The organism is Erwinia sp. AnSW2-5 (genome assembly GCF_045107195.1).
Classification (GTDB): Bacteria; Pseudomonadota; Gammaproteobacteria; order Enterobacterales; family Enterobacteriaceae; genus Erwinia.
In genome coordinates, this window is sequence record NZ_JBJGXA010000033.1 from 56,615 (window position 1) to 104,464 (window position 47,850).

A 47,850-nucleotide genomic window follows, 5' to 3' on the forward strand; every position below is an offset into this window, starting at 1 on the left:
CATCGCGGCGATCATCGCCAGCGCAATGCCCGTATTACCACTGGTCGCTTCAATCAACACATCACCGGGGTGAATTTCACCGCGCAGCTCAGCCTGCTGAATCATCGAGAATGCGGCGCGATCTTTCACCGAACCGGCGGGATTATTCCCCTCCAGCTTGAGCCAGATTTCACTGCCGTTCACTGGCGTCAGGCGCTGGAGTCGAATCAGCGGCGTATTGCCGATGGTATTTTCGAGTGTGGTCAAGGTCTGTGGGTTCCCGCATGAAATGGCAGAGGGCCGGAAAAACCGACCCTCTGTACTTTTAAATGACATCAGAGAAAAATATCAGGCGCTTTGCGCAAAGGCAACAGGCCGTAACGGCGTATCACCGTTGTACAGGCGTGCATGTTGCAGGCCAACGAACAGGCGTTCGCCGCGAACAGGGGCCACCTGGTCACCGTCCATCACCACGGTAATCGGTTCACCGCTCCAGTCGGCAGGCACCACCACCAGCTGCCAGTAATGACCGCGCGGGCTGACTTCCAGCACCTGGGCGGGCAACGGTGTTTCAAGGCTGCTCTGACGGCTGACATCAATTTCCCACGGACGCAGGAACAGTTCTACCGGCCCCTGGTACGCAGGTGCGTAGCCCAGCGGCCAGTGATGTGCGCCAACGTGGAACTGAGAACCCTGTACCGCGCCATCGAAGCGGTTCACTTCACCGAGGAACTCCAGTACAAAGCGGGTCGCCGGGTCACGCCAGACATCATCCGGTGTGCCAACCTGCTCAATGTTGCCCTGGCTCATCACCACCACGCGATCGGCCACTTCCATCGCCTCTTCCTGGTCGTGGGTCACGAACACGCTGGTAAACTTCAGCTCTTCATGCAGCTGACGCAGCCAGCGGCGCAGCTCTTTACGCACCTGGGCATCCAGCGCGCCGAACGGTTCATCCAGTAACAGGATCTGAGGTTCAACCGCCAGCGCGCGCGCCAGCGCAACACGCTGTTTCTGGCCGCCGGAAAGCTGTGCCGGGAAACGGCCAGCCAAATGCCCAAGCTGAACCATCTCCAGTAAGCGCGTCACTTTCTGCTTAATCTCAGCGGCAGACGGGCGCTCACGACGCGGCAGCACCGTCAGGCCAAAGGCGATATTCTCGAATACGGTCATATGGCGGAACAGCGCATAGTGCTGGAACACAAAGCCCACCTGACGATCACGGGCATGCACCCGGCTGACGTCTTTACCGTGGAAGCTCAATCGTCCGCTGTTCTGGTTTTCCAGCCCGGCGATAATACGCAGCAGCGTGGTTTTCCCGGAGCCAGACGGCCCCAGCAGTGCCACCATTTGACCGGAAGGGATATCCAGTGAAATATCGTTCAGGACTTTCGTCTTGCCGAAGTATTTATTGATGCTACCGATTTCAATGCTCATGCTTCCCCTCCAGTTGCAAACGCTTCTGCTGGCTCTCTAATCGCCACTGCACTGCGCTTTTCAAAAACAACGTCACTATCGCCATCAGGGTCAGCAGCGCGGCGGCCGTAAAGGCGCCGACGGTGTTGTAATCCTGATGCAGTAATTCAACCTGTAATGGCAGCGTGTAGGTCTCGCCACGAATCGAACCGGACACCACCGACACGGCACCAAACTCACCGATGGCGCGGGCGTTGGTCAGGACCACGCCATACAGCAGCGCCCAGCGAATATTCGGTAAGGTCACATGCCAGAACATTTTCCAGCCTGACGCGCCCAGTAATACCGCCGCTTCATCTTCGTGCGAGCCCTGGCTCAACATCACCGGCACCAGCTCTCGCACCACAAACGGACAGGTAACGAAAATAGTCACCATCGCCATACCCGGCCACGAGAACATCATCTGAATATTATGTGCATCCAGCCAGCCGCCAGCCGACCCGTTAACGCCCCAGAACAGCAGGTACATCAGCCCGGCCACCACCGGTGATACAGCAAACGGAATATCAAACAGCGTCAGCAACAGCTGGCGACCCGGGAAGGTAAAGCGCGTCACCAGCCAGGCCAGCAGCGTGCCAAACACCAGGTTCACCGGGACGGTAATCAGCGCAATCAGCACCGTCAGCCAGATGGAGTGCAGCATGTCTGAATTCCGCAGGTTGTCGAGAGAGGCCATCAGACCTTCAGACAAGGCGGCCGTAAAAATCGCCACCAGCGGGATCACCAACAGCATCAGCGAGATCAGCATGCCGAGGCCAATCAGCACCCATTTCCCCCACTGAATACGTGCGCGTCCCACGCCTTTAAAATCGGTAACGTCAGCCATTAGTGACCTCCAATGCGACGGCCAAAGCGGCTTTGTAAGGTGTTAATCGCAAACAGGAGCAGCAGTGACGCAGCCAGAATCACCGAAGCAATGGCGCTGGCGGCCGGATAATCAAACTCCTGTAAGCGCACAAAGATCATCAGCGAGGTCACTTCCGTTTTCCACGCAATGTTGCCCGCGATGAAAATCACCGCGCCAAACTCACCGAGGCTGCGGGTGAATGACAGCGCCGTACCGGCCAGCAGCGCCGGGCCGACTTCTGGCAGCACCACGCGGCGAAAACTCTGCCACGGAGATGCGCCAAGTGTTTCCGCCGCTTCTTCATATTCCGGCCCTAACTCTTCCAGCACTGGCTGAACGGTCCGCACCACAAACGGGATGCTGGTAAAGGCCATCGCCACGGCAATGCCGAGCCAGGTATAAGACACTTTGATGCCAAACTGCGCCAGCCACTCGCCGTACCAGCCATTCACGGAGAACAGCCCGGCCAGTGTCAGCCCCGCCACCGCCGTCGGCAGCGCAAACGGCAGGTCCATCAGACCATCCAGCAGCGCGCGCCCGGGGAAACGATAGCGGGTCAGGATCCACGCCATCAGCATGCCAAAGACCGCGTTAAAAATAGAAGCCACCCCGGCGGCCAGCAGCGTCACTTCATAGGCTGCCATAACCTGCGGGTTGGTGATCACGTCCCAATACTGCGCCAGCGTCATCTGCGACAACTGCATCAGCAGCGCGCTGATCGGCAGCAACAGAATCAGACAGGTGAAAAAAAGGCTGCTGCCCAGGCTGATACCAAACCCAGGCAGAACACGTTTACTGCTTGCTGAAAACATGACTACCGTCCCGCCGCTAACAACTTATCCAGTTCGCCACCGCTGACGAAATGGGTTTTCATCACCTGCTCCCAGCTACCAAAATCATCGGCCACGCGGAACAGGTCCGTCTGTGGGAAACGATCTTTTTGCTGCGCCATCAGCTGTGGATTATTCACGCGATAATAAAACTGCGTGATAATTTGCTGGGCAGCCGGAGTATACAGATAGTTAAGATAGGCTTTTGCCGCCTCTTCAGTGTGGTTTTGTTCAACATTTTTATCGACCCACGCTACCGGGAACTCAGCCAGAATATTGGTTTTCGGCACAATGACTTCATAGCCATCTTTGGCGTACTGATTGCGAATGGTGTTCACCTCCGATTCGAAACTGATCAGCACATCGCCCAGGCCGCGCTCGACAAAGGTAGTGGTGGCACCGCGCCCGCCGGTATCAAACACTTCGACGTTTTTCAGGAACTGCGTCATTAGCGCTTCCGTCTTCGCTTTATCTTTACCGTCGGTGCGATCAAAAGCGCCCCAGGCCGCCAGATAGGTATAGCGTGCATTGCCGGAGGTTTTTGGATTCGGGAAAATCAGTTTTACATCGTTACGCACCAGGTCGTTCCAGTCACGGATATGCTTTGGGTTACCCTTGCGGACCAGAAACGCCATGGTGGAATAGAACGGTGAGCTGGCATTCGGTAAACGCTGCTGCCAGTCGGCGGGGATCAGTTTGCCTTTTTCGTGCAGGATCTGCACATCCGTCACCTGATTATAGGTCACCACATCGGCTTTCAGACCCTGCAAAATCGCCAGCGCCTGCTTGGAAGAACCCGCATGAGATTGTTTGATGGTCAGGGTGTCGCCGGGATGCTGCTGCGCCCACTGTTTTTCAAACGGTGCATTCAGGGCGCTGAACAGCTCACGCGAGACATCATAAGAGCTGTTGAGCAGCTCGGTTGCCTGTGCGCCTGTGCTCAGCAATAACGCCAGCGCGGAAGCTGTTACGTATTTTTTTACCGTTGGTAACGTCATTATGCACCCTGTGAGATTCACCGGTCGACAGACCTGGAGTGCGTTCAGTTTATTTATAACGAGGGTAAAAGCTGTAACGGTTTTATATACCGTTTGGTGCTTTGCAAGCAGAAAACGCTATAAGCATGTGGAATTGGTTATGCGGCGGGTGGAAATGACAACGACGTTGGGTGATAAACGTAGGGGCGGGTCATGACCCGCCCGGTCCAGGCATGCCTGGCCCCTACAAGGCGGCGAGCTGAGTCAGCGACGGCGCGTAGAAGTAGCTGCCGCTGACCGGTTTGGTAAAACGCAGCATCGCATCGAACTTGCCATCGGTTTCACCAAACATGCTTAACAGCTGCTGTTCAATGTTATACAGCGTCGCGCAGTAGGCCAGGAAGAACAGACCATTGGTGCCGCTGACCGTGCCGTACGGCAGGCTTTGACGCAAGATTTTCAGCCCTTTACCGTTTTCTTTCAGATCCACACGCGCCACATGAGACGTTGCCGGGCGCGCATCGCCTTCCAGCTCTTCGTTGCTCTCTTTGGTACGGCCAATAATCTGCTCCTGCTTATTCACCGCGAGGCGATTAAACATCGGTAAATTATGCTGCCAGCGCTGGCTGAAAACGTAGCTCCCGCCCGCATTGTCACCCTGGCTTATAATCGCCACCGCCTCGCGCTGTTCACCCTGCGGGTTTTCGGTACCGTCAACAAAACCGCTGAGATCGCGTTCTTCCGTCCAGCGGAACCCGTGCGTCTCTTCGGCAATGCGGATCGCACTGCCGAATGCCGCCAGCACGGCCTGCGCCAGGCTGAAATTCACATCGTGACGCAGGGACTGAATATGGATCAGCATATCGCGCTGGGTAGCAGGTGCCATACCTTTACCCAGCGGCTGGAAATCTTTGAGTTCCGCGCTGCTGTTACCCGCGCAGAGGTCGCTCCACAGACCGTTGCCAAAGGCAATGACTGCCCCCAGCCCGGCATCGGGATAACGCTGTTGCAGCAGGGATAGCTGCTCAAGGAACTGCTGGCTGCCATGACGAATGGCGTCGACGTCGCCTTCCACCATCGCTTCAAGATAAATAGCAAAACGGCGATGCTCTAATAAGATGCCGCTCTGAAAATGGGACATGTTGCTCTCCTGGCTCTCAGGGTAATTCTGGTCAGTTTTCAGAATATGATAACCCAGGTGGATGCCAGGAGAGTGTTCAAGCGCAATATTAATGCGGTCTTTAAGCAAAGCGCATTAACGACGCCAGATAATTTTGCTTAAGGTCCAGTTTTTCAGCGTGTCATCAGAAGGCATCAGACCTTCCGGGCCATGCCAGTCGCCGCTGAAAACATAGCTGATATGCTGGCTGTCAGGGGCTTTACACTCAACGCTGGCGCTGTCCGCGCCGCTGCCTTTCTGGCAGGCACCGTAGGCTTTGCTGTAGAGGTCGCTGAATGCCGTGCCAAACTTCACGCCGCTTTCGGTCGTGATGTCGTGGTCCAGGATATCAATGCGGTTGACCGTGGTATCACCGACCAGCTCCACTTTCACCTGCTTATCGCTGTCAACGCCCTGCCAGAAGTGAACGATGTTCCCGTCAGTGGTACGCATCCCCTGGCGCAGGTGATAGCTACCGTTCAGGGCATCATTCAGCACGTCACGCTGCATCAGCGTGCTGCTTTTCACCTCCCCCAACCCCTGCTCGCTCACGGTTAACGATGAACCGAACCAGTGCGTGGGTGACAGGCTGGACCACGACCAGGAGACGGGGTTCCACCAGGTGGAAGAGGGGGCGCTGTCAGAGTGAGAGGACGAACCTGCGCAGCCAGCCAGCATCAGGGCAGCCAGCAGTATCGCCGGGCGAAACGTTTTCATTGCAACTCCAGTATTCATTGTCAGGGGCTTCCGTACTGCTTGGAGTGTGAATTAACCCAAAAGTTTAACTCAGTGATTTTCAGCCGGATCAAAGCAGTCACTCAACCGCCGATACCCCAGCAGCGCCAGAATGGCGAGGCCATCCAGCAGCGTGACCATCAGCACCAGAGAGGATGCTGCGTCATCGTCCTGCCACAGGGCCACCAGCTGAACACCGAGCGTTAAGACCAGCGTCAACACCAGCACCCAGCGCCATGCCTGCCACAGGCGCGGCAGACGCTGACGATAGCCGGTCAGCAGCAGCCCGAGGGCGGCAGGAACGCCTGACGCCAGGCCCAGCCAGAAGACGTGATTATCCGGGTAAAACAGCTCAAGCAGGCTTTCGCCCTGCTGGCGTGACGCCCCGGCCGCCACAAACAGCACCCATGTGCGTGCCTGTAACAGCAAAATCGCCCAGAAAGAGAGGGGCAGTCGTAGCTGACCTTTGGTGTCGTAGTCGTCGGGGGAATATTTCAAAATAGTGAATCAATACTCGCGATCTTCAATCAGACGCTTGCCCAGCAGCAGGCTGTCCACCGTTTCGTAATCCAGCTTTTCATAAAAACCGCTTACGCCATCATTCTCTTCACGCACCATCACGTGAATTTTCGGACAGCCACGGGCAATCAGCTTTTTCTCGAGGCGATTAATCAGCGCATTGGCAAAGCCGCGCCCCTGATAATCAGGATGAACGCCAAGATAATAGGCAGAGCCGCGATGCCCGTCGTAGCCGCCCATCAGCGTGCCGACAATTTCACCGCCCACCACCGCGACCATAAACAGATCCGGGTCATGGTTCAGCTTGCGCTCAATATCCATCTCAGGATCGTTCCAGGGACGTAACAGATCGCAACGCTCCCAGAGGGTAATTACTTCTTCAAAATCATCTTGCCGGAATGCGCGGATTTCCATGAGATTTGGCCTGTGGTTAAGCATAATTTGCTGATTATCACGTATTCTTCTGTCGGTGCAAGTCCGTTGGTCCGACACAAGAAAAAAAAAGTCCACCTGCTGAAGTCGTCACCTGAAATAAATAGTAAAAACCTGAAATAGTTCCCTTCTCGCCGCCACCTCATTGTTACGATATAACAATAAGCACTTTTTGCCCCAGGATGTGCCATGAAAAAGATAAACCTGCTGACGCCGCTCACCACTCGCCGCCAGTTACTGCTTTCCGGCCTGGCATTGGCTCTGCTGGCCCACCGCCCTGCCCGTGCCGCACAAGAAGATGCCAGCCCGCGTCCGCATAACGTAGTCAGTTCACCGCCCCCTGTACGCCCGGCAAACAGCAAACGTATTGTGATGATTGATCCGGGCCACGGCGGCATTGATTCCGGTGCGGTGGGGCATGAAGGCTCTGAAGAGAAGCACGTGGTGCTGGAGATTGCCCAGCATATCCGCCATCTGCTGAGTGAACACTCACATATCGAGGTGCGCCTGACGCGCGAAAGCGACCACTTTATTCCCCTCGGTGAACGGGTTGAGATCGCCCACCAGCACGGCGCCGACCTGTTTATGTCCGTTCATGCCGACGGTTTCACCAGTCCGTCCGCAAACGGCGCCTCGGTCTTTGCCCTGTCGAATCGCGGTGCCAGCAGCACCATGGCACGCTATCTTTCTCAGCGAGAAAATGCGGCCGATGACGTCGGCGGCGTGAAAGCGGCGGACAAAGATCACTACCTCCAGCAGGTGCTGTTTGATCTGGTACAGACGGATACCATTAAGAACAGCCTGATCCTTGGCAAACATGTGCTGGGGCAAATCCGCCCGGTTCATCATCTGCACAGCCAGCACACCGAGCAGGCGGCGTTTGCCGTGCTCAAGTCGCCTTCCATTCCCTCTGTGCTGGTTGAAACCTCCTTTATCACCAACCCTGACGAAGAGAAATTACTGGGTACTACCGCGTTTCGTCAGAAGATTGCCGGTGCCATCGCTAACGGTATCGTCAGCTTTTTTGACGAGTATGAGGCGACCAGGCGCACAGGCTGACGTATAATCCACGCGTCTTTTTTTCACAGGATTTGTTATGAACACTCCGGATATCGCCCAGGTAAAACAGTTTCTGCTCACCCTTCAGGATGAAATTTGCCGCAAGCTGGCACAGGCAGATGGCGAAGCCCAGTTTGCCGAAGACAGCTGGCAGCGCCCCGGGGGCGGAGGCGGACGCAGTCGCGTTCTGCGTCAGGGCCGGGTGTTCGAACAGGCAGGCGTCAACTTCTCCCACGTTTACGGTGATGCAATGCCCGCCTCTGCCACCGCGCACCGCCCTGAACTGGCCGGGCGCAGCTTCGAAGCGCTAGGCGTGTCACTGGTGATCCACCCGGAGAATCCCTATATCCCGACCAGCCACGCCAACGTGCGCTTTTTTATTGCGCAGAAGCCCGGTGCCGATCCGGTGTGGTGGTTTGGTGGCGGTTTCGATCTGACGCCGTTCTACGGCTTCGACGAGGATGCCGTTCACTGGCATCAGACCGCTGCCGACCTGTGTCAACCGTTTGGTGACGAGGTCTATCCGCGTTATAAGAAGTGGTGTGATGACTATTTTCACCTGAAGCACCGCAACGAGCAGCGCGGCATTGGCGGGCTGTTCTTTGACGATCTGAACACCCCGGACTTCGCGCAAAGTTTCCGCTTTATGCAGGCGGTAGGTAACGGCTTTACCGATGCCTATTTGCCGATTGTCGAACGCCGCAAAGCGCTGCAGTGGGGCGAACGCGAACGCGATTTCCAGCTCTACCGCCGTGGGCGCTACGTGGAGTTTAATCTGGTGTGGGATCGCGGCACGTTGTTTGGCCTGCAAACGGGTGGCCGTACGGAATCGATTCTGATGTCGATGCCGCCGCTGGTGCGCTGGGAATATGATTATCAGCCGGAAGCAGGCAGCCCGGAGGCGGCGCTTTACAGTGATTTTCTGCCGGTTAAGGCGTGGATTTGATTTTTTTCATGCTGTTGCATGGGTAAGGTCAACGTCTTAAGGTCAACGTCAACGTCAAAACCCAATTCAAAATCAAAATCTAAAAATTAAATAAGACAAAAAACCAAACGTCATAAAAGACCTTTGTTTTTTGTATTTGGTCTGTGTCTGTTCTTTTGACGTTGACCTGGCCGTTGACCTTTGAGCGGCAATTAAGCGTCGCCGAGGGAGAGCGGATTTCCAGGACGAGCCAACAGGACGTTGGCGAGAGGGCGTGCCGGGACAGGGATGTTCCGTCACGCCCGGTCCGGCCGGAAAGCCGATTGACTGAGGGAACCCACGCAGTGGGCGATGCGCCTGCCGCAAGCCCGGGTCCCCAGGGTGGCGACTGGCCACCCTGGGTCGCTCAGCCCACGAAGTGGGAAAGCGAAACGCCCTTGACCTTAGACGTTGACCTTAGACGTTGACCTTGCTGTTGCCCTCAAAAAAGCAGCATTGCCTGCCCTGTCCTTACAGCGGCGCGGTCTGCGCCTCCACCACCGCCAGCGCCACCATATTCACAATACGCCGCACCGATGAAATCGGCGTCAGCACATGCACCGGTTTCGCCATTCCCATCAGTACCGGTCCCACCGTCACGCCATCAGAACAGGAAACACGCAGCAGGTTGTAGCTGATACGCGCCGCTTCCACGTTAGGCATAATCAGGATATTCGCCGAACCTTTTAGCGGGCTGTCCGGCATCAGATCCTGACGGATACTCTCCACCAGCGCCGCATCACCGTGCATTTCACCATCAATTTCCAGATCAGGTGCCCGGGCTTTCACCAGCGCCAGCGTGTCTCGCATCTTACGTGCGGCAGGCGCATCCGAGGCCCCAAAGCTGGAGTGTGACAACAGCGCCACCTTCGGTTCGATGCCAAAGCGACGCACGGTTTCCGCCGCCATCAGCGTCAGCTCCGCCAGCTGTTCCGGCGTCGGATCTTCATTGACGTAGGTATCAGCAATAAAGGTATTACCGCTCGGCAGCTCCAGCGCGTTCATCGCTCCGGCCACTTTCACGTCAGGGCGGAAGCCAAACAGCTTCTCGACGATATCGTAATGCTGTCGGTAATCCCCCACGGTGCCGCAGATCAGCGCATCGGCCTCCCCCCGGTGAACCATGATGGCACCGATCAGCGTCGGATTACCGATCACATCACGTTGTGCCTGCTGCGGTGACACGCCACGGCGCTTCATAATCTGGTAATACTCGTTCCAGTACTCCTTAAAGCGCGGATCGGATTCGTTGTTCACCACCTCGAAATCTTTGCCCGCTTCGATTTTCAGCCCCAGCTTTTGCAGGCGCATCTCAATCACGCTCGGGCGGCCAATCAGGATCGGTTTCGCCAGTCCGAGCGTCACCAGCTCCTGGGTGGCATGCAGCACCCGCGCCTCTTCCCCTTCGGCCAGCACCACGCGTTTCGGATCTTTACGCGCCTGTGAAAACACCGGTTTCATAAACAGATTAGTTTTGTAGACAAACTCCATCAGCTTTTCGCGGTAGGCATCAAAGTCAGCAATCGGCCGCCGCGCCACGCCGGAGTCCATCGCCGCTTTTGCCACCGCCGGGGCGATCTGCACAATCAGGCGCGGGTCGAAGGGTTTCGGAATCAGATACTCCGGGCCAAACGACAGCTCCTGATCGCCGTAAGCGGAGGCCACCACGTCACTCTGTTCGGCCAGCGCCAGTTCGGCAATGGCATGCACCGCCGCCAGCTTCATCTCTTCGTTGATGGCGGTCGCACCCACGTCCAGCGCACCACGGAAAATAAACGGGAAGCACAGAACGTTATTCACCTGGTTAGGGAAGTCCGAACGGCCGGTACAGATAATCGCATCCGGGCGCACGGCTTTCGCCAGCGGCGGCAGGATTTCAGGTTCCGGGTTGGCCAGCGCGAGGATCAGCGGGTCACGCGCCATCCCTTTAACCATCTCCTGGGTCATCACTTTTGGCCCGGAGCAGCCAAGGAAAATATCCGCGCCGTTAATCACCTCAGACAGGGTTCGTTTACCGTTATCGGCCACGGCATAAACCGCTTTGGTTTCGGCCATCGGGGTTTCGCGCCCCTGGTAGATCACCCCTTTCGAGTCGCAGACCACAATATTGTGTTTCTGCATGCCCAGTGCCACCAGCAGATTAAGGCAGGCAATGGCAGACGCTCCGGCCCCGGAGACCACCAGCCGCACGTCCGAGATATTTTTTTTCACCACCCGCAGGCCGTTAAGCACCGCAGCCGTACAGATGATCGCCGTCCCATGCTGATCGTCGTGGAAGACCGGAATATTCATCCGCTCACGCAGTTTCTTTTCAATGTAGAAGCATTCAGGCGCTTTGATATCTTCAAGGTTAATGCCGCCGAAGGTCGGTTCCAGCGCGGCAATCACCGCGATCAGTTTATCCGGGTCCAGCTCGTCCACCTCGATATCAAATACGTCAATACCGGCAAATTTTTTGAACAGCACGCCTTTCCCTTCCATTACCGGCTTACTGGCCAGCGCACCGATATTCCCTAATCCCAGCACCGCCGTGCCGTTAGAGATCACCGCCACCAGATTGGCTCGGGCGGTGTATTTGTCAGCCGCCTCGGGATCGGCAGCGATCTCCAGGCACGGCGCGGCCACACCGGGTGAATAGGCCAGCGCCAGATCGCGCTGTGTTGCCAGGGGTTTGGTCGGGGAAACCTGGATTTTGCCAGGAACGGGGAACTGATGAAAATCGAGAGCACTCTGTTTTAATTGTTCGTCCATTTGCAGGGTCCTTTTCTTCTGTAGGGGTACAACTTCCCAGTATAGAAGTGCAGGACGGGAGAAAAACTTGAGGGAGTGCAAATAACCGGAAGTAAAAGGGGAAAGAGTAAATAGCCGTTGGCGGCGAAATCAGTTTGTTTACGGGCTGCGCACAGGACAGGGAGCATACACGGAGTATGTGACCTGGCCGAGCACAGCCCGGAAACAAAATGATGAGTAAGCCAGGCTATTTCGTCATATTCAACAGCGTACGAATGTTCTGCGCGGTGGTAGCAATAATATCAATCGCCCCGGTACGCAGCGCACCCAGCAGCGCCATCGACTTGGTATTCTCGGAAGCTATCGCAATCACGCAGGGAATTTTACGCAGCTCGTCGATGCTCAGACCGATCACCCGGTCATTCATCACCGTATCCACATGCTGCCCCTGAGCATTAAAGAAGTCATAACCCGCCACATCACCGATCACGCCCTGATTCAGGCTGGCATCAATAATTTCATGGGGGGTAAACCAGCCCAGCTTCACCATATAGCTGTTTTCATTCATATCGCCGATACCCACCAGCGCCACATCGGCCTTACGTGCGCGATCCAGCGTCTCTTTGATGGTGCCGTTCTGCATAAACGCCTCTTTCAGCGCCCGATCTTCAACATAGGCCGGGGCGTAGAGCGTTTCACTGATACCGCCAAATTTCTTCGCCAGACGGCGACTGATGTGGTCGGCATTGATGGCATCTCCGGGACGGTGCGTCCCGCCAATGCCGCTGATAAAGTGGCAGTTGCGCGTGGGAACACTGCCGGGATGATCGGCGACTGCCGCCACGTTACGCCCCTGGCCGACCGCCACCACCGCATTATCTTTTAACGACTGTGACAGGTGCATTGCCACCAGCGCCGCCACCTGACGCCGCTGCTCATCCTCGTCATGATGATCGAGGGCAATCAACGCACGTTGTAACGGGAAACGCTCCAGTAACTGCTGCTCCAGCCGGGTACTGAATACCGGGTGATAGCGCACGTTGATCTCAACGATGCCCTCTTCTTTGGCCCGCTTTAACAAGCGCCCCACTTTGATGCGGGAGATACCAAATTTACGCGCAATCTCTTCCTGGGTAATTTCGTCCTGATAGTATGCAACGGCAATTTCCGTCAGCAGTTCAGTGTCCTGAGATAGCGTGTTTTTTTCCATCCGGGCAGTCGTCTCTTTTCGTCGGTTTCGGTAGCGAGCGCGGCAGCCTGTGCCGCGCCTCAGGCAACAATTTACATCATTTACTGTTGTTCAATCTCAGATTTTTCTCCAACAGATATTTACGCCGTGGTGGTATCCAGTGCCTCTTCTACAAAAACCGCCATTTGAGTCAACAATAAACAGCAGGAAACGGCCCCGGCATCCAGTACCCCACGAGAACGCTCGCCTAAGCGGCTGGCACGACCAATTTTCGCCACCAAATCACGGGTAGAATCACGCCCGATGACGGCCGCCTGCCTGATAGCCGCCAGCATCGACAGGTAACCCATAGCCGCCGTACGTTCCGCAGCCTCTACCGCAGGAATAAGCGTATCCATCAGGCATTTATCACCCACGCGCGCCTCGCTAATATCCTGTAGTTCAAGCAAACCGGCGCGAAGCATAGCGGCAAATTCACCCGCAGTCAGTGACGATTTATCACGAATACTGTTCGCCATCCCCATAAACAGGCTGCCATAAAGTGGCCCCATTGAGCCGCCTATTCCTTCCATCAGCGCATCGGATAACGTATCAAACGCTTGTGCAAGCGACTGACTATCGTGCAATTTATCACCGCACAGGGTGAACCCCTTCGCCATGTTGATCCCATGATCGCCATCGCCAATAGCACCATCAATTTCACTCAAATAGTCACGATTCTGACGGATAATGGTCACCAGGCCATGCACTAAAATATTGCCACGTTGTGTTGAAAGTTGTGTCATCGTCTTATCCCAACAGTGTTAATCCCGGGACCTGCGTCGGCAGATCAACCAGTTTTTTCAGTTCATCATCCAGCGTCATTAGCGTCAGTGTTACCCCCATCATCTCCAGCGAGGTAAAATAGTTACCAACCAGTGCACGATGGACACGGATCCCTTTCTCACTCAGGATTTTCTCTACTTCGGCGTAATAGATATACAGCTCCATCACTGGGGTGGCGCCCAGGCCGGAAACCAGCACCATAACATCTGAGTGTTTAGCACCGTCCTGGTGTTCGAGCACAAAGTTAAGCATGGTCGATGCCATCTCTTTGGCGCTTTGCGTTGGCACCACTTCGATACCCGGCTCACCGTGATGACCAATCCCAATTTCCATCGTCCCCGGAGCGATATGGAAATTAGGCTTCCCGACCGCAGGGATCGTGCAGGAACTCAGCCCAACACCAATAGAGCGGCAGTTATCGATTGCCTTCTGCGCCACGCCGATCACCCCATCCAGGTCGTAACCCTGCGCGGCGGCAGCGCCCCCCACCTTCCACATCAAAATTTCCCCAGCCACGCCACGCCTGCGCGCCTTTTCACTAACGGGAGCAGAAGCAATATCGTCATTTGCCACCACCGTTTTAACGGCGATACCTGCCGCCGTTGCTTTCTTGATTGCCATTTTGACGTTCATATTATCGCCGGCATAGTTACCGTAGAGGCAGGCAACACCGGCCCCACTATCGGCGGCTTTAAATGCATCAAGGAATGCGCCGGCAGTCGGCGAAGAAAACACCTCCCCAATAGCAACCGCATCCAGCATGTTTTCCCCCATATAACCGAGGAAGGCCGGTTCATGGCCTGAACCACCGCCAGTAACCACACCCACTTTTCCGGCTTGTGGTGACTGCGGACGCTTGAGAACGCGTGGGTTCGCCGTGGCCTGGAAAATAGCAGGATGGGCTTTCAAATATCCCTGAATGGCGTCATCCACCACATAATCAGGATCGTTAATAATGCGATTCATTGTATGACTCCTTATTTATGGGCACCGTGGCACCTCAACAAATGGTGAAACCACCATCGACCACCACGTTGGCCCCGTTCATCATTGCCGCCCCTGGGCTGGCAAGAAACAGTGCCGTTGCCGCAATGTGTGCAGGTTCAGCAAAACGACGTAATGGGATCTGTTTTTTATGTTGTTCGCCGGACTCTCCAGCCCAGGCCCTGGCACCCAACTCGGTCAGCACAACCGTTGGCGAGATAGCATTCACATTAATATTGTGAGGGCCCCACTCCAGCGCCAGCACCTGAGTTAAGCCCACCACTGCCGCCTTGCTGGCGCAGTAAGCCACATGCTGGGGTAATGCGACGATGGCTGCCTGAGAAGCCATATTGATAATGTTGCCACTGCCCTGGCGCAGAAAATGCTGCCCCGCTGCCTGACATACCAGAAATGTGCCTTTAAGGTTGATTGCAAGTGTGCGATCCCACTCTGCTTCTCCCAACGACTCGGCAGGCCCCAGCAGCGCCACGCCAGCGCAGTTGACGGCAATGTCCAGCGTGCCAAAGTGGCGAATAACCTCGGCCACTGCTGCATTGACGGCTAAACGATCGGTCACATCGACGGTCAGTCCCAGCACTCGCTGGCTATCCATGTGATCTGCCAGTTGGCCGACTTGTTCATCGCGATCGAACAGAGCGACACGCCCTCCCTGCTGCAAAAAAGCCTGGGCGATGGCATAACCGATCCCTGCGGCCCCCCCCGTGATCAGGGCAACCTTCCCCTCTAATGACAAACTCATCATGATGCTTCCTTCTGTTTAATCAATTGGCTCGAGGACGAGGACGTCGTCATGTCGTCCAGGGTGGGTAAGGTGACAAACTTCATGAGTAGCGCGGCCAGTAGGTAAAGGCCGGTGTAAATCCAGATCACGCCGTCTGCGCCAAGCGAACCGATAAACACGCCAACAATCGCAGGCCCGACGAAGGTGCTTAACCCCGCCCCCAGATTCAGAATTGACATGGCGGCACCTTTATTTTCCGGTGCCAGGGATGGCATCAGAGCAGAAAGCGGAACAAACGCAGCCAGGCAGGCCCCAAACAGGCCAGCCATAGTGACCGTTGCCCAGTAATTAGCGCCAACCCACTGCGGCATATAGAAGAACAGCACGGTGGTGATTGCGCAGCCAATGCAGCCAAACCACATCACCACGTTACGCCAGCCAAGACCGTCGCTGACAATGCCAAAAACCAGGTTAAAGATGATATTGACGCCCCACAGAGCCGCATACATATGCAGCCAGTCGGTACGGCTGAAGCCGAGATCCATCATGTAGGTCGGCATAAAGACCACGAAGCCATAGGCGGCAGAGGTATTAATAGTGCGGACGATCCCCCCCAGACCAATTTTGGGGTTTTCAACGGCGATGGTAATCCCCTTCACTACATATGCCAGAGAGGGTTTCACACACGATGCCTGTTCCGCTGCATCGCCCCGGTTAAGTAACAGGGCAATCATTGCACCCAGTGCGACGAAAATCAGGGCACTCCACAGCGTGTTAATCTCCCCCAGCAGCGGCAGCGCCATGCTGGAATAGAGGACTCCCAGTACGCTTAATCCGCCGCTGTACACAAACCAGAAGATACCTACCGCAGAACCCAGCCGCTCTTTAGGTGCTTCATAGGCCACCCAAACCAAAAAACCATAAGCAAACAACGGATAACCCAGACCGCGCAGCGCATAGGTCGGGATCATGGTGCCCAGATGATGGCTGGGTAAACCAACAGAGAGAAACAGCACGGAGCCAATCATGAACAAAATCAATCCGACCAGCATCACCCGTCTGGCGGTATAGATTTCAGCCAGCACGCCTGAAAACCATGCAGCAATCGCTGCGGCAAAACCGTATACGCTGAACAGCAGTGCCGACTGCTGTACGCTCATACCGTTTTCAATCAGATAAGGCGAGAGCCATCCCTGCTCCAACCCCTCTCCCATCATAAATATCAATACACCGGCATAACCCAACAACAACTTAGGTGACAGGCCAGTGCGAACGACGAATCGTTGCAACATATCCCCTCCTGGAATGGATCTCAGGAAGTGCGCCCGGCCATACCGGGAATGCCGCACTTACATGAATAGATTTAGAGATTTGGATTCAGCACCACTTTGATGGAGTCAACGCCGCGTTTCATCAGCTCAAAACCTTCAGTGAATCGCTCAAGCGGCAAGGTATGTGTGACAACCCCTTTGGTCGGGAATGACCCGTCGCGGATACCTTCAATAACCAGCGGGTAGCAATACGGTCCGAGGTGAGAACCGAGGACATCCAGTTCCTTACGGTCACTAATGATGCTCCAGTCAATGCTGACCGGATCTTTGAATACTGAAAACTCCACAAACGTGCCCAGCTTACGGATCATCGTCAGCCCTTGCTCCACCGACTTTCCTGCGCCTGTGGCTTCGATATAGATGTCGCAGCCATAGCCGTCAGTCATCTCTTTCACTCGCTTGACCGCATCCTGAGACGCCGGGTTAATGACGATATCGGCCCCAAACTCTTTCGCCAGTGCCAGACGTTTATCCGACAGATCAAGCACCACCAGTTTTGCCGGACCAGACTTCTTAATAGCGCCAATCATTCCCAACCCCAGGGTTCCCGCTCCGGCCAGCACCACCACATCGCCAAGTTTGATATTGGCGCGCTGTACCGCATGCAACGAACAGGCATAGGGTTCAATCAAAATGGCGTCCTCAATCGGCAATTCGTCGGGGACGTGGTAGTTGATCGCCTCTTTGGTAAACTTCATGTACTGCGCCATACCGCCGTTGACATTATTTTGGAAACCATAAAGATCGTGCTTCTCACACATCCAGTACTGTCCCCGGTGGCAAAAACGGCAGCCCCAGCACGGCACAATTTGTTCTGAAATAACCCGGTCGCCGAGCGCGAACGCCTCAACATCATCAGCCAGCGCAACAACATGACCGATAAACTCATGCCCCGGGATCATGGGCGCTTTGATATAGGCGGGTTGCTTATCATCTCCCCAAAAACTGGGTGCCCCCTCCCAGGCTTTTATATCTCCAGCGCAGATGCCGCAGGCTTCTACCTTCACCAGAATCTCGCCGTTTTCGAGACAAGGAACATCCACTTCCTGTAGTCGGTAATCTCCGGGTGCAAACGCTACAACAGCTTTCATCCGTGATGGTATGCCCTCAACACGGCGATGCTGAACTTCCCTCTGCTGACACATAATCGCTTCCCCTTCTAATGATCATTTACACGATAACCGAGCAATTGAACACTACACAGCGGAAAGGATTAAGCCAACACCTTGAGTTGCGAACTGTGACAAATGGCGTGAAACAGGATAAATCAGCATAACCAAGTGAGTTTATGATTATTTTTTGTGACAACCCCCACTTTTATTTTCGTAATCTCGTCAATTCAAACAAAACATATGATCTACAATTGAACATTTGAATATTTGAATATTTGCGCTTAGTGTAGTCATATTCAGGCCGCGACCCCTGACGATCGTCGGCCACTTACTTCACCTTTTTTGGAGAGATTTGCCATGGTTTCGATTGCGATCGGCGCTGATGATGCCGCTACTGAGTTGAAAAAATTTCTTGTCTGCTACCTCCAGCAGTCAGGCTTTGTTATCACTGACTACAGTTGCGATAGGGGACAGCATGCGGATAACGCCTATCCCGATGTCGCCTGGACGGTGGCTAACGCCATTCGTGAAGGTAAGCACCAGCGTGGAATTTTGATTTGCGGAACCGGGATCGGCATGGCGATTGTGGCAAACAAGGTGCCGGGGATCCGTGCGGCACAGTGTCACGATACCTACTCTGCCGAGCGCGCACGCAAGAGTAACAATGCGCAGGTGATGACGCTGGGCGCACGCGTCATCGGGCCGGAGCTGGCCCGCAGCATTGTGAACAGCTGGCTAAATGCTGAATTTGAAGGCGGCGGCTCAACAGAAAAAGTCGAGAAAATCAGCTATTACGAACAGAAAGTCGTCGAAAAGTAATCCTTAGGTGCGGCGCACCCTCCCCTGTGCCGCCGTGTTTTCCCTGAGCTGCTACACTTAGCCCTTGTGCTATTTTTGCTGCCAGCAGACTGGCCCATTGGGCGAACCCATCGCAACAATCAGAGAAAACGCATTCCCATTGTCGCGGGTCTGATGCAATGTTTCGCCTAAGAATACCCAGCCGTGTCGAGTAGAGTTGTTGCGTCTTGCCTGTGAGAAACAGCCGCAACAATTGCGTCACGGTCAAATTTGCATCACAGATTGCTTATCAAGGAGCTTTAGATGAACCAGCTAGACGCACTGAAACAATTCACCACCGTGGTGGCTGATAGTGGCGACATTGAATCCATCCGTAACTACCACCCGGAAGATGCCACAACCAACCCGTCTCTGATCCTGAAAGCCTCTGGCCTGGACGCCTACAAACATCTGATTACTGACGCCATCGAGTACGCCAAAAAACAGGGCGGCAGTAAAGAAACCCAGATTATCAATGCCAGCGACAAAGTCGCGGTTAACCTCGGTCTGGAGATCCTGAAAAGTGTTCCTGGCCGCGTGTCTACTGAAGTTGATGCGCGCCTCTCTTTCGATCGCGGTATGTGCGTCACCAAAGCTGAAAAACTGGTGAGAATGTATGAAGAAAACGGTATCGACCGTTCACGCATCCTCATCAAGCTGGCGTCCACCTGGGAAGGGATCAAAGCCGCGGAAGAGCTGGAGAAAAACGGCATTCAATGCAACCTGACCCTTTTATTCTCCTTCGCTCAGGCCCGTGCCTGCGCTGAAGCCGACGTGTTCCTGATCTCACCGTTTGTTGGCCGCATCTACGACTGGTACAACAGCCGTAAACCGCTCAACCCGTATGTGGTAGATGAAGATCCGGGTGTGAAATCCGTGCGCAACATCTACGACTACTACAAGCAGCATCGCTATAACACCGTGATCATGGGTGCCAGCTTCCGTAAAGTTGATCAGATCCTCGCCCTGGCGGGCTGCGACCGTCTGACCATCGCGCCGAATCTGCTGGAAGAACTTCAGGCCAGCAATGCCCCGGTCGAACGCAAACTGACGCCGTCCACTCAGGGCTTCCACCAGCCAGCGCCGCTGTCTGAAGCAGAATTCCGCTGGGAACATAATCAGGACCCGATGGCAGTAGAAAAACTGGCTGAAGGTATCCGCCAGTTCGCCGTTGACCAGCAAAAACTGGAAGACGTGCTGGCGGCACGTCTGTAATCCCCCTCTTTATTATCTCTGTCTCCCCGGCGGATCGACGATCCGCCCCTATGCAACAAGGAGGAAGCAATGTCTTCACGTAAAGAACTGGCAAATGCCATCCGCGCGCTCAGTATGGATGCGGTGCAAAAAGCCAAATCTGGTCATCCGGGTGCGCCAATGGGTATGGCCGATATCGCTGAAGTGCTGTGGCGTGATTTCCTGCATCACAACCCGAACAACCCGGCCTGGGCTGACCGCGACCGCTTTATTCTGTCGAACGGCCACGCCTCAATGCTGCTTTACAGCCTGCTGCATCTCAGCGGCTACGATCTACCGATGTCCGAGCTGAAAAACTTCCGCCAGCTGCATTCAAAAACGCCGGGCCACCCGGAATTGGGCTACACGCCAGGCGTGGAAACCACCACCGGGCCGCTGGGCCAGGGTCTGGCGAATGCTGTCGGACTGGCGATTGCGGAACGGACGCTGGGCGCGCAGTTTAACCGCCCGGATCATGAGATTGTCGACCACCATACTTACGTGTTTATGGGTGATGGCTGCCTGATGGAAGGCATCTCCCATGAAGTCTGCTCACTGGCGGGTACGCTGGGCTTAGGTAAACTGATCGGCTTTTACGATCACAACGGCATTTCGATTGATGGTGAAGTGGAAGGCTGGTTTACCGACGATACTGCACAACGTTTTGAAGCCTATCACTGGCATGTGATCCGCGATATCGACGGCCACAACCCGGATGCGATTGCCAACGCGATCAAAGAAGCGCAGAGCGTCACCGACAAACCGTCGCTGCTGATTTGTAAAACCGTGATTGGTTTCGGTTCGCCGAACAAAGCCGGGAAAGAAGAAGCGCACGGTGCGGCGCTGGGCGATGAAGAAGTGGCGCTGACGCGTAAAGCGCTGGGCTGGAATTATCCGCCGTTTGAAATCCCGAAAGAGATTTATGCGCAGTGGGATGCGAAAGACTCCGGTGCGAAAGCGGAAAAAGCGTGGGACGCGAAATTTGCCGCGTACAAAACCGCTTACCCTGAGCTGGCCGCTGAATACACCCGCCGTATGACCGGAGGGATGCCGGAGAACTGGCAGGCCGAAACCCAGAAGTACATTGAACAGTTGCAGGCCAATCCGCAAAAAATCGCCAGCCGTAAAGCCTCGCAAAACGCGCTGGAAGCTTACGGTCCGCTGCTGAAAGAGTTCTTAGGTGGCTCTGCTGATTTGGCACCAAGCAATCTGACTATCTGGTCTGGCTCGAAGTCGATCAAAGAGGACCTGGCCGGAAACTATATTCACTACGGCGTGCGCGAATTCGGCATGACGGCGATTGCCAATGGCCTGGCGCATCACGGTGGCTTTATCCCTTACACCGCCACCTTCCTGATGTTCGTTGAGTATGCGCGTAACGCCGTGCGTATGGCGGCACTGATGAAGGCGCGTCAGATTATGGTCTACACCCACGACTCGATCGGCCTGGGCGAAGATGGCCCGACGCACCAGCCGGTTGAGCAGATCGCCAGCCTGCGCGTAACACCCAATATGAGCGTCTGGCGTCCGTGCGACCAGGTAGAAACCGCCGTGGCGTGGAAACATGCCGTCGAGCGTCATAATGGCCCAACCGCGCTGATCCTGTCGCGTCAGAACCTGGCGCAACCGGAGCGTACGAAAGAGCAGCTGGCCAATATTTCGCGCGGCGGTTACGTGCTGAAAGACAGCAACGGCACGCCGGATGTGATCCTGATTGCTACCGGTTCCGAAGTGGAAATCACCCTGGGCGCAGCCGACAAGCTGACCGCCAGCGGCCACAAGGTGCGCGTGGTATCGCTGCCTTCAACCGACCTGTTTGATGCTCAGGATGTGGCCTACCGTGAATCCGTGCTGCCTGCTGCCGTCACGGCGCGTGTGGCGGTGGAAGCCGGTATCGCTGACTACTGGTACAAATATGTTGGCCTGAACGGCGCCATCGTCGGGATGACCGGCTTTGGTGAATCGGCCCCGGCCGAGAAGCTGTTCGCGGAGTTTGGCTTTACGGTGGAAAACATCGTCAGCCATGCGGACGCGCTGCTGAAAGCGCATTAACGCCTATCCAGCCCAAAATACATAACCGCCGCAAGGCGGTTTTTTTATGCTTCCGGCACCGCATCGTCTTTTATCACCAGGCTGAGACAGGCGGGCAGCACCGTCAGTGTCACCAGCGTGGCCACCAGCAACCCGCCGATGATGGCATAGGCCATCGGTCCCCAGAACACCTGTTCGGCTATCGGGATCATACCCAGAATCGCCGCACAGGCGGTCAGCATGATCGGGCGAGATCGATGCTGCGCGGCAGCGATAATCGCCTGCTGTTTTTCCATTCCCCGCCCAAGGTTGCTGTCCACCTCCCCGATCAGAATCACCGCATTACGGATAATCATCCCGGCCAGCGCAATCATCCCGAGCAGTGCCACAAAGCCCATCGGCGTGCCGGTCGGTAACATCGCCAGCACAATACCAATCAGCCCAAAGGGCGCCATCAGCAGCGCCAGCAGCATACGCGAGAAACGCTGTAGCTGGATCATCAGCAGGATCAGCATCACAAACAGCGTCACCGGCAGAACGGCAAACACCGAGTTGTTGCCCTTATCCGATTCAGCCACCGATCCGCCTTCGTCAATCCGGTAGCCAGGGGGTAATGACGCTCGCAGTTGCGTGACCGGGGCCGCCAACTGTTGCGATACCCCCTCCGCACGCAGGCCCGGTGCCAGGTCAGTCTGCACGGTGATAAACGGCATACGCTGATGGCGCCAGATCACCGGGTCCTGGATGCCCCAGCGAAGCGTTGCCACCTGACTTAAGGGCACCTTGATGCCGCCGCTGGTGGTCAGTTGCAGGGAGGAGAGCGTCGTCAGATCCTGACGTTCCCGGTCATTGGCCCGCAGCATCACATCCACCTGTCGGTTACCGTCACGGACTGTCGTCACCACGCTGCCTGACCAGAGGGTATTCAGTGCTGCGGCCACGCTTTCCGAGGAGACGCCCGCCGCCCGTGCCGCCGTCTGATTGATCATCAGAGTGATGACGCGCTCCGGTTCACCGGCGGTCAGATTCACCTCACGGGTGAGCGTACTGTCGCCGAGGATCGCCGCCAGCTGCCGGGCAATCGATTGAACCTGATGATAATCCGGCCCGCTGACGCGGTACTTTATTGGCCAGCCGACCGGCGGCCCCAGTTCGAGCGGCGAAACGCGCGTGGCGATATCACTGAAACTCTCCGACAGGATCTTCTCCAGCTGCTGTTGCAGCACTTCACGATCCTCAAGACTCTTCGCCACCACGACCAGCTGGGCGGTGTTTTCATTATCGAGTAATACATCCATCGGCAGATAAAAACGGATAGCCCCGGTGCCGACATAGCTGGAGAGGCGATCAATATGGGGATTGCCGCGTAATGCCCGCTCAAGCCGCGCGGTCTGGCGTTCGGTTTCTGTCTGAGAGGCGTTGCCGGGCAGCGTCAGGCTCACCAGCAGCTCAGGCCGGTCGGACGCCGGAAAAAACTCTCCCTGCATAAAGGTTGTTCCCCACCCTGCCAGCACCAGCAACGTCAGCGCAGCGGTCACGGTTTTCAGCCGGTGCCCCAGCGCCAGCATCAGTAAGCGGTGATACCCGCGCGCCACCCGCCCCGGCCCGGCCTGATGTGATTTAAGGGCGGCGGGCAGTAGCCAGGTGCCGATCAGCGGAGAAAACAGGATAGCAACGACCCAGGAGGAGAGCAGCGCGATCGTCACGACAACAAACAGAGAAAAACAGTATTCTCCCGCGCTGGAGGCGGCAAACCCGACCGGGATAAAACCGGCAATCATTACCAGCGTCCCCGTCAACATCGGGAAGGCGGTGGTTTGAAACGCATAGCTGGCGGCCTTCCAGCGGCTGTCTCCCGCTTCCAGCCGTGACACCATGCTTTCCACGGTGATCATCGCATCATCCACCAGTAGGCCGAGCGCGATAATCAGCGCCCCCAGCGAAATGCGCTGTAACCCGATCCCCGCCAGCATCATGCCCACGAAGGTCATCGCCAGCACCAGCGGGATCGCGGCGGCCACCACCAGCCCGGCCCGCATACCCAGCGAGAGAAAAGAAACCGCCATCACGATAACCACCGCTTCCGTCAGCACCCGGGTAAATCCACTGACGGCCTGCTTTACCACGGCGCTCTGGTCAGCCACCCTGACCATCTCAATCCCGTGCGGCAGCCCGGCCTGAATCGCCGCCATACGCTGGTTCACCGCCTCACCAAAACGAATCATGTTGCCGGTAGCGGCCATGGATATCGCCAGACCGATGGCGGGTTGACCATTGACGCGAAATGCAGCAGCGGGCGGCTCTGCCACTTCCCGGGTGACGGTGGCAATCGCGCTAAGGGGGATATAACGATCGCCAATATGCAGCACGACAGCTTGCACACTCTGCGCGGACCCCAGCGAGCCGGTCACGCGCAGCGCGATATTTTCCCTGTCGCTGCGTATTTCCCCGGCGGGCACCACGGCATTCTGCGCACGAATGGCCTCGGTGACCTGCTGAAGATCCATCCCCAGCCCCGCCATTTTACGCGGCGAAAAGGCAATCACCATTTGCTCTTCCTGCACCCCCGTCAGCATGATTTTGCCCATATCCGGCAGCGACATCAGGCTGCGGCGAATGTCTTCAACCCGGTCGCGCAGTTCGCGCGGGGAGAAGCCTTCGGCGGTGAAACCGTAAATCGTGCCAAACGTATCATCAAACTCGTCGTTGACCTGGGGCGTCTGCACTCCCTGGGGAAGCGAAGGCGTAATATCCTGCACTTTTTTGCGCACCTGATACCAGATATCAGGCACTGAGGCAGGGGGCGTATCATCGCGCAGGTTAACAAAAATCACCGACTGCCCGGCGCGGGTTTCACTCTCGACATAATCGAGATAAGGAATTTCCTGAAGTTTCTTCTCCAGCGTATCCGTGACCAGATTAACCGTATCTGTTACATCAGCACCCGGCCAGGATGCCGATACCACGGCGGTTTTGATGGTAAACGCCGGATCTTCATTACGCGGCAGCTGCGCATAGCTGAGGATACCTGCCACCATCACCAGCAGCATAAAGAAGACGATCGGTTGTTGGTGCTGTAAGGCCCAGGTGGAGAGATTGAAACGCGATGTCGGCATGTGCGGGGTCATTCGCCTTCCTCCAGCAGTCTGACTTTTTCACCGTCACGCAGTTTGCTGACGCCTGCTGTTACTACCCGCTCTCCCGGCAGGATACCTGCCGTCACCGCAATGCTGCTCAGATCAGAGTTCCCCAGGCTGACCGGACGTATCAGCACGCGGAGGTGGGTACGATCCACCACGAAAACGGCGGGTTTATCCCCCAGCCGGGTCAAGGCGGACGCGGGCAGTGCGATGCTGCGTTGCCCCTCATGCCGCCACTCTGCCTGCACACTGGCCCCCAGCGCCATGCTGTCCGGTGGATTCTCCAGCGTCACGCGCACGCGCCAGGTACGCGTTTGAGGATCGGCCTGCGGGCTGATATCACGCAGCTGTCCCTGGGTTGTCACACCGGGGTCGGCAAGCAGTGAGATCTGTACAGGCTGGGGGCTGTTTTGCGTCAGAGCATGCGGATCGCTGACGTCAAAGATCGCATCGCGTTCATTGCCCGCAGCGAGGGTGAACACCGCCTGTCCGGCACTGACAACCTGACCTGGCTGGGCGCTGACCGCGGTGATAATACCGTCCGAAGGCGCCGTCAGGCGCGTCCAGCTCAGGCTGTCCTGGGCATTTTTAAGTGCCGCTTCGCTGCTCTGTCGTTTGGATAAAGCCGCCTGCCAGTCTGAACGCGCCGTATCCAGCTGAACGCGGGCGATGGCCCCGGTTCGCGTCAGCGTGTTCATCCGCTGCACATTCAATGCCGCCACCCGTTCAGCCGCCTGTGCGCTGGCGAGATCGGCGCGCGCACTGCCCAGCTGATTCCGGCCCGTGCTGTTATCCTGCATCGCCAGCAGCTGCCCTGCCTTCACCTTGTCCCCCACATCCACGGCGCGCGACAATATGCGTCCATCCAGGCGAAACGCCAGAGTCGTTTCATCGTGAGCCAGGATCTCCCCGGTCTGCAACTGCACGCTGCCGGAAAGCGAAGCCGGTGCCACCACATAGCGCACCGGACGAGCGGTCGGCGCAGGGGTTTTCTCCTTGCCGCCACAGGCAACAAGGAGAAACGCGACGGGCAGTGTCATAAACCACAGCCAGGAGAGGGAGAACCGCCCCGGGAGGTTGAGATGATGCAGTATCTGACGGGCGTAATCGGTGAAGGTATCGGTCATAACGCTATTCCTGAACGGTAATCGCCTTATTCAATCGCGCGACTGTCCAGATTTGCTGCACGTATTATCAAGAAACCGTCAATTCAGGCGATTTTATTCCCCCTCCGGCGTGGCAAAGGGTAAATGCAGGCTGATCATCAGCCCGCCTTCCGCAGGCAGTGAGGCCACCAGCTGCCCACCGCAGGCTTCACAAATTGCCCGGGCTATCGACAGACCCAGTCCACTGCCGCCTGAGTGTCGTGCCCGCGAAGAGTCAGCCCGGGCAAATCGTTCGAACATCAGCGGCAGAAATTCTGCCTCCACGCCCGGCCCATGATCGCGGAAGGTGATCACATAGCCCTTAAGCTGACGCTGAACATCGATATCCAGCACGTGGCCTTCGCCTGCGTAGCGCAGGGCATTTTCCATCAGAATGGTAAAGACCTGCCCCAGACGAAAAGGATCCCCGCGAAAAGGCGCAGGAGCGCCCGCAGTGACAGACATGCTCATCCCGGTCTCTTCCGCCTGCGGTTTCATCCATATCACGCGCTCACGCAGCAGTTCGGTCAAATCGAAGGTGCTCAGGCTGAACGACAGTTCTCCGGCATCGGCAAGCGATAGCAGATGCAGCTCATCCGTCAGCCGGTTCAGGTGCTGAAGCTGCTTCATCACCATGTTCAGCTGGCTCGGGACCGGCTCAAATACGCCGTCTATCATCCCCTGAAGGCGCCCTATCGCAGCCGTCAGCGGTGAACGCAGCTCGTGCGCCATGGCGACATGGGAGGTGCGCAGCTCACGATCGTAACGTTCAAGCTGCTGAGACATAAGATTAAAATCGTGGGTAAACTGTGCGAGTTCAGCGGGGGCGTTTTCCACCGCCCCTGCCCGCGTACCAAACTCACCGCGTGCCACCGATCGTGCCGCGGTCGCCAGGCGGCTGAACTGTTCGGACAGCGGCCGCGCGGCACCCAGCCCGAAGATAATAATGACCGGCAGCGCAATCACAATTAACGTCGCCAGCGTCAGCCAGTCTGATGAGGCGATGTCCGGCATCGAATAACCAAGGCCCCAGCCCGCATCGATCAGTTGGTGAAAGCGGGCAATATCCCGCTCCGGATGTTTCAACAGGACGGCCAGCTCCGCTCGGTCAGAGGCCGTCATATGATTGAGTACCCAGTATTTCTGAATCACAAAACGCAGCCACATGCATAAAGCGATCAAGACCACTGATCCCATGGCCAGCGCCAGGATCCTCATGCAGATCCAGCGCCACAGGCTCTGTTGTTTGTGCTGGCTCATGGCTGTCTGAACCGGTAACCCACACCGCGCACGTTATGCAGGACATCCGCAATGCCCGCATTTTCCAGCTTTTTACGCAGGTTATACATATGCGTATCGACCACGCGCTCCAGCGCTTCGCTCTCTGGCAGGCAGCGCTCCAGCAGCATCTGACGGGAAAAAGGATAGGTCTGGGACTGCATCAGCGTGGTGAGCAATGAGAGTTCGGTTGGAGTGAGTTCCAGCCCCGTCACCTTGCCCGCCCCGTCTCTGACACCGGCGGTGAGCGATTCAACATCAACCTCCAGCCCCTGCCAGCGCAGGATCTCCTGGCGCTGGGTCAGGCTGGATGTGCGGCGCAGCACCGCCTGAACGCGTGCCACCACCTCACCCGGGTTGTACGGTTTTACCACGTAGTCATCGGCGCCATAGCGCAGTGCGCCAATTTTATCCGGCGTATCCCCCATCGCGGAGACCATGATCACCGGAATATCCCCTTTACGGCGCACGGCCGCCAGCACCTCTGTGCCATTCATCCCAGGCAGCATGATATCAAGCAGGATCAGGTCCGGCTTCCAGCTCTGCGACAGATCCAGCCCGGTTAATCCGTCGCTGGCAATGGCGACATGGTAATTCTCCCGGCGTAAATAGGCTTCCAGGACGTTAGCCGCATCCGCGTCGTCCTCAATAATCAGTACGCGTTTCATCTGCATTTCATCACCTTGACTGTTTCTTCATAAAACCCTGGCAGTAAATTGACACTGCCTGTTCATCATTCGGTATCAGATGTGCGGCCACTTGTGAGCCGTGATGATTCGGTGCTGAGGAGCGACGATGATAACCAGAAAATTTACCCTGTGCATTAGCTGTCTTGCCGTCATGAACATCAGTTTTATCGCCCGCGCCGCCGACCCGGACCCGAAAAGCCTGACCCTGGGGATCGGGGCAGCCAGCGCGCCGCGTTACAGCGGTTCCGACCAGCACCAGTGGCAGCTTGTGCCAGTGATACAGGCCCGCGATGGCGCGGTGTTTTTCGACTCGCAAAAAGGTCTGGGATATGACCTGCAGGCCGACTCGGGGCTGTATCTGGAGCATACGCTGGGCTACAGCCTGGGGCGTTCGGATAAAAAGGCCTCATGGCGCGACGGGTCTGACACTCTCAAAGGGATGGGAAATATTGACGCCGCGCTGAATACGGCGCTGGCCGTTGGCTGGACGATTGCGCCGTGGCTCTCCGTGGAAGGCAAAGCAACGCTGCCGTTGAGCGACAGTCAGGGCGTGCAGTATCAAACGTCAGTGACATTGATCCCACTACAGAATGAAAGCGACACTCTCGCCTTTCAGTCCGCCGCGCTGTTTGGCGATGGCCGCTATATGAACACGTTTTACGGTGTTAACGACCCGCAGAGTTCACGCAGCGGTTTCCGCCGCTACGCTGCGCCCGGCGGAATGTATGGCGTACAAAACAGTCTGACATGGGGACACCAGTTTACCCCGCAATGGGGCACCACGCTGGTGGCGGGCTATACCTGGCTTAGCGATCATGCCGCCAACAGCCCGATTGTTTTTCGCCGCAATGAAGCCACTGGCATGGCGGCAATTACCTATACATTTTAATCAACATGAAGAGACGTCATCTTTTTCTCTCACTCCTGGTGCATCTCCACCGAGGCGTTATCCTGGGGCGGGACGCTTTGGCTCTCATACAGCATCGGCCACTGGTCGCTGCTGTGCCAGGCATCGCAGGTACTCTCCTGCGCATATTCGGCCAGCACAAACTGGCGGCCGTTATACTGCCAGCGCGTGGCGACACCGCAGTCACCCAGGCCACGATCTTTGCTGAAGGTTTGTAATTCACCACGCGCTGCATCGAAATCGGCATTCACCAGCTCCAGCTGATTATCCGTGCGCTCCGGTGGGGAAAACGGCAGCGTCAGGGTAATGCTTTTCGATACATAAGGCTGGCTGCGCGACACTTCATACGCCAGGTCAATCATGTTGTACGCCCCCATTTCACAGCTGACCAGCAGCAGCGCCTTATCATCACTGAGCGGTGACACACTGACTTCGCGCCGCAGCGGATTCAGCGAGCAGCTATCGCTGGTGGCCCGCCAGGTGCCAAAATCAATCAGTCCACTGGACTCCTCATTCGTTAACGCCTGCGGCGCATGGCGCGGCACATCCAGCATCGGCAGCGCCGGGGCGGGCGGGACGTTGCTGGCGGCGCGATCGCCGCGCTGTATCCAGGCGCTGGTGCTGTTAATTCTCCCCTGTACTTCATCCATTAACAGCAACGCGGCCTTCAGCCCGTGAAGCCCGATCGTCGCATCCGCCCGGTAGAGCAGTTGAATGGTATCGGCATCCATCACCTGGGCGAGGAATTCATCAATCGAGATGCTGTGAGTGGTGCGCAGATGGTGCGGCTCCACCTCCCAGTGTTTGAGATCGAGCTTTAAACGCTGCCCGTCCAGCAACAGATTATCCTGCAATGCACCGCCGGGCAGCTTGCCGCTAAAACGGTTGCCGTAATCAATGCGTAACTGTGCCGGGGCATCGCTACCCGCCTCCCGCTGTAGCGTCATTGCCAGGCCATTGTTCCCCGGAATGCTGCGCACTTCGCAGCTGTTGAGGTTATTACAGGTGATCTGCCAGTCAGAAAAGGTCTTCTGTAACGGCTGCGCCTGTACAGAAGCCGCATAAGAGAGCGAGAGTAGCCATAACCATTTCGTCCAGTAAGACATTGATCGATGAGGTCCCTGTTTGATCACGCAGTAAAAACACCATCACGGACAATCCGTGTACAGCATTCATCATGCGCAGATCCTGCCAGCGTCTCAATCGGATTTATCGGACAGTCGCCGTTGCCATCGACAATCGGTCAAATCCACATAACCGGGCATTCACGGTCATGTTATTTTCAATCACCGATAAATCGCCAGGAAAACCATTTCGCATAAAGCCCGCAAAATCACCCCCATTAATGTGACTTACGTCACCATTAAATAAGAAACAAAAGTAACACCAACTTATTTATTTAGAGATTGATCACTTAATTACGCAACGTCAAACCGTGGCGGCTGGACTCCTGTCTGGACCACATTTTACGGGCAGGCGATGCCGTACCTTTTATCACACCGGAGGATGCTTATGATGCCGATTGAACGTCAGCGGCAAATTGTCGAAACACTCAGCCAGCAGGGCCGCGTTCTGGTTGCTGAACTGGCGGAACGTTGCCTGGTATCACAGGAAACGATTCGACGCGATTTAACCCTGCTGGAAAAGAAGGGTCTGCTGCATCGCAGCTACGGCGGTGCAGTGATTGCCCGCACGCAGCAGGGAAACAGCCCGGAGCGACTCCGCGAACGACATGAGCATGACCTCGTTTTCCGTCAGCGTATCAATGAAAACGTGACGCAGAAAATGGCGATAGCCAAACGCGCACTCGATTTTATCAGCCCCGGTGACTGCCTGTTACTCGACAGCAGCAGCACCTGCTGGTTCCTGGCCCGCCAGTTACCGGATATTGAATTAACTGTCCTGACGAATTCACTCAGGACGGTCGAAACGTTGGCCGCAAAAGGAAGTATTCGCACGATTTGTCTGGGGGGAGAATATTCCGCCCGCAACGAAGACTTTACCGGCGTGGTGGCAGAACGCCCTTTAACCGAATTTTTAATTAATAAAGCCTTCTTTTCCTGTAGCAGCCTCGGCACCGATGGCTACCTGCGTGAAGGCAACGAAAATAAGGCGCATTTAAAACAACAAATGCTGCTGGCATCAGAAAGAAAATATTTATTACTGGATGCCAGCAAATTTCTTCAACCGTCGTTTGCCCGTATTTGTCATTACCGCGACGTGGATTTTTTAATTACCGACAATCTGAAAGATACAGAATTACAACAAGAGCTGGCGTGGAACGGGGTCAATATTATTGATTGCTCGCGCCGTCAGTACGCCACACAGCTCATTAATCAAGAGAACTTACGGAGCGAAATATGAAAAAAAGCATCCTGACCTGCACCCTGCTCGCCCTGTTTGCCGCCAGCTCACTGCACGCTGCCCAACCGTTACGGATGGGCGTGGTAGTGAAAGTTGGCGGTATTCCCTGGTTTAACGCGATGGAAGCGGGCATTAAAGAAGAAGCCGCCAAACGTGGAATTAATGCCTGGCAGGTAGGACCGACATCTGCCGACCCGGCCTTACAGGTTCGCGCTATTGAAGACCTGATTGCGCAGAAGGTCGATATTATCGGCGTGGTGCCTAACGACCCGAAAGTACTGGAGCCGGTTCTGCAACGGGCGCGGGCGGCGGGCATTAAAGTGATCACCCATGAATCCCCCGGCCAGCCCAATGCCAACTGGGATTTTGAACTGGTGGATGCCGCCACCCACGGCATCAATCATATGAAAGCGCTGGCGCAGTGCATGCACGAGAAAGGCAAATACGCCATGTACGTTGGCAGCCTGACGGTGCCATTGCATCAGCAGTGGACCGATGCCGCGCTCAACTACCAGAAAGAACATTACCCGAATATGCAGAGGGTGACCGACAAGTTTGGCGTCGGAGAATCGCTGGATGACTCCATCCGCACCACCAATGAGCTGATGTCGAAATACCCCGATCTCGGCGGCATTATGGCGTTTGGTTCTCAAGGTCCGATCGGGGCGGGCCGTGCGGTGATGAACCGTAAAAAAATTGACCAGGTATGCGTTGTCGGTGCCTTCAGTCCGGGCCAGGGTGCCTCACTGGTTGCCCGTGGTGCGATTAAGGGCGGCTATATCTGGAACCCGAGAACCGCCGGAGAAGTGTTTGTTCGTCTGGCCGACATGATGCAGAAAAACCAGCCGATCACCGACGGAATGACCATCGAAGGGCTGGGCAAGGTGAAGGTTGACGAGCAGACGCACACCCTTCTCGGCAACAACACCGAAAGTCTGGATAAAACCAACCTGCCTAAACTGGTCAAGCTGGGGTTATAAATGACAACCTTAACCGCAAACCGGCCCCTGATTTCGCTGGAAAACCTGTCGAAAACCTTCGGCGGTAACCGCGCACTCAGTGACCTTTCGCTGTCATTGATGGCAGGCGAAGTCCACTGTCTTGCCGGTACCAACGGCTGCGGTAAAAGCACGCTGATTAAAGTGATCTCCGGGGTGCATGCCCCGGATAGCGGCTGCCGTATTGTGCTGGGCGAGGGAGAACACTTTCCCCGCCTGACGCCGAAGCAGGCGCGCCAGTTTGGTATTCAGGTGATCTACCAGGATCTCTCGCTGTTTCCCAATCTGAGCGTGGCGGAGAACATCGCCTTTGAACATAACCTGCAAAGCCTGCTGGGCTGGTATCACGCGAAAAAAGTGCGGCAGATTGCGCAGAACATCATCGATGAATTGCAATTCAGCCTGAATCTGGATGACAAGGTAGCCGCGTTGTCGATTGCCCAGCGCCAGCAGGTGGCGATCTGCCGTGCTCTGGTCGCCGACGCCCGGCTGGTGATCATGGATGAGCCTACCGCCTCGCTGACCCGCACCGAAGTCAACCAGCTGCTGCGCACCGTGCGTTACCTGAAAGAGAAGAATATCTGCGTGGTGTTTGTCAGCCATCGTCTGGATGAAGTGCTGGAGATCTCCGACCGGGTCACGGTGATCCGCGATGGACGTAAGATCGGCACCTGGCCTGCGGCCGATATCGACAGCCGCCGTCTGACCGAACTGATGACCGGCATGACCTTCGATTTTGAACTGAAGTCCCCGCCGCCTGCGGATGCCCGCACGCTGCTGGAGGTGGAACATCTGACCCGCGCCGGGCAATACCAGGATGTCAGCTTTACCCTGCGCGAAGGGGAAGTGCTGGGGCTGTGCGGCCGCCTCGGATCGGGGCGCACCGAGCTGGCGCTGTCGCTGTTTGGCATGACCCGTCCCGACAGCGGAAAAATCTGGCTCGACAGCAAGCCGGTGCGTTTTCGCAGCCACCAGGATGCGATCAAATCCGGCGTGGCGTATGTGTCGGAAGATCGTCTGACGCTGGGGCTGGTGCAGCAGCAGTCAGTGGGCGACAACATGGTGATCTCCATTCTCGGTAAGTTACGCAATCGCGCCCATCTGATCGACGAAGGGCGGAAAAACCAGCTGATCCATCAGTGGATCGCCGAACTTGGCGTGCGTGTCAGTGACCCGGACCTGCCCGTTTCCACACTGTCTGGCGGTAACCAGCAGAAAATCGTGCTGGCAAAATGGGTGCTGACCCAACCCAAAATCCTGATCCTCGACTCCCCGACGGTCGGCGTCGATGTCGGTGCCAAAGCCAGCATTTATCGCCTGATCCACCAGCTGGCGCAGCAGGGGCTGTCCATCATCCTGATCTCCGATGAAGTGCCGGAAGTCTGGTACAACTGCGACCGGATTCTGCATTTTCGCGACGGGGCAATCCACGCCGAATACCAACCGGCCAGCGTTGAACAACAGCAACTGATGGAGGCCATCAATGCCTGACTTTTCCTGGTGTAAACCGCGTTCCAGCCAGGGCTGGATGGCCTGGGTCCTGCTGCTGAGCTGCCTGCTGTTTTCCGTCAGCAGCGATCAGTTCCTCAGCGTGCAGAACCTGCTCGACCTGGCGGAGAGCTACGCCGTCACCGGTATCTTCGCACTCGGGCTGTTTGTGGTGCTGGTCACCGGAGGCATTGATATCTCGTTTGCCGCCGTCGCGTCGGTGGTGCAGTACCTGATCGCCACGCTGTTTGTGCAGTTCCAGTTCGACAATGCGCTGGTCAGCATCCTGCTGGCGATCGCCTGCGGCACGCTGTTTGGCATGGTGAATGCCGTGCTGATTTATTCACTACGCATCGTCTCGATCATCATCACCATCAGTATGCAGTCGCTGCTGTTTGGCCTGCTGATGTGGCTCACCGACGGCCGCAGTATTTACAGCCTGCCCGAGTGGTGGACCCAGCTGCGCAACGTGCTGCCGTTTGAACTGCACGGGCAGCCTTTCCAGATTGGCCTGCCGCTGGTGGTGATGCTGTCACTGACCGCACTCACCTGGGTGCTGCTGAATAAAACCCATCTTGGCCGCCAGCTGTATGCCGTGGGCGGCGATGCGGAATCCGCACGGCGCGTCGGTATCCGCGTAGGGCTGATTCATCTTGTGGCGTATGGCTACCTCGGCGCGCTGGCGGCGATTGGCGGCCTGGTTCAGGTCTACCGCATGGGAGAAGTGGTGCCCAATGCGCTGGTGGGGCACGAGCTGGATGTGCTGGCGGCAACGGTGCTGGGCGGGGCCAGTCTGATGGGCGGCAAAGGCACGGTGACCGGCACGCTGATGGGGGTTTTCCTGATCGCCATTCTGAAAAACGGCCTGAATCTGCTCGGCGTCTCTGACTACTTTATGAACATTGTGGTCGGGCTGGTGATCATGGTGGCTATCGCGGTCACGCACTACAAAAAACGCAAAGAAACCGATGTCAGCTTTGTCTGAGGAACCTGTGATGAAAGCGCTTCAAAACGTGAAAATAAGCGGTGCAAACACCGGGCTGCTGCTGCTGATTATGCTGGCCGTCGCGCTGTTCAGCCTGCTGATGCCGGGGCGATTTTTTACCAGCGGCACCTTTACCAGCATGGCGTTTCAGTTGCCGGAGCTGGGGCTGCTGACGCTGGCGATGTTTATCGCCATTCTCAGCGGCGGGCTGAACCTGTGCATTATTGCCACCGCCAATCTCACCAGCCTGTTTATCGCCTGGCTGCTGCTGCACTTTTTACCGGCCGGATCGGGCATGGCCATGCAGCTGATGTGGCTGGCGCTCGGCATGGCTGGCGCGGTGGGGATCGCCGTGGTGATCGGCACCCTGACCGGGCTGATGGTAGCGAAAATCGGTGCCCACCCGATTCTGGTGACGCTGGCCACCATGATGACGGTGAACGGCATCGGTATCTATCTCACCAAAGGGGCTGCCGTCAGCGGCATGCCGGAGGTGCTGCGCATTCTCGGCTCCGGCAGCCTGCTGGGCGTGCCGTTGCCGCTGTGGCTATTTCTGATAGCGGCGGCACTGATGGCGCTGTTTCTCGGCAAAACCCGCACCGGAAAATGCATTTATATGTGTGGCAGTAATATCAACGCCACCTGGTTCAGCGGCATTAACACTCACCGCCTGCTGATTACCGTGTACGTCATCTCCAGCCTGCTGTGCGTGCTGGCCGGATTAGTGATGATGGCGCGGTTTAACTCGGCGCGCATCGGCTACGGCGACTCGTATCTGCTGCTGACCGTGCTGGCGATTATTCTCGGCGGTGCCGACCCGAACGGCGGCTTTGGCCGCGTCAGCGGGGTGGTGCTGTCGCTGATTGTCCTGCAAACCCTCTCAACCGGTTTCAACCTGATGAACCTTAGCCAGCATTTCAGCCTTGCCATGTGGGGCGTGCTGCTGGTGGTGGTCCTGATGGTGAAATTTATGACGGCTCGCTGGCGTGAATCCCATGCCCAGCGAAACAGCCGGGCTGGCCAGATCCCCGCCCCTTTAACTGAAAAAAAGGAAGTCTGATGCGTACCAAAATTTCGCCTTCGCTGATGTGCATGAATCTGATGGAAATCAAGCAGCAGCTCTCCGTGCTGAACACCCGCGCCGATTTTCTGCATGTGGATATTATGGATGGTCATTACGTTAAAAATATCACGCTGTCGCCGTTCTTTATTGAGCAGATCCGCCCGTTTACGCAGGTCGCCATTGATGTGCATCTGATGGTGGAGGAACCGACTGATTTTATCGACGCGGTAGCAAAAGCCGGGGCTGACTATATCTGCCCGCACGCCGAAACTATTAACCGCGATGCTTTCCGCGTGATTAATCATATTCGCTCACTGGGCAAAAAAGTCGGCGTGGTGCTCAATCCCGCCACACCCGTCTCCTTTATTCATCACTATATTCACCTGCTGGATAAAATCACCGTGATGACGGTCGATCCAGGCTATGCCGGGCAGCCCTTTATCAGTGAAATGGTGCTGAAAATCGCCGAACTGAGAGCATTGAAACAGCAGCAGGGCCACCGCTACCTGATTGAAATTGATGGTTCCTGCAACCAGAAAACCTACTCCACGTTGCTGGGTGCCGGGGCAGAAGTGCTGATTGTCGGAACCTCCGGCCTGTTTAATCTGCACGATAACCTGGAAACGGCCTGGGACCAGATGAGCAACAATATTGCTCAGGCACGAGGCGCATTGCAGGAGTCCGCATGACAGACACCTGGCTCGGTATTGATATTGGCGGGACCAGCACCCGACTGATGCTGATGGATAACCAGCGGCACTGGCTGAACTTCCATAAGATCGCCACCGCCAGCTGGTCGCAATCGCCTGAAGCCCTGACGGAGCTGGCGCAGCGGATAACGCAGTTCCTTGAACAGCAGCCGGTCAACGGCGTGATGCTGGGGTTGCCGGGCATTCTGTCACGCGACCGTCAGCAGGTGCTGTCGCTGCCGTTTATTCAGCGGCTGGATAATCAGCCCGTCGCCGCACAGCTGAGCGAACGGCTGGGCCTGCCGGTGGCGATGGATAAAGACGTTAATCACCTGATGCTGTGGGATTTATTACAGCTTCCGCTGCTGCCGGACAGCGCGGTCGGGCTGTATCTCGGCACCGGGATGGGCAACAGCTTGTGGCTTAACCGCCAGTTTTATCACGGCGAACACGGCGCAGCCGGTGAGCTGGGCCACATTCCGTTTGGCGAGAGCAACCTGCCCTGCCCCTGTGGGAACCACGGCTGCGCGGAGACGGTGACCTCCGGCCACTGGCTGAGTGGCTGGGCGGCAGAGCATCTGCCCGATATTCCGTTGGGCGAGGTGTTCAGCGTGCATCGTCATCACCCGGCGCTGGAGGCCTTTGTCACCCGACTGGCGAAGGTGATTGCTATGGAGATGAATATCCTCGACCCGGATACGCTGATCCTCGGCGGCGGCGTGCTGGCGATGGCGGATTTCCCTCAGGATGCACTGCGCCAGCAAATCCGCCAGTATCTGCGCCCGCCGATCACCCGCAGCGGGCTGAAGATTGTTTTCAGTGCGCCAGGCGATCAGACCGGCTGTCGCGGTGCCTGCCTGGCCGCACAACGCCACTTCAGTGAGGGGCAATAAATGAAAGGTAAAGTCTGCGTTTTTGGATCATTTAATCTGGATATTGTTGCCGGAATGGCACGTTTCCCGCTGCCCGGTGAGTCGCTGATTGCCGAAAACAGCATGATGGGACCGGGTGGCAAAGGGGCGAACCAGGCGATTGCGGCCCTGCGTGCCGGTGCGCGCGTGCATTACATCGGCAAAATTGGTCAGGATGACTTCGGCAGTTTTGCCCGCCGTCACCTGGAGAACAGCGGCTTCGATGCCATCACGCTGTTTACCTGCAAAGAGAAACCCACGGGGAATGCGCTGATCTACGTGGCGGGGGATGATGCGGAAAATATGATTTCGGTCTACCCCGGTGCCAATCTGACGGTGACCGCAGCCGAAGTCACCCGCTGCCAGCCGACGGTGGCAGCGGCCGATATCCTGCTGATGCAGCTGGAAAATAACCTGAGTGCCATTCAGCGCATGATCGACAGCGCGCGCGCTGCCGGAACGCGGGTGATCCTCAATCCGGCCCCCTGGCAAAAAGTCAGCGATGCGCTGCTGGCGAAAGTCGACCTGCTGACGCCAAACAGCCATGAAGCCACGCAGTTAACCGGGGTGCCGGTGACGGATTTTGCCAGCGCGCAGCAGGCCGCCCGCGTGCTGCATGCCAAAGGGGTGCGTCAGTTGATTATCACGCTGGGGATGCAGGGCGCGCTGCTGTCGGATCAGGGCGAAGTCCTGCATATTCCGGTGTTTCCTGCGCAACCGCGCGATACCACCGGGGCCGGTGATGCCTTTAACGGTGCGCTGGCGGCAAGGCTCGCCGCCGGGGAGCCTCTGGCCAGCGCGGCGCATTTTGCCGCGGCCTATGCCTCGGTGTGTGTGGAGCATCGTGGCGCTGCCCACTCAATGCCGCTGTATGCCGATGCGTTAGCACGCCTGCAACAATACCCTGAGATTCAGGCGGTCGACCCGCGCGTGACGATTGCTGCTGGCTAGCATAACGAACAGTGAAGGATACCCGGCCGCTCAGGCCGGATATCACCAGGGTTAAAGATGCAGCCAGCCCACCAGCAGAGCATGCTGTAACAGGGTGACGGTTTTCCCGTCTTTAATGCGCCCCTCTTTCACCATTGCCCAGGCCTCCGGGAAGGTCACTTCCAGCACATCGATATCTTCGTCATCAATTCCACCCCCCGCGTTTTCGCGCCGGGACTCGCTGTACTCTGCGGCAAAGAAATGCACCATCTCGGTGACGCCGCCCGGCGACATATACAGCTCGAACAGCTTTTCCACGTCACTCACGACATAGCCGGTTTCTTCAATAGCTTCCCGACGAATGCAGTCTTCCGGTGAATCATCGTCCAGCAATCCGGCGCAGGTCTCTATCAGCATCCCGCTGGGATTGCCATTCACCCAGGTGGCGATACGAAACTGACGGGTCAGCACCACGCTGTTTTTATCGCGGTTATACAACAGGATGGTGGCGCCATTACCGCGATCGTACACTTCGCGTTTGTGACGCAGGGTGGTGCCATCGCTGGCGGTGAGATCGTAGGTGAAATTGCGCAGGACGAACCAGTTCTCGGAAAGAACTTTATTCTTGATGACGTCGATCTTGGCTGACATACAGTCTCCGTGGTGATGCTTCAGGAGCCTGCCATCTTAGAACGCAATAACCTGGAAAACTATCTGAAACGGGTCAGGCATGCCTGACCCCTACGTACGATGAGGTTGTGGCATACCTGACCCCTACGTACGATGAGGTTGTGGCATACCTGACCACTAACTTGTAGGGGCGTGGCATGCCGCGCCCGTCAGGATCAATGGTTCTGCTCTTCCTTAGCCAGCGCATTAACACGCTTACGCGCGCCAAACCAGCCGAGGATCAGCACCACCGCGATAAGCGGGATAGAAGCAATGGTGTAGGTGCCGTTCGGGTAGTCGAACGCCATCAGCACCAGCACGCTGAACAGGAACAGCAGGGTCAGCCAGGAGGTAAATGGCGCCCACGGCAGTTTAAAGCTCACATCTTCCGCCTTGCCTTCTTTGATCGCTTTGCGCAGACGCATCTGGCACACCACGATAAAGGCCCAGGAAGACAGAATACCCAGCGCCGCCACGTTCAGCACAATTTCAAATACGCTGGAAGGCACGATGTAGTTCAGGTAAACACCGATAACATAGACGCCGATAGTGACCAGAATGCCCATATAAGGCACCTGCTGGCCGCTCATTTTTGACATGAACTTCGGTGCAGAACCGCCCATCGACATCGAGCGCAGAATACGGCCCGTTGAGTAGAGACCCGAGTTCAGGCTGGACAGCGCCGCAGTCAACACCACGATATTCATGATGCTGCCAACGTAAGGAACGCCCAGCTTAGAGAAGAAGGTCACAAACGGGCTTTGCCCTGCCTGATAGGCATTCCACGGCAGCAACAGCACCAGCAAGACAACCGAACCGACATAGAACAGACCAATACGCCAGATCACGCTGTTGATCGCTTTCGGCAGCATGGTTTTCGGGTCTTTACACTCTCCTGCCGCCGTTCCCACCAGTTCAATCGAGGCGAAAGCAAACACCACGCCCTGCACCAGCACCAGTGCCGGCATCAGGCCATTCGGGAAGAAACCGCCGTTATCACTGATCAGATGGAAGCCGGTCGCGTTGCCATCCAGCGGCTTACCGCTGCCAAGGAACACCACACCGACCACCAGGAACACCACGATCGCCAGCACTTTAATCAGTGCAAACCAGAACTCCATCTCGGCAAACCACTTCACGCCGATCATGTTCATGGTGCCGACAATGGCTAACGCACCGAGGGCAAACACCCACTGCGGCACATCGCCAAACGCGCCCCAGTAATGCATATAAAGCGCAACGGCGGTGATATCGACAATCCCGGTCATCGCCCAGTTAACGAAGTACATCCAGCCCGCAACATAAGAGGCTTTTTCGCCGAGGAATTCACGAGAGTACGAGACAAAGCTGCCGCTGGAAGGACGGTGTAACACCAGTTCGCCCAGCGCGCGGAGAATGAAGAAAGAGAAAATACCACAGACCAGATAGACGATCGCCAGCGCAGGTCCGGCAGCTTGCAAACGGGAACCGGCCCCGAGAAACAGCCCGGTACCAATCGCGCCACCAATGGCAATCATCTGGACGTGGCGATTGTCCATGGCTTTATGGTAGCCAGAATCATGAGAGTTTAACCAACGTCTTTTTGCTGCGCGTTTTTCTGCGCCCGATTTTTTTTCAGCGTTCATTTTCGATCCTGTTGTCCTGTCCACAATGTGATGCGGTTACCTGTCCCGGGTATCCTGCTTTCTTATTATGCCAACCAAACGATTGCGTAGTATGACGCACCGCGGGTCGATCCGCCTGTCTGCTGTAGTTTTATTCATGACGCAGGCAGGAAAATCGCGGCGATGCATCCTAACCGTTCTGATTAATTGACGCAAAAAAACCACGCTGGAAATCGTGAGCTTTTGTAATTTTTGTCGAGTGACGCATAAAAAAACCGACCACAATTTGCGGTCGGTCAGTGAAAGCACTAAGAACTACACAGGGACATACAGGGACTTCAGGGGTACTGGCTTGGGGTCAACATGCGATTAATAATCATGTCGTGATGGGATTAATTATTACCGATGCAATGAAAAGTAGAGTGAGCATTCAGTAAAGGCATTAAAACATTGTTGGCGTAGAGCGTGGCCGCGCCAAGAAACGTAAAGGTGTATGTCAAAACCCCAAGGATGTAACCGTGCATGACATACCGGGCGTAATATTTCAGTAAACGGTGACATGGCGTTATAATAATCCATCGGAAATTAAGGATGATTACTGTGCCCCTCACTCGCCCCCTGACCTCCAGTCGCCTGGCTTGCGCCCTGTTTGCGATCGTTGTGCTTTACGTTATCTCAAGTGGCCTGACGCTGTTAACGCTGTCCGGCAGTCTGCGCGATGCGGAAGTGGTCAATCTGGCGGGGTCACTGCGTATGCAGGTCTGGCGGATGAACGGGGACGTCACCACCCACTCCCCGCTTTATGCGCAGCATATCACTGACTACCAGCGTACCCTGCACTCACCTGCCCTCAGAGCGTTGGATCGTTTCTATGTGCCTGCTACCGTGCGTCAGCGCTATCGGGAACTGCTGATGGCGACACAACCCACCGCCTCTCAGACTGGCGAGAACCCCGATCAGGTGATCCGTCAGGTGGCACAAATCGACCAGCTCGTGCTGGCGTTACAGCACTGGGCGGAGCGCAAAATGCGTCTGGCGGCGCTGATCTGTCTGCTGGGATTTCTGACGATTGCGCTGCTGGTGTTCATCATTCTGCACCGTATACGGCATCGCGTGGTCGGGCCGTTTAAGCCTGGCGTACTGGCACGAGCATTGACCCGAATGTCAGGCGAGTGGCAAACGTCATGGCGGGCAATGTCATTGAACATTGAGGAAAAAAACGCCGCTTTAACGCGTGACAACCGCCGTCTCAGCCTGCTGTATGCCTGCTCTCAGCAACTCAGCCATAGCGTAAAAGGGCGGGAGGCATTTTTGCAGACGCTGCGACGGGTGTCTGACCATGAAAAGCTCAGTTTTATTGCATTTTCTACGCCCGAATTGGGTTCACTGTCTGTCGGCTGCATACTGCCCGACAGACAGTGGCAAACGCTGCCGTTACGTCAACACCCGGAGCAGCCGACCTGGGGCGAACTGCGCTGGCAGGCCGATCATCACGCGTCGCCCGTGATGGACAGTGTGGCTTCGTTACTGGCCCATGCGCTGGAGCAGTGGCAGGCCCAACAGCAGGTGCAAAGCCAGCTGCTGCTGCAAGAGCGAGCAACGATTGCCCGTGAGCTGCATGACTCGCTGGCACAGTCTCTGACTTTTTTACGTATTCAACTGGTCAGGTTAAAGCGCGCAACCGCTGCCGATGCGTCAGCCAGGCAGGCTATTGTGGAAGAGTTTGAGCAGGTGCTCTCCACCGCTAACCGTCAGCTGCGTGAGCTGTTAACCACCTTCAGGCTGACCATTGAACCTGCCAGCCTGACGCATGCGCTGGAACAGGTGATCGCCCCGCTGCGCCCACAGAGCACGGCGACCATCACACTGGCGTGCCCGCTGGATGTCCAGCTTCCGGCACAACAGCATATTCATGTTTTGCAGATGGTCCGTGAAGCCCTGCTCAATGCAGTGCGCCATGCTCATGCGACGGAAATCTGCATCAGCGGCGACCACCATCCCGTCGCAGGGATGACCATCACCATCAACGATAACGGTGTGGGAATGGCAACACTTGAAGAGCCGGAAGGACATTACGGCCTGAATATTATGCATGAACGCGCTGCTCTGCTAAACGGAGAGCTAACAATTACGCGTCATGCGAACGGCGGCACCTGCGTGTCTTTACATTTTATCCCGCTCACTGAAAACAGACCGGAAAAGGAATTATTATCATGGAAGAGCAAAAAAACATCAGTGTCATGATTGTCGACGATCATCCGTTGATGCGGAATGGTATTCGCCAGCTACTGGCACTGGAGCCTTATTTTGACATTGTGGCTGAAGCCAGCAGCGGTGAAGAGGCACTGGTCAACGCGCGGGAACATCACCCGGCGTTAATCCTGTTAGATCTGAATATGAAGGGCTGGTCTGGCCTTGAGACGCTGCATGCACTGAGAGCCGAGAATATCCCGTCACGCGTCGTGGTGCTGACCGTCTCTGACCACCGTCGCGATATTTCCGCCCTGCTGGAGGCGGGCGTCAATGGTTACCTGCTGAAAGACAGTGAACCGGAAGCGTTGCTGAATCACATTATTCTGGCCGCTAACGGCGGTACCGCCTTCAGTGCGCCATTGCAGGCGTTGCGTAACAACGATAACTGGAAAGCCGATCCGTTCATTAACCTGACGATGCGTGAACGGGATGTGATGAAAGAGGTAGCGGCGGGCCTTTCCAATAAAGAGGTGGCAGAGAAGCTGGAGATTTCAGATCAGACGGTGAAGGTGCATCTGCGCAACGTTACGCGAAAACTGAATGTACGCTCCCGGGTTGCTGCGACCGTGCTGTGGCTGGAATCGCATCACGCCAATCTGTAACGAAAACGCGTCCTGTTAGCACGATAATTTACATATTCTCCTCAATTTCTCCACGATTGTCCGCGCAACGGCGAGTAAAGTGATTCACTGCCGGAGCGCGTTGAATAATTTGATAAAGTTGCTCCGCACTGAACTCTCAAACGCCGCAGGGAACACAGGCATTCTTTTTTTCTTTTTTCAGACAACATGCTGCGGAGCTTGAGATGGCGAACTTCTTTATCGACCGCCCGATATTTGCCTGGGTACTGGCGATTCTTATGTGCCTGACCGGTGGGCTGGCGATTGTTTCCCTGCCCATTGAACAATATCCCGACCTTGCGCCCCCCAACGTCCGTATCACCGCTAACTATCCTGGTGCCTCTGCTGAAACACTTGAAAACACCGTGACCCAGGTGATTGAGCAGAACATGACGGGCATCGATAACCTGATGTATATGTCTTCGCAGAGCAGCAATACCGGGCAGGCAACCATCACGCTGACCTTCGAAGCTGGCACGAACCCTGACGAAGCGCGCCAGCAGGTGCAGAATCAACTCCAGACCGCGCTGCGTAAACTGCCGCAGGATGTGCAGTCGCAGGGGGTGACGGTCAATAAAACCGGCGACACCAATATTCTGATGGTGGCTTTCGTCTCTACCGACGGCAGCATGGATAAGCAGGATATCTCCGACTATGTGGCCAGTAATATTCAGGACCCGCTCAGCCGCATTGACGGCGTGGGCCAGGTGGATGCTTACGGTTCACAATATGCGATGCGCATCTGGCTCGATCCCGACAAGCTGATTAACTATGCCATGACCACTGCCGATGTGGTCAGCGCCATCGAATCGCAAAACAGTCAGGTGGCGGTTGGCCAGCTCGGCGGCCTGCCCTCCGTTGACCACCAGGCACTGAACGCCACCATTAACTCCCAGTCGCTGCTGCAAACACCGGAACAGTTCCGCGCTATCACGCTCAAGGTGAATGCGGACGGCTCGGTCGTCACGCTGGGTGATGTGGCGCAGATTGAACTGGGTGCAGAGAAATATGACTACCTCAGCCGTTATAACGGCATGGCGGCGTCAGGGCTGGGGATCAAGCTGGCATCCGGTGCCAACGAACTGCAAACAGACACGCTGGTGCGCGCCCGTCTTGACGAACTGTCACACTACTTCCCGCACGGACTCAAAGCTGAAATTGCCTATGAAACCACGCCATTCGTAAAAGCCTCCATCGAAGATGTGGTGAAAACCCTGTTTGAGGCGGTGCTGCTGGTCTTCCTGGTGATGTACCTGTTCCTGCAAAATTTCCGCGCCACGCTGATCCCGACCATTGCCGTGCCGGTGGTTCTGCTCGGCACCTTCGGCGTGCTCTACACCTTTGGCTACAGCATTAATACCCTGACGATGTTTGCGATGGTGCTGGCCATCGGGCTGCTGGTGGATGATGCCATCGTGGTGGTGGAGAACGTTGAACGAATAATGAGTGAAGAGGGGTTGTCCCCGCGTGAAGCCACGCGTAAATCGATGGGGCAGATTCAGGGGGCGCTGGTCGGGATTGCGCTGGTGCTGTCGGCAGTATTTATTCCGATGGCGTTCTTTGGCGGCACCACCGGCGCGATCTATCGCCAGTTTTCGGTGACGATTGTCTCTGCGATGGTGCTGTCGGTGCTGGTCGCGATGATCCTCACCCCTGCCCTCTGCGCCACACTGCTTAAACCGCTGGCAAAAGGCCATCATCACGGGCGACGCGGTTTCTTTGGCTGGTTTAACCGCATGTTTAACCGTAGCGCTGAACGCTACGAGCGCGGCGTGGGGAAAATTCTCGCGAAAGGCGGCCGCTGGCTGCTGCTCTATCTGGCGCTGATTGGCATTATGGCCTTCCTGTTTCTGCGCCTGCCGACGTCATTCCTGCCGCTGGAAGATCGCGGCATCTTCACCACTCAGGTACAGCTACCGCCAGGTTCCACCTTGCAACAGACCATGAAAGTGGTGGAAAAGGTGGAGAAATACTATCTGACGGAAGAGAAAGACAACGTGCTGTCGGTGTTTGCCACCGTCGGTGCCGGTCCGGGCGGTAACGGGCAAAACGTGGCACGTATGTTTGTGCGGCTGAAAGACTGGCAGGATCGTACCGACAGCCACAACACCGCCTTTGCCATTATCGAACGCGCCACCAAAGCCTTCGAAAAAATCAATGAGGCAAAAGTGATCGCCAGCAGCCCGCCAGCGATCACCGGCCTGGGTAACTCCGCCGGGTTTGATATGGAGTTGCAGGATCACGCCGGGCTGGGCCATACCGCCCTGATGAACGCACGTAATGCGTTGCTGGAGATGACGCAGAAAAATCCGCAGCTGACCCGGGTACGCCACAACGGCCTGGATGACAGCCCGCAGCTGCGCATTGATATTGACCAGCGTAAAGCCCAGGCGCTGGGCGTATCGCTCGATGATATTAATGCCACGCTGCAAACCGGCTGGGGCTCAACGTATGTGAATGACTTCCTCGACCGTGGACGGGTGAAAAAGGTCTATGTTCAGGCTGATGCGAAATTCCGTATGCTGCCAGACGACATCAGCAAATGGTATGTGCGCAACAGCAGCGGTCAGATGGTGCCGTTCACCGCGTTTGCCCGCTCCCACTGGGAAAGTGGATCCCCTCGTCTGGAACGTTACAACGGCTATTCTGCGGTCGAGATTGTGGGTGAATCCGCTGCGGGCGTCAGTAACGGAGCCGCAATGGATGTGATGGAGAAGCTGGTCAGTCAACTGCCTACGGGGATCGGTTTGCAGTGGACCGGGGCATCGCTTCAGGAGCGGATGACCGGGGCACAGGCACCTGCCCTGTATGCACTGTCGTTACTGGTGGTGTTCCTCTGTCTGGCAGCGTTGTATGAGAGCTGGTCAATCCCGTTCTCGGTAATGCTGGTGGTGCCATTAGGGGTGATTGGGGCGCTGGTCGCCACCTGGCTACGCGGGCTGGAAAACGATGTTTACTTCCAGGTCGGTTTACTGACCGTCATCGGTCTGTCCGCGAAGAACGCCATCCTGATTGTCGAATTTGCCAATGAGATAAATACGCGCGGGCGCGATCTGGTGGAAGCCACGCTCGAAGCCTCGCGCCAGCGTCTGCGGCCGATTCTGATGACCTCGCTGGCTTTCATCTTTGGTGTGCTGCCGATGGTGATCAGCAATGGTGCAGGTTCCAGCAGCCAGCATGCGGTGGGAACAGGAGTAATGGGCGGTATGATCTCGGCGACGGTGCTGGCGATCTTCTTCGTCCCACTGTTCTTTGTGCTGGTACGCCGACGTTTCCCACTGAAAGATAAGCCTCAGTAAATAAAGAAAAAAGGCAGCCGGTGGAGGGCTGCCTTTTATAATTTCGGTAACTGAAGGTAAAGCATTTTGATGCGGTCGTCGTGCTTTTCTTTTCTCAAACTTATTACTTACGTAACATTGCTTCGATAAAGACTTTCCAGTTCCCCAGTTCTAAATCAATCATCATATCCTCTCTTTTTTTGTAGGTTCATTTTAAGAGTAATCCCAATAAAAAGAAAGATGCGGATCTCAATTGCTGCTATCGGTGACAGGCGTTAAACGGGTATTTGATGGATTTGTGTGGCAACGCACAGTTCGAGCGTAATGATTTCGCAGGAAATTATTAGCAACAGCACAGGATTGGCTTTCTTGCCGTTGACCGAAAACACATCGACCGCCTGCCAGAGGACGTTGCCAGCAGGGCAAAAACATCGACCCCTGGCGGGGCCGGATACATCATTACTTGAGAATGATCACTTTGTCATAACCGCCGCTTTCGCTGTCGATATGCGTTTTGGCGTCAGGATGCTCACGCATTACGGCGTCAACGACATACGCAAACTCTTCACAACGGGTTTTCTTTTTGCGCTTCAGCACAATGGTCGACTGGGTCTCTTCTACCGTATGTGCGGCAGACTCTTTCATGTAGTTCATCGCTCCCCTCCTCTCGATCGCGGGCTTTCTGCCCTGGTAAACGGTGCTCATAACAATGATGCTACGTTGAGCTCTCCCGAATATAGATGAATCCCACAAAAAACAGAAGGGTACAGAAGTCTGACTTTTACTGACTGCGCATCAAACGTTCTTCCGTGGTTACCGGCGTTCTGAAGTGGTCAACTAAAACTGGC

General features: G+C 56.2%; 42 protein-coding genes (1 of these 42 running past the window's edge). 17 read left to right on the forward strand and 25 right to left on the reverse strand.

Annotated features, from left to right (window positions below; genetic code table 11):
* The 9 genes from cysM to ACFL9S_RS19655 form a co-directional block, all read right to left on the reverse strand.
* A protein-coding gene (gene cysM / locus ACFL9S_RS19615) for a cysteine synthase CysM (protein WP_405263523.1) crosses the window boundary here: on the reverse strand, positions 1-246 show its beginning. 633 nt of this gene lie to the left of the window's left edge; the window shows 246 of its 879 coding nt (coding positions 1-246); it begins with the start codon at positions 244-246; its stop codon lies off the left edge, out of view.
* Positions 247-327: 81 nt separating this feature from the next.
* Positions 328-1,416 carry a sulfate/thiosulfate ABC transporter ATP-binding protein CysA gene (gene cysA, locus ACFL9S_RS19620; RefSeq protein WP_405263524.1) on the reverse strand — a complete coding sequence of 363 codons (1,089 nt, stop codon included), beginning with the start codon at positions 1,414-1,416 and terminating at the stop codon, positions 328-330.
* Entirely contained in the window at positions 1,406-2,281 is an 876-nt protein-coding gene (cysW, locus tag ACFL9S_RS19625) for a sulfate/thiosulfate ABC transporter permease CysW (protein ID WP_405263525.1), read from the reverse strand. Before cysW ends, cysA begins: the two co-directional genes overlap by 11 nt.
* On the reverse strand, positions 2,281-3,114 hold the full coding sequence (gene cysT / locus ACFL9S_RS19630) for a sulfate/thiosulfate ABC transporter permease CysT (RefSeq protein WP_405263526.1): 834 nt from the start codon (positions 3,112-3,114) through the stop codon (positions 2,281-2,283). Before cysT ends, cysW begins: the two co-directional genes overlap by 1 nt.
* A gap of 2 nt (positions 3,115-3,116) precedes the next feature.
* Entirely contained in the window at positions 3,117-4,130 is a 1,014-nt protein-coding gene (locus ACFL9S_RS19635) for a sulfate ABC transporter substrate-binding protein (RefSeq protein ID WP_405263527.1), read from the reverse strand.
* 223 nt (positions 4,131-4,353) lie between these two features.
* Positions 4,354-5,250, reverse strand: coding sequence for a Dyp-type peroxidase (locus ACFL9S_RS19640; protein ID WP_405263528.1), 897 nt, complete (start codon positions 5,248-5,250; stop codon positions 4,354-4,356).
* Positions 5,251-5,364: 114 nt separating this feature from the next.
* The gene (locus ACFL9S_RS19645) at positions 5,365-5,985 is read right to left on the reverse strand and encodes an RpoE-regulated lipoprotein (RefSeq protein WP_405263529.1); all 621 of its coding nucleotides are present in this window, start codon (positions 5,983-5,985) and stop codon (positions 5,365-5,367) included.
* A gap of 69 nt (positions 5,986-6,054) precedes the next feature.
* Positions 6,055-6,501, reverse strand: coding sequence for a DUF2919 domain-containing protein (locus tag ACFL9S_RS19650; protein WP_405263530.1), 447 nt, complete (start codon positions 6,499-6,501; stop codon positions 6,055-6,057).
* 9 nt (positions 6,502-6,510) lie between these two features.
* A complete protein-coding gene (locus tag ACFL9S_RS19655) occupies positions 6,511-6,936 on the reverse strand; it encodes a GNAT family acetyltransferase (protein WP_405263531.1) in 426 nt (141 codons plus the stop codon).
* Between the two features lie 207 nt (positions 6,937-7,143).
* Here ACFL9S_RS19655 and amiA point away from each other — a divergent pair, with 207 nt between their 5' ends.
* Together amiA and hemF are read left to right on the forward strand one after the other, a co-directional pair.
* The gene (amiA, locus tag ACFL9S_RS19660) at positions 7,144-8,013 is read left to right on the forward strand and encodes an N-acetylmuramoyl-L-alanine amidase AmiA (protein ID WP_405263532.1); all 870 of its coding nucleotides are present in this window, start codon (positions 7,144-7,146) and stop codon (positions 8,011-8,013) included.
* 37 nt (positions 8,014-8,050) lie between these two features.
* The gene (gene hemF / locus ACFL9S_RS19665) at positions 8,051-8,959 is read left to right on the forward strand and encodes an oxygen-dependent coproporphyrinogen oxidase (protein WP_405263533.1); all 909 of its coding nucleotides are present in this window, start codon (positions 8,051-8,053) and stop codon (positions 8,957-8,959) included.
* A gap of 489 nt (positions 8,960-9,448) precedes the next feature.
* Here hemF and maeB read toward each other — a convergent pair whose 3' ends face one another.
* From maeB to ACFL9S_RS19700, 7 genes are all read right to left on the reverse strand, one after another.
* Complete coding sequence (gene maeB, locus ACFL9S_RS19670; protein WP_405263534.1) at positions 9,449-11,728, reverse strand: NADP-dependent oxaloacetate-decarboxylating malate dehydrogenase; 2,280 nt, start codon at positions 11,726-11,728, stop codon at positions 9,449-9,451.
* A gap of 226 nt (positions 11,729-11,954) precedes the next feature.
* The gene (locus ACFL9S_RS19675; protein WP_405263535.1) at positions 11,955-12,917 is read right to left on the reverse strand and encodes a sugar-binding transcriptional regulator; all 963 of its coding nucleotides are present in this window, start codon (positions 12,915-12,917) and stop codon (positions 11,955-11,957) included.
* A gap of 119 nt (positions 12,918-13,036) precedes the next feature.
* Positions 13,037-13,681 (reverse strand): dihydroxyacetone kinase subunit DhaL, encoded by a 645-nt coding sequence (gene dhaL, locus ACFL9S_RS19680; RefSeq protein WP_405263536.1) that lies wholly within the window; start codon positions 13,679-13,681, stop codon positions 13,037-13,039.
* 4 nt (positions 13,682-13,685) lie between these two features.
* Positions 13,686-14,687 (reverse strand): dihydroxyacetone kinase subunit DhaK, encoded by a 1,002-nt coding sequence (locus tag ACFL9S_RS19685; protein ID WP_405263537.1) that lies wholly within the window; start codon positions 14,685-14,687, stop codon positions 13,686-13,688.
* Between the two features lie 34 nt (positions 14,688-14,721).
* Positions 14,722-15,468, reverse strand: coding sequence for an SDR family oxidoreductase (locus tag ACFL9S_RS19690; protein ID WP_405263538.1), 747 nt, complete (start codon positions 15,466-15,468; stop codon positions 14,722-14,724).
* Entirely contained in the window at positions 15,465-16,739 is a 1,275-nt protein-coding gene (locus ACFL9S_RS19695) for an MFS transporter (RefSeq protein ID WP_405263539.1), read from the reverse strand. Before ACFL9S_RS19695 ends, ACFL9S_RS19690 begins: the two co-directional genes overlap by 4 nt.
* Before the next feature lie 71 nt (positions 16,740-16,810).
* Positions 16,811-17,923: an alcohol dehydrogenase catalytic domain-containing protein gene (locus ACFL9S_RS19700; protein WP_405263540.1), complete on the reverse strand. Its 1,113-nt coding sequence runs from the start codon at positions 17,921-17,923 to the stop codon at positions 16,811-16,813.
* Positions 17,924-18,247: 324 nt separating this feature from the next.
* On the opposite strand from ACFL9S_RS19700, the gene rpiB reads away from it, so the two are divergent.
* From rpiB to tkt, 3 genes are all read left to right on the forward strand, one after another.
* Positions 18,248-18,709: a ribose 5-phosphate isomerase B gene (rpiB, locus tag ACFL9S_RS19705; RefSeq protein ID WP_405263541.1), complete on the forward strand. Its 462-nt coding sequence runs from the start codon at positions 18,248-18,250 to the stop codon at positions 18,707-18,709.
* Positions 18,710-18,991: 282 nt separating this feature from the next.
* Complete coding sequence (gene tal / locus ACFL9S_RS19710; RefSeq protein WP_405263542.1) at positions 18,992-19,942, forward strand: transaldolase; 951 nt, start codon at positions 18,992-18,994, stop codon at positions 19,940-19,942.
* A gap of 69 nt (positions 19,943-20,011) precedes the next feature.
* The gene (gene tkt / locus ACFL9S_RS19715) at positions 20,012-22,012 is read left to right on the forward strand and encodes a transketolase (RefSeq protein WP_405263543.1); all 2,001 of its coding nucleotides are present in this window, start codon (positions 20,012-20,014) and stop codon (positions 22,010-22,012) included.
* A gap of 44 nt (positions 22,013-22,056) precedes the next feature.
* Here tkt and ACFL9S_RS19720 read toward each other — a convergent pair whose 3' ends face one another.
* The 4 genes from ACFL9S_RS19720 to ACFL9S_RS19735 all read right to left on the reverse strand — a co-directional run bounded on the left by ACFL9S_RS19720 (position 22,057) and on the right by ACFL9S_RS19735 (position 28,228).
* Positions 22,057-25,119 (reverse strand): efflux RND transporter permease subunit, encoded by a 3,063-nt coding sequence (locus ACFL9S_RS19720; protein WP_405263544.1) that lies wholly within the window; start codon positions 25,117-25,119, stop codon positions 22,057-22,059.
* On the reverse strand, positions 25,116-26,258 hold the full coding sequence (locus ACFL9S_RS19725; RefSeq protein ID WP_405263545.1) for an efflux RND transporter periplasmic adaptor subunit: 1,143 nt from the start codon (positions 26,256-26,258) through the stop codon (positions 25,116-25,118). The genes ACFL9S_RS19720 and ACFL9S_RS19725 overlap by 4 nt, the downstream gene beginning before the upstream one ends.
* Before the next feature lie 93 nt (positions 26,259-26,351).
* Complete coding sequence (locus ACFL9S_RS19730) at positions 26,352-27,536, reverse strand: sensor histidine kinase (protein ID WP_405263546.1); 1,185 nt, start codon at positions 27,534-27,536, stop codon at positions 26,352-26,354.
* Positions 27,533-28,228, reverse strand: a complete 696-nt coding sequence (locus ACFL9S_RS19735; RefSeq protein WP_405263547.1) for a response regulator — start codon at positions 28,226-28,228, stop codon at positions 27,533-27,535. Before ACFL9S_RS19735 ends, ACFL9S_RS19730 begins: the two co-directional genes overlap by 4 nt.
* A 121-nt stretch (positions 28,229-28,349) precedes the next feature.
* Here ACFL9S_RS19735 and ACFL9S_RS19740 point away from each other — a divergent pair, with 121 nt between their 5' ends.
* Entirely contained in the window at positions 28,350-29,132 is a 783-nt protein-coding gene (locus ACFL9S_RS19740) for a MipA/OmpV family protein (protein ID WP_405263548.1), read from the forward strand.
* A gap of 29 nt (positions 29,133-29,161) precedes the next feature.
* Here ACFL9S_RS19740 and ACFL9S_RS19745 read toward each other — a convergent pair whose 3' ends face one another.
* Entirely contained in the window at positions 29,162-30,256 is a 1,095-nt protein-coding gene (locus ACFL9S_RS19745) for a DUF1176 domain-containing protein (RefSeq protein ID WP_405263549.1), read from the reverse strand.
* A gap of 406 nt (positions 30,257-30,662) precedes the next feature.
* Between ACFL9S_RS19745 and ACFL9S_RS19750 the strand changes: the two genes are divergently transcribed.
* Genes ACFL9S_RS19750 through rbsK form a run of 8 tightly spaced genes read left to right on the forward strand, consistent with a single transcriptional unit; the run spans position 30,663 to position 38,599 of the window.
* On the forward strand, positions 30,663-31,514 hold the full coding sequence (locus ACFL9S_RS19750) for a DeoR/GlpR family DNA-binding transcription regulator (RefSeq protein WP_405263550.1): 852 nt from the start codon (positions 30,663-30,665) through the stop codon (positions 31,512-31,514).
* Positions 31,511-32,494, forward strand: a complete 984-nt coding sequence (locus ACFL9S_RS19755) for a substrate-binding domain-containing protein (RefSeq protein WP_405263551.1) — start codon at positions 31,511-31,513, stop codon at positions 32,492-32,494. The genes ACFL9S_RS19750 and ACFL9S_RS19755 overlap by 4 nt, the downstream gene beginning before the upstream one ends.
* Positions 32,495-34,003 (forward strand): sugar ABC transporter ATP-binding protein, encoded by a 1,509-nt coding sequence (locus ACFL9S_RS19760; RefSeq protein WP_405263552.1) that lies wholly within the window; start codon positions 32,495-32,497, stop codon positions 34,001-34,003. It begins immediately after the preceding gene.
* Positions 33,996-34,985, forward strand: a complete 990-nt coding sequence (locus ACFL9S_RS19765) for an ABC transporter permease (RefSeq protein WP_405263553.1) — start codon at positions 33,996-33,998, stop codon at positions 34,983-34,985. The genes ACFL9S_RS19760 and ACFL9S_RS19765 overlap by 8 nt, the downstream gene beginning before the upstream one ends.
* Positions 34,986-34,995: 10 nt before the next feature.
* On the forward strand, positions 34,996-36,045 hold the full coding sequence (locus ACFL9S_RS19770; RefSeq protein ID WP_405263554.1) for an ABC transporter permease: 1,050 nt from the start codon (positions 34,996-34,998) through the stop codon (positions 36,043-36,045).
* Positions 36,045-36,737: a D-allulose 6-phosphate 3-epimerase gene (gene alsE, locus ACFL9S_RS19775; RefSeq protein ID WP_405263555.1), complete on the forward strand. Its 693-nt coding sequence runs from the start codon at positions 36,045-36,047 to the stop codon at positions 36,735-36,737. The genes ACFL9S_RS19770 and alsE overlap by 1 nt, the downstream gene beginning before the upstream one ends.
* Positions 36,734-37,630 carry an allose kinase gene (gene alsK, locus ACFL9S_RS19780; RefSeq protein WP_405263556.1) on the forward strand — a complete coding sequence of 299 codons (897 nt, stop codon included), beginning with the start codon at positions 36,734-36,736 and terminating at the stop codon, positions 37,628-37,630. Before alsE ends, alsK begins: the two co-directional genes overlap by 4 nt.
* Positions 37,631-38,599, forward strand: coding sequence for a ribokinase (gene rbsK, locus ACFL9S_RS19785; protein ID WP_405263557.1), 969 nt, complete (start codon positions 37,631-37,633; stop codon positions 38,597-38,599).
* 51 nt (positions 38,600-38,650) lie between these two features.
* Here rbsK and nudK read toward each other — a convergent pair whose 3' ends face one another.
* Complete coding sequence (gene nudK, locus ACFL9S_RS19790) at positions 38,651-39,229, reverse strand: GDP-mannose pyrophosphatase NudK (RefSeq protein ID WP_405263558.1); 579 nt, start codon at positions 39,227-39,229, stop codon at positions 38,651-38,653.
* Between the two features lie 194 nt (positions 39,230-39,423).
* Positions 39,424-40,872 (reverse strand): L-asparagine permease, encoded by a 1,449-nt coding sequence (gene ansP / locus ACFL9S_RS19795; protein ID WP_405263559.1) that lies wholly within the window; start codon positions 40,870-40,872, stop codon positions 39,424-39,426.
* 579 nt (positions 40,873-41,451) lie between these two features.
* Between ansP and ACFL9S_RS19800 the strand changes: the two genes are divergently transcribed.
* The 3 genes from ACFL9S_RS19800 (at position 41,452) to acrD (ending at position 47,023) form a co-directional block, all read left to right on the forward strand.
* On the forward strand, positions 41,452-43,095 hold the full coding sequence (locus ACFL9S_RS19800) for a histidine kinase (protein ID WP_405263560.1): 1,644 nt from the start codon (positions 41,452-41,454) through the stop codon (positions 43,093-43,095).
* Complete coding sequence (locus ACFL9S_RS19805) at positions 43,065-43,706, forward strand: response regulator (RefSeq protein WP_405263561.1); 642 nt, start codon at positions 43,065-43,067, stop codon at positions 43,704-43,706. The genes ACFL9S_RS19800 and ACFL9S_RS19805 overlap by 31 nt, the downstream gene beginning before the upstream one ends.
* A 203-nt stretch (positions 43,707-43,909) precedes the next feature.
* On the forward strand, positions 43,910-47,023 hold the full coding sequence (gene acrD, locus ACFL9S_RS19810) for a multidrug efflux RND transporter permease AcrD (RefSeq protein ID WP_405263562.1): 3,114 nt from the start codon (positions 43,910-43,912) through the stop codon (positions 47,021-47,023).
* Positions 47,024-47,126: 103 nt separating this feature from the next.
* On the opposite strand, the gene ypfM is transcribed toward acrD, so the two are convergent.
* Positions 47,127-47,189, reverse strand: coding sequence for a protein YpfM (ypfM, locus tag ACFL9S_RS19815; protein ID WP_405263566.1), 63 nt, complete (start codon positions 47,187-47,189; stop codon positions 47,127-47,129).
* Positions 47,190-47,461: 272 nt separating this feature from the next.
* Positions 47,462-47,656, reverse strand: a complete 195-nt coding sequence (locus ACFL9S_RS19820) for a hypothetical protein (protein WP_405263563.1) — start codon at positions 47,654-47,656, stop codon at positions 47,462-47,464.
* Positions 47,657-47,850 lie beyond the last annotated feature (194 nt).

Excerpts from the sequence above, each read along its gene's own strand:
- cysA (WP_405263524.1), bottom strand. The coding sequence starts at position 1,416 with ATGAGCATTGAAATCGGTAGCATCAATAAATACTTCGGCAAGACGAAA.
- cysW (WP_405263525.1), bottom strand. The coding sequence starts at position 2,281 with ATGGCTGACGTTACCGATTTTAAAGGCGTGGGACGCGCACGTATTCAG.
- cysT (WP_405263526.1), bottom strand. The coding sequence starts at position 3,114 with ATGTTTTCAGCAAGCAGTAAACGTGTTCTGCCTGGGTTTGGTATCAGC.
- ACFL9S_RS19635 (WP_405263527.1), bottom strand. The coding sequence starts at position 4,130 with ATGACGTTACCAACGGTAAAAAAATACGTAACAGCTTCCGCGCTGGCG.
- ACFL9S_RS19640 (WP_405263528.1), bottom strand. The coding sequence starts at position 5,250 with ATGTCCCATTTTCAGAGCGGCATCTTATTAGAGCATCGCCGTTTTGCT.
- ACFL9S_RS19645 (WP_405263529.1), bottom strand. The coding sequence starts at position 5,985 with ATGAAAACGTTTCGCCCGGCGATACTGCTGGCTGCCCTGATGCTGGCT.
- ACFL9S_RS19655 (WP_405263531.1), bottom strand. The coding sequence starts at position 6,936 with ATGGAAATCCGCGCATTCCGGCAAGATGATTTTGAAGAAGTAATTACC.
- amiA (WP_405263532.1), top strand. The coding sequence starts at position 7,144 with ATGAAAAAGATAAACCTGCTGACGCCGCTCACCACTCGCCGCCAGTTA.
- hemF (WP_405263533.1), top strand. The coding sequence starts at position 8,051 with ATGAACACTCCGGATATCGCCCAGGTAAAACAGTTTCTGCTCACCCTT.
- maeB (WP_405263534.1), bottom strand. The coding sequence starts at position 11,728 with ATGGACGAACAATTAAAACAGAGTGCTCTCGATTTTCATCAGTTCCCC.
- ACFL9S_RS19675 (WP_405263535.1), bottom strand. The coding sequence starts at position 12,917 with ATGGAAAAAAACACGCTATCTCAGGACACTGAACTGCTGACGGAAATT.
- dhaL (WP_405263536.1), bottom strand. The coding sequence starts at position 13,681 with ATGACACAACTTTCAACACAACGTGGCAATATTTTAGTGCATGGCCTG.
- ACFL9S_RS19685 (WP_405263537.1), bottom strand. The coding sequence starts at position 14,687 with ATGAATCGCATTATTAACGATCCTGATTATGTGGTGGATGACGCCATT.
- ACFL9S_RS19690 (WP_405263538.1), bottom strand. The coding sequence starts at position 15,468 with ATGATGAGTTTGTCATTAGAGGGGAAGGTTGCCCTGATCACGGGGGGG.
- ACFL9S_RS19695 (WP_405263539.1), bottom strand. The coding sequence starts at position 16,739 with ATGTTGCAACGATTCGTCGTTCGCACTGGCCTGTCACCTAAGTTGTTG.
- ACFL9S_RS19700 (WP_405263540.1), bottom strand. The coding sequence starts at position 17,923 with ATGTGTCAGCAGAGGGAAGTTCAGCATCGCCGTGTTGAGGGCATACCA.
- rpiB (WP_405263541.1), top strand. The coding sequence starts at position 18,248 with ATGGTTTCGATTGCGATCGGCGCTGATGATGCCGCTACTGAGTTGAAA.
- tal (WP_405263542.1), top strand. The coding sequence starts at position 18,992 with ATGAACCAGCTAGACGCACTGAAACAATTCACCACCGTGGTGGCTGAT.
- tkt (WP_405263543.1), top strand. The coding sequence starts at position 20,012 with ATGTCTTCACGTAAAGAACTGGCAAATGCCATCCGCGCGCTCAGTATG.
- ACFL9S_RS19720 (WP_405263544.1), bottom strand. The coding sequence starts at position 25,119 with ATGACCCCGCACATGCCGACATCGCGTTTCAATCTCTCCACCTGGGCC.
- ACFL9S_RS19725 (WP_405263545.1), bottom strand. The coding sequence starts at position 26,258 with ATGACCGATACCTTCACCGATTACGCCCGTCAGATACTGCATCATCTC.
- ACFL9S_RS19730 (WP_405263546.1), bottom strand. The coding sequence starts at position 27,536 with ATGAGCCAGCACAAACAACAGAGCCTGTGGCGCTGGATCTGCATGAGG.
- ACFL9S_RS19735 (WP_405263547.1), bottom strand. The coding sequence starts at position 28,228 with ATGCAGATGAAACGCGTACTGATTATTGAGGACGACGCGGATGCGGCT.
- ACFL9S_RS19740 (WP_405263548.1), top strand. The coding sequence starts at position 28,350 with ATGATAACCAGAAAATTTACCCTGTGCATTAGCTGTCTTGCCGTCATG.
- ACFL9S_RS19745 (WP_405263549.1), bottom strand. The coding sequence starts at position 30,256 with ATGTCTTACTGGACGAAATGGTTATGGCTACTCTCGCTCTCTTATGCG.
- ACFL9S_RS19750 (WP_405263550.1), top strand. The coding sequence starts at position 30,663 with ATGATGCCGATTGAACGTCAGCGGCAAATTGTCGAAACACTCAGCCAG.
- ACFL9S_RS19755 (WP_405263551.1), top strand. The coding sequence starts at position 31,511 with ATGAAAAAAAGCATCCTGACCTGCACCCTGCTCGCCCTGTTTGCCGCC.
- ACFL9S_RS19760 (WP_405263552.1), top strand. The coding sequence starts at position 32,495 with ATGACAACCTTAACCGCAAACCGGCCCCTGATTTCGCTGGAAAACCTG.
- ACFL9S_RS19765 (WP_405263553.1), top strand. The coding sequence starts at position 33,996 with ATGCCTGACTTTTCCTGGTGTAAACCGCGTTCCAGCCAGGGCTGGATG.
- ACFL9S_RS19770 (WP_405263554.1), top strand. The coding sequence starts at position 34,996 with ATGAAAGCGCTTCAAAACGTGAAAATAAGCGGTGCAAACACCGGGCTG.
- alsE (WP_405263555.1), top strand. The coding sequence starts at position 36,045 with ATGCGTACCAAAATTTCGCCTTCGCTGATGTGCATGAATCTGATGGAA.
- alsK (WP_405263556.1), top strand. The coding sequence starts at position 36,734 with ATGACAGACACCTGGCTCGGTATTGATATTGGCGGGACCAGCACCCGA.
- rbsK (WP_405263557.1), top strand. The coding sequence starts at position 37,631 with ATGAAAGGTAAAGTCTGCGTTTTTGGATCATTTAATCTGGATATTGTT.
- nudK (WP_405263558.1), bottom strand. The coding sequence starts at position 39,229 with ATGTCAGCCAAGATCGACGTCATCAAGAATAAAGTTCTTTCCGAGAAC.
- ansP (WP_405263559.1), bottom strand. The coding sequence starts at position 40,872 with ATGAACGCTGAAAAAAAATCGGGCGCAGAAAAACGCGCAGCAAAAAGA.
- ACFL9S_RS19805 (WP_405263561.1), top strand. The coding sequence starts at position 43,065 with ATGGAAGAGCAAAAAAACATCAGTGTCATGATTGTCGACGATCATCCG.
- acrD (WP_405263562.1), top strand. The coding sequence starts at position 43,910 with ATGGCGAACTTCTTTATCGACCGCCCGATATTTGCCTGGGTACTGGCG.
- ACFL9S_RS19820 (WP_405263563.1), bottom strand. The coding sequence starts at position 47,656 with ATGAACTACATGAAAGAGTCTGCCGCACATACGGTAGAAGAGACCCAG.